This window comes from Tsuneonella sediminis, assembly GCF_051912845.1.
Taxonomy (GTDB): Bacteria; Pseudomonadota; Alphaproteobacteria; order Sphingomonadales; family Sphingomonadaceae; genus Tsuneonella; species Tsuneonella sediminis.
This window is the reverse complement of the sequence record NZ_JBNCBU010000001.1, coordinates 2,067,242-2,124,912: the sequence shown is the minus strand read 5'-3', so window position 1 is coordinate 2,124,912 and position 57,671 is coordinate 2,067,242. Positions and strand designations below refer to the sequence as shown.

Annotated in this window: 33 protein-coding genes (2 of these 33 running past the window's edge); 13 read left to right on the top strand and 20 right to left on the bottom strand. The window is 66.7% G+C overall.

What is annotated here, in order from left to right:
• Positions 1-2,194, bottom strand: part of the annotated coding region (locus ACPV3N_RS10590; protein WP_440117375.1) for a beta strand repeat-containing protein (this coding region is incomplete at its 3' end). Its footprint begins 924 nt before the window's first position; 2,194 of its 3,118 annotated nt are in view.
• 44 nt (positions 2,195-2,238) lie between these two features.
• On the bottom strand, positions 2,239-3,975 hold the full coding sequence (locus ACPV3N_RS10585; protein WP_440117373.1) for a ShlB/FhaC/HecB family hemolysin secretion/activation protein: 1,737 nt from the start codon (positions 3,973-3,975) through the stop codon (positions 2,239-2,241).
• Between the two features lie 210 nt (positions 3,976-4,185).
• On the opposite strand from ACPV3N_RS10585, the gene ACPV3N_RS10580 reads away from it, so the two are divergent.
• Positions 4,186-5,028, top strand: a complete 843-nt coding sequence (locus ACPV3N_RS10580; RefSeq protein ID WP_440117371.1) for an HTD2 family dehydratase — start codon at positions 4,186-4,188, stop codon at positions 5,026-5,028.
• A gap of 56 nt (positions 5,029-5,084) precedes the next feature.
• On the opposite strand, the gene ACPV3N_RS10575 is transcribed toward ACPV3N_RS10580, so the two are convergent.
• The 7 genes from ACPV3N_RS10575 to ACPV3N_RS10545 form a co-directional block, all read right to left on the bottom strand.
• Positions 5,085-6,566 carry a tryptophan halogenase family protein gene (locus ACPV3N_RS10575; RefSeq protein WP_440117369.1) on the bottom strand — a complete coding sequence of 494 codons (1,482 nt, stop codon included), beginning with the start codon at positions 6,564-6,566 and terminating at the stop codon, positions 5,085-5,087.
• Complete coding sequence (locus ACPV3N_RS10570) at positions 6,563-7,492, bottom strand: alpha/beta hydrolase (protein WP_440117367.1); 930 nt, start codon at positions 7,490-7,492, stop codon at positions 6,563-6,565. The genes ACPV3N_RS10575 and ACPV3N_RS10570 overlap by 4 nt, the downstream gene beginning before the upstream one ends.
• A complete protein-coding gene (locus tag ACPV3N_RS10565; RefSeq protein ID WP_440117365.1) occupies positions 7,489-9,531 on the bottom strand; it encodes a glycoside hydrolase family 97 protein in 2,043 nt (680 codons plus the stop codon). The genes ACPV3N_RS10570 and ACPV3N_RS10565 overlap by 4 nt, the downstream gene beginning before the upstream one ends.
• Positions 9,528-11,135 (bottom strand): alpha-amylase family glycosyl hydrolase, encoded by a 1,608-nt coding sequence (locus ACPV3N_RS10560; protein WP_440117535.1) that lies wholly within the window; start codon positions 11,133-11,135, stop codon positions 9,528-9,530. Before ACPV3N_RS10560 ends, ACPV3N_RS10565 begins: the two co-directional genes overlap by 4 nt.
• Before the next feature lie 14 nt (positions 11,136-11,149).
• The gene (locus tag ACPV3N_RS10555; protein ID WP_440117363.1) at positions 11,150-13,015 is read right to left on the bottom strand and encodes an alpha-amylase family glycosyl hydrolase; all 1,866 of its coding nucleotides are present in this window, start codon (positions 13,013-13,015) and stop codon (positions 11,150-11,152) included.
• Positions 13,012-14,523 carry a tryptophan halogenase family protein gene (locus ACPV3N_RS10550; RefSeq protein ID WP_440117361.1) on the bottom strand — a complete coding sequence of 504 codons (1,512 nt, stop codon included), beginning with the start codon at positions 14,521-14,523 and terminating at the stop codon, positions 13,012-13,014. Before ACPV3N_RS10550 ends, ACPV3N_RS10555 begins: the two co-directional genes overlap by 4 nt.
• Positions 14,524-14,586: 63 nt before the next feature.
• On the bottom strand, positions 14,587-17,328 hold the full coding sequence (locus tag ACPV3N_RS10545) for a TonB-dependent receptor (RefSeq protein ID WP_440117359.1): 2,742 nt from the start codon (positions 17,326-17,328) through the stop codon (positions 14,587-14,589).
• Between the two features lie 280 nt (positions 17,329-17,608).
• Between ACPV3N_RS10545 and ACPV3N_RS10540 the strand changes: the two genes are divergently transcribed.
• The 6 genes from ACPV3N_RS10540 to ACPV3N_RS10515 all read left to right on the top strand — a co-directional run bounded on the left by ACPV3N_RS10540 (position 17,609) and on the right by ACPV3N_RS10515 (position 24,345).
• Complete coding sequence (locus ACPV3N_RS10540) at positions 17,609-18,646, top strand: LacI family DNA-binding transcriptional regulator (RefSeq protein WP_440117357.1); 1,038 nt, start codon at positions 17,609-17,611, stop codon at positions 18,644-18,646.
• Positions 18,647-18,752: 106 nt separating this feature from the next.
• A complete protein-coding gene (locus ACPV3N_RS10535) occupies positions 18,753-20,261 on the top strand; it encodes an MFS transporter (protein ID WP_440117355.1) in 1,509 nt (502 codons plus the stop codon).
• Positions 20,262-20,263: 2 nt separating this feature from the next.
• Complete coding sequence (locus ACPV3N_RS10530) at positions 20,264-21,664, top strand: alpha-amylase family glycosyl hydrolase (RefSeq protein ID WP_440117353.1); 1,401 nt, start codon at positions 20,264-20,266, stop codon at positions 21,662-21,664.
• Between the two features lie 81 nt (positions 21,665-21,745).
• Complete coding sequence (locus ACPV3N_RS10525; protein ID WP_440117351.1) at positions 21,746-23,596, top strand: ABC-F family ATP-binding cassette domain-containing protein; 1,851 nt, start codon at positions 21,746-21,748, stop codon at positions 23,594-23,596.
• A 3-nt stretch (positions 23,597-23,599) separates the two neighbouring features.
• Entirely contained in the window at positions 23,600-23,806 is a 207-nt protein-coding gene (locus ACPV3N_RS10520; RefSeq protein ID WP_440117349.1) for a hypothetical protein, read from the top strand.
• The gene (locus ACPV3N_RS10515; RefSeq protein ID WP_440117348.1) at positions 23,803-24,345 is read left to right on the top strand and encodes a pseudouridine synthase; all 543 of its coding nucleotides are present in this window, start codon (positions 23,803-23,805) and stop codon (positions 24,343-24,345) included. Before ACPV3N_RS10520 ends, ACPV3N_RS10515 begins: the two co-directional genes overlap by 4 nt.
• 9 nt (positions 24,346-24,354) lie before the next feature.
• Here the strand turns inward: ACPV3N_RS10515 and ACPV3N_RS10510 are convergent, their stop codons facing one another.
• From ACPV3N_RS10510 to ACPV3N_RS10500, 3 genes are all read right to left on the bottom strand, one after another.
• Entirely contained in the window at positions 24,355-25,512 is a 1,158-nt protein-coding gene (locus ACPV3N_RS10510; protein ID WP_440117346.1) for a JmjC domain-containing protein, read from the bottom strand.
• A complete protein-coding gene (locus tag ACPV3N_RS10505; protein WP_440117344.1) occupies positions 25,512-25,781 on the bottom strand; it encodes a hypothetical protein in 270 nt (89 codons plus the stop codon). Before ACPV3N_RS10505 ends, ACPV3N_RS10510 begins: the two co-directional genes overlap by 1 nt.
• Before the next feature lie 86 nt (positions 25,782-25,867).
• Positions 25,868-27,325, bottom strand: a complete 1,458-nt coding sequence (locus ACPV3N_RS10500; RefSeq protein ID WP_440117342.1) for a helicase HerA domain-containing protein — start codon at positions 27,323-27,325, stop codon at positions 25,868-25,870.
• Positions 27,326-27,491: 166 nt separating this feature from the next.
• Here ACPV3N_RS10500 and ACPV3N_RS10495 point away from each other — a divergent pair, with 166 nt between their 5' ends.
• Positions 27,492-30,806 (top strand): amidohydrolase family protein, encoded by a 3,315-nt coding sequence (locus ACPV3N_RS10495; RefSeq protein ID WP_440117340.1) that lies wholly within the window; start codon positions 27,492-27,494, stop codon positions 30,804-30,806.
• 40 nt (positions 30,807-30,846) lie between these two features.
• Here the strand turns inward: ACPV3N_RS10495 and ACPV3N_RS10490 are convergent, their stop codons facing one another.
• On the bottom strand, positions 30,847-31,449 hold the full coding sequence (locus ACPV3N_RS10490) for an HD domain-containing protein (RefSeq protein WP_440117338.1): 603 nt from the start codon (positions 31,447-31,449) through the stop codon (positions 30,847-30,849).
• Positions 31,427-31,978 carry a hypothetical protein gene (locus ACPV3N_RS10485; RefSeq protein WP_440117336.1) on the bottom strand — a complete coding sequence of 184 codons (552 nt, stop codon included), beginning with the start codon at positions 31,976-31,978 and terminating at the stop codon, positions 31,427-31,429. The genes ACPV3N_RS10490 and ACPV3N_RS10485 overlap by 23 nt, the downstream gene beginning before the upstream one ends.
• A gap of 429 nt (positions 31,979-32,407) precedes the next feature.
• Between ACPV3N_RS10485 and ACPV3N_RS10480 the strand changes: the two genes are divergently transcribed.
• Genes ACPV3N_RS10480 through ACPV3N_RS10470 form a run of 3 tightly spaced genes read left to right on the top strand, consistent with a single transcriptional unit; the run spans position 32,408 to position 44,600 of the window.
• Positions 32,408-34,123, top strand: a complete 1,716-nt coding sequence (locus ACPV3N_RS10480) for a ShlB/FhaC/HecB family hemolysin secretion/activation protein (RefSeq protein WP_440117334.1) — start codon at positions 32,408-32,410, stop codon at positions 34,121-34,123.
• Positions 34,123-41,562 carry a hypothetical protein gene (locus ACPV3N_RS10475; RefSeq protein WP_440117332.1) on the top strand — a complete coding sequence of 2,480 codons (7,440 nt, stop codon included), beginning with the start codon at positions 34,123-34,125 and terminating at the stop codon, positions 41,560-41,562. The genes ACPV3N_RS10480 and ACPV3N_RS10475 overlap by 1 nt, the downstream gene beginning before the upstream one ends.
• Positions 41,559-44,600 (top strand): CHAT domain-containing protein, encoded by a 3,042-nt coding sequence (locus tag ACPV3N_RS10470; RefSeq protein ID WP_440117330.1) that lies wholly within the window; start codon positions 41,559-41,561, stop codon positions 44,598-44,600. Before ACPV3N_RS10475 ends, ACPV3N_RS10470 begins: the two co-directional genes overlap by 4 nt.
• A 129-nt stretch (positions 44,601-44,729) precedes the next feature.
• Here ACPV3N_RS10470 and ACPV3N_RS10465 read toward each other — a convergent pair whose 3' ends face one another.
• Positions 44,730-47,717, bottom strand: a complete 2,988-nt coding sequence (locus ACPV3N_RS10465; RefSeq protein WP_440117328.1) for a TonB-dependent receptor domain-containing protein — start codon at positions 47,715-47,717, stop codon at positions 44,730-44,732.
• A gap of 370 nt (positions 47,718-48,087) precedes the next feature.
• Here ACPV3N_RS10465 and ACPV3N_RS10460 point away from each other — a divergent pair, with 370 nt between their 5' ends.
• Entirely contained in the window at positions 48,088-50,937 is a 2,850-nt protein-coding gene (locus tag ACPV3N_RS10460; RefSeq protein ID WP_440117326.1) for a TonB-dependent receptor domain-containing protein, read from the top strand.
• Between the two features lie 208 nt (positions 50,938-51,145).
• Here ACPV3N_RS10460 and ACPV3N_RS10455 read toward each other — a convergent pair whose 3' ends face one another.
• Together ACPV3N_RS10455 and uxaC are read right to left on the bottom strand one after the other, a co-directional pair.
• Positions 51,146-52,507, bottom strand: a complete 1,362-nt coding sequence (locus tag ACPV3N_RS10455; protein WP_440117324.1) for a mannitol dehydrogenase family protein — start codon at positions 52,505-52,507, stop codon at positions 51,146-51,148.
• Complete coding sequence (gene uxaC, locus ACPV3N_RS10450) at positions 52,504-53,904, bottom strand: glucuronate isomerase (protein ID WP_440117322.1); 1,401 nt, start codon at positions 53,902-53,904, stop codon at positions 52,504-52,506. Before uxaC ends, ACPV3N_RS10455 begins: the two co-directional genes overlap by 4 nt.
• A 146-nt stretch (positions 53,905-54,050) precedes the next feature.
• Here uxaC and ACPV3N_RS10445 point away from each other — a divergent pair, with 146 nt between their 5' ends.
• On the top strand, positions 54,051-55,562 hold the full coding sequence (locus tag ACPV3N_RS10445; RefSeq protein ID WP_440117318.1) for a UxaA family hydrolase: 1,512 nt from the start codon (positions 54,051-54,053) through the stop codon (positions 55,560-55,562).
• A 3-nt stretch (positions 55,563-55,565) separates the two neighbouring features.
• On the opposite strand, the gene ACPV3N_RS10440 is transcribed toward ACPV3N_RS10445, so the two are convergent.
• The 3 genes in view from ACPV3N_RS10440 to ACPV3N_RS10430 are tightly spaced (at most 2 nt apart) and all read right to left on the bottom strand, a layout consistent with a single transcriptional unit that may run on beyond the window.
• A complete protein-coding gene (locus tag ACPV3N_RS10440; protein ID WP_440117316.1) occupies positions 55,566-56,852 on the bottom strand; it encodes a TRAP transporter large permease in 1,287 nt (428 codons plus the stop codon).
• Positions 56,852-57,331, bottom strand: a complete 480-nt coding sequence (locus ACPV3N_RS10435) for a TRAP transporter small permease (RefSeq protein ID WP_440117314.1) — start codon at positions 57,329-57,331, stop codon at positions 56,852-56,854. The genes ACPV3N_RS10440 and ACPV3N_RS10435 overlap by 1 nt, the downstream gene beginning before the upstream one ends.
• A gap of 2 nt (positions 57,332-57,333) precedes the next feature.
• A protein-coding gene (locus ACPV3N_RS10430; RefSeq protein WP_440117312.1) for a TRAP transporter substrate-binding protein crosses the window boundary here: on the bottom strand, positions 57,334-57,671 show its 3' end. It continues 667 nt past the right edge of the window; 338 of the gene's 1,005 nt are visible here — the last part of the coding sequence; its start codon lies off the right edge, out of view; its stop codon occupies positions 57,334-57,336.

Genomic DNA, 57,671 nt, shown 5'->3' with positions numbered 1-57,671 from the left:
AATTCGAACCCACGGTCAGCGCACCGCCCGCGGTAATTCCTGCCGCCCCGAACGAACCCGAAGTATCGAGCGCGATCGTCGTGCCCGCGTTGAGCGTGCCGAGGTCGAGCGCGCCGCCCGCGGTGCTGTCGACGTCGATCGCGTTCGACGCCGAGATGCCCCCGGTGGTGATCGAACCCGGCGCGGTCAGCAGCGCGTCGCCGCCCGAGGCCGACACGAAGCTCGCCGAGATATTGCCGCCGGTGCTGTCGATGTCGACGTTGCCCGCGCCCGAGGCGACGAAGCCCAGGCTCACGTTGCCCGACGCCTGCAGGTCCACGCTCGCCCCGCTCGTCGAGCCGCTGATCGTCAGGCTCGAGGGCAGCGTCGTCGCGCCGATCGCCAGCGCGCCGCCGCCAACCCCGTCGCTGTCCGATACCGCCGCCGTCAGGGCGATCGGTCCCGCCGCGTCGACCGTCAGGTCGCCGGTCGCCTTGAGCACGCCCGCCGAGACCGAGCCCGCGTCGATGTCGATCGCGCCCGCACGGGCCTCGATCGTCTGCGCGCTCAGCAGACCGGTCGTGTCGAAGTCGACGCTGCCCGCCAGCACGGTGCCGGTCGCGGTGATGCTCGACGGATCGACGCTCCCGCCGATCGTGAACGCCCCGCCCGCGGTCGCCGCGCCGAACGCCGCCGAACCGCTCGTGTCGAGGCTGATCGTCGTGCCCGCGTTGAGCGTGCCGAGGTCGAGCGCGCCGCCCGCGGTGCTGTCGACGTCGATCGCATTCGACGCCGAGATGCCCCCGGTGGTGATCGCGCCCGGCGCCGTCAGCAGCGCGTCGCCGCCCGAGGCCGACACGAAGCTCGCCGAGATATTGCCGCCGGTGCTGTCGATGTCGACGTTGCCCGCGCCCGAGGCGACGAAGCCCAGGCTCACGTTGCCCGACGCCTGCAGGTCCACGCTCGCCCCGCTCGTCGAGCCGCTGATCGTCAGGCTCGAGGGCAGCGTCGTCGCGCCGATCGCCAGCGCGCCGCCGCCAACCCCGTCGCTGTCCGATACCGCCGCCGTCAGGGCGATCGGTCCCGCCGCGTCCACCGTCAGGTCGCCGGTCGCCTTGAGCACGCCCGCCGAGACCGAGCCCGCGTCGATGTCGATCGCGCCCGCGGTCGCGGTAATGTCCTGCGCACTCAGTCCGCCCGCCGCCTGAAGGGTGGCATAGCTTCCGCTCAGGTCCTGGCTGAAGGTAAGGTCACTGTTGACGTTCGCCTCGACCCCGCCGGTCGACGACCACGCGCCGCCGACGGTGACGGAAGCCGTGCTCGGGCCACCGGTGTATAGCAGAATCCCACGCTCTGTCGGGGCGGCGGTTGTCGCCACGTCGGCGTTGACCGTCAGCATGGCCCCCATGACGCCGGCCGCCGTCTGGAACACGAAGTCGGCGGCGTTTCCGGTAACCGTTCCGTCGATCAGCTGGCTCGCGACGGTAGTGCCCGCCGGGATCGTGTAGCTGACCGGGCTGCCCGCGCTGAAATTCACCGTCACGTCGGTCGCGGCCACGAACGAGGCCGTGCCCGAACCGGCGTCGAACGTCCCGGTAAGATTGAGCTGCGGGCCGCCGAAGAACAACGTGCCGTTGGTGACGAAGCTCGCGCCTGCCGGCGCGGCCAGGATCGTGGTAGCGGCCGGGTTCGTTACAAACTGGATCGAGTTCGAGCCGTTGCCGGCCAGATCGGTACCTTCGTAGAAATCGAAGAAGTCGGCGTCGGTGACGTCGAGCGTCGAGGCATAGAAGCTCGCCGCGTTGACCGAGGTGCTGCCGCCGAACAGGATGCCGTTCTGGTTGACGAGCCAGAAGTTCACATCCGCGGCGTTGATCGTGCCGCCAATGTCGGAGAACCCGCCGCCGATGACCCGGTTGAGCAGCGAAGCCTGTGCCGCCGCAGACGCGTTCGAGACGTTGAGGATCGTCCCGGTGGGAACGTTGAACTGGTTCCAGTTGGCCACCACGACCGGGGCGAGCACGCTGATGTTCGCAGTGCTGGCGTTCGGATTGGTGATCGTGATCTGGTTGGGATTGCCGGCACTGTCCTCTGCCGTGACCAAGTCGCCCGATGAGACGAGCTGCGCATGAGCCGCACCCGGGAGGGCAAGAAGCGCCGCCGTGGCGGTCGTGGCGAGCATCCTCAAGCGGAGCGAACGGTGCTTGGCAGTCATGTCTTCATCTCCTTGGCCCCCTGCGACAAGGGCCGGACAGAAACCTACTGGAACAGGGCCGGAAACTTGGTCGTGATGGAGAAAAGCAGCCGCTCGGGCGGCTTCTCAGCGTCGTTGAACAGCGCCCTGTCGAGCGGCTTGGCATAGGTGAATTCGGCTCGCAGTCCTTCGCCAAGGACGAACCGCACCCCGCCGCCGACCGACTCGAGCGTCCGGACGGGATCCGGCGTGCCGAAATCGAGATTCTCGATCTTCACGACGTCGTAGAAGCCGAACACCTGCGGGCGCAGGCCCGACAGCACTGGCGGACTGGCGCTGACTTCGAACGAACCGCCGATCGCCCGATCGCCGCTGTTGGCGCCGGGATCGTAGCCGCGCCCGATCGTCAGGTTGCCGATCGAGAATTCGTCGTAGTTGAGCAGCGGGTGATCGGTCCACTGCCCCTCGCCCCGGGCGCGGACGCCGAAGAAACTGCCCAGCGACGCCGAAATGTCCGCACCACCCCGAATGACCAGAGCCCGCGAATCGCCGAACGGCCGCGAGGCGGAAACGCCGTCGGTCTCTGCGAGGCCGAAGGTCCCGAATTCGGTCGCGCCGAAGATGTCGAGCCCGCGCCGCGCCTCGAGGAAGGTGTCAAAGGACACCAGGGTGGAGCCGTCGATGCGGCGCTTCTGCCCGACCGCTTGCGCGCGAACGTAGAGGGTGCGTATCGCGTCCTTGCTGAGCGGGAATCCCATGACGTCGGTCTTCTGGTCGACGTAGTCGAAACCGATCGCGAGATCGGCGAACGTATTCACCGTCCGCACGACCGGGTAGCGTGTCTCGAAATTGGCGATCAAGGTCTTGGTCGACAGATCGAGGTTCTCGATGTCGGGCTTGGACCACGCATAGGTCAGCGTGCCGCCGATCCGCATGTTGTCGGGCCCGACCCCGAATTCGTGACCTGCCTGGACGATCTGCTGCTCTTCGAAATCGAGCGTCGTCTGCGCGCCGATGAACGTTTCGTCCGCCAGCCCTGTGAGCCCGTAATACTCGAACCGCCCGAACAAGGTTTCGCGGCCGATCCGCTTGGAATTGTAGTTCCGCGCATTCAGGAACACCGCGTAAGGCTCGTACATGACCGACAGGTTGCCGATCACTTCGCCCGGCTCTCCGCTGCCCGGAGCGAGGGTGAGGCGCATGTTAAGGCCGGGAATGTCGTTCGCCCGCAGCAGGATGGCTTCCGCATCGCGCTCGTTCAGCGGGTTGAGCTGCTGGAGCGGTGCGAGCTGGCGGGTGATCTGGTCGCGATAGGGGCCGGGATCGCCGGTAATCCGCAGCTCCGAAATGCGCGCCGAAACGACGTCCAGCCTGAGGGTGCCGGCCAGTTCCTGCTGCGGGATCTGGACAGTCGCGATCCAGCCATCCCGGCGCAGCGCGTCGTTGGCCGCGTCGCGCACGTCACAGACCACGGACAGCGGCTGAGTTCCCTGCGGCACCGTCACGGTCGCCAGGCTTCGCGCCAGTGCGGGGGCGAGTTCTCCGCCGGTCACGTCCATGAACGTGACGCCCTGGAGGGTCGTGGTCAGCGAACTATTGTCGAACGGGCAGTTCTGCCGAAAATTCGCCTCGCGGTCGTATCGGACCTGCGGCGGGGGCGGAGTGGTCGAAGGCTGCGGAAGCTCGAGTTCCTCGCGGGTCGGACCCGTCGTCTGAGCGATCGACGGCGACGCGAAAACGATGCCGGCTGCTACAGCAACGCCGATAGTACCCGCGCGTGTGCGCAGTGGAGCAGAATCCATGAAGACCCCCAGTATTTGGATTCGACTGCGGATTATTATTAATGCGCCCCGAGGCCGCAGTCGGCGTGTGTGATATGGCGGGGTCCCAATCCTGTCAACGCCCTATGACGTATACCGACGGCCAGACCATCTGGAGAAAACCCTTGAATTTCCGGATCGAACCCATCCCGCAGACGCAATCGAGCGGCCCCCCTCCTTCGGGCAGCGAACGTGCCTGACGCCGGGGACCGCCCCGCGGGCATTTCCGGCTCCGACCTGGCCGCGTGGCAGGAAACCGTCGGCCGAACGGAGACCCGGATCGAGGTGCTCGGCGTGGAGCCCCTGCGGCGCTACGCGCTAGCCGCGGGCTGCGAGGACGACACCGAGACCACGTGGCCCCCGCTCGGGCACTGGGCCTTTTTCCTGCCGCAAGCGGGCGATGACGAGATCGGGCATGACGGACACCCGAAGCGGGGCACTTTCCTTCCCCCGGTACCCTTGCCCCGCCGCATGTTCGCCGGGAGCGCAATCACGTTCATCGCGCCGCTTGTCATCGGGCAGGAAGCCGCGCTTGAATCGCGCATCGCGCAAGTCAGCCACAAGCAGGGGCGCACGGGGGACCTCGTGTTCGTCGAGGTCGACCGGACGATCGCGCAGGACAAGACCGTCCGCGTCGCCGAGCGCCAGCGCTTCGTCTACCGGGCAGACGGTCTTCGGATCGAGATGCCCCGGCCGCTTGACCCGCCCCCCTCTGGTGAACGCTGGCAACCCGATGCGGTGAACCTGTTCCGGTTTTCGGCGGCGACGTTCAACAGCCACCGCATCCACTACGACCTTCCTTACGCACGCGAGCAGGAAGGGTATCCCGCGCTGGTGGTGCATGGTCCGTTCACCGCCACAAGGCTGGCGGCCCTGGCCATGAGGGAGGGACCGCTCGCCCTGTTCTCCTTCCGCGCCCTTGCCCCCCTTTTTCTTGGCCAGCCGATCTTCCTGCGAATGGCTGGGGAGAACGCGGCAGAGGCTGTTCGCTGCGACGGCGAGGTCGCGATGCGCGCTCAGTTCGAGCGCGCCTGAAAGGCAAGTCTCGGTGAGGGGCGGCCATCTGCGCAACCAGCGTGGCAGGGCACGCCTTATCCGCCTTGGATCGCAGCGAAGTTGCGCGCGCACGCGGCCAGCATGCCGTCGATGGCTGCCGACGGGCGCAACTCGCCGCTGCTGGGCGCACGCATCCGCTCGTGGTCCGGAAGCGAGCCGTACCCGGCAAACAGCGCGTGCCAGCTCATCGGCGAGTACGGCGGCTGGGCGTAGATCCGGGCATTGGCATCGGCGATGTCTTCATGGGTGAACCACGCGGTGATCATCGCCTTGAGTGCGTCGGACAGGTTCTGGTTGGCCGCGTTGGCGGCCCAGTATTCCGTCCCGCCGCGCTGGTTCATGCGGTAATGTGCGACGATATAGTCCCGGATCCCGTCATAGCGCGCGGCGACGCCGTGGTTGAACGCCTCGCGGTATTGCGCCGTGAAGCCGCCGCGTTCGTAGGCCGACACGAAGTCGAGCGCGGTGGTGATCACGATGTGCAGCGCGGTCGCCTCGAGCGGCTCGACGAACCCCTGTGCGAGGCCGGCGGCGAGGCAATTGCGGTGCCATGACCTGTCGACGCGGCCGACGCGCATCTTGAGTATCCGGGCATCGGCTCCACTACCGCAGGCGGCGCGCAGTTCCGCCTCGGCCGCCTCGTCCGAGATATGGGCGCTCGAATAGACGTAACCGTTGCCGACCCGGGTGGTCAGCGGGATCGACCAGCGCCACCCGGCCGACATCGCTATCGCGTCGGTCTGCGGACGGTAAGGACCGCGTCGCGCGGTCGGCATCACCACCGCGCGGTCGTTGAACAGGTTTTCCGCATAGGAAACGAAACGTCCTTCGAGGGCGCGTTGCCCGATCACTCCGGCAAACCCCGAACAGTCGACGAACAGGTCCCCCGCGATCCGCTCTCCGTCCTCGCAGACCAGTGCCTCGACATCCCCCGTCCCGTCCAGCGCGACCTCGGCAACGCGGCTCTCGAGGTGCACGACGCCCCGGGCCACTGCCCAATCCCGCAGGAACGCGCCCAGTTTATAGGCATCGAAGTGGTAGCCATAGCTCGGGGCGAAGGGGAAGTCCGGTCCGGGATGGGGTCGTCTGCGCTCCTCGGCAAGGCGGGCTGCGAGAAACCAGCGGTCCGGCAGGACCGGGAGGTCGACCCCGCGGCGGGCGTGCGCGCAGGCAGCGACGTAGGCCGGTTCGGTATGCAGGTCGACCGGTCCGGGAAAAGGGTGGAAATAGCTCTCGTAGCCCGGCCGGGCGCTCCACCCCGTGAAGCGGATGCCGAGTTTCCAGGTCGCATCGCAGGCGCTTATGAACTCCGCCTCGTCGATGCCCAGGTGGTCCCACAGGGCCTTCAGTTGCGGCGTCGAGCCTTCGCCCACGCCAATGATCCCGATATCCGGACTTTCGACCAGCGTGACCGTCCCGCCGCGAGGACCCCACTGCTTGTGAAGCAGGCAGGCGGTTATCCAGCCCGCACTCCCGCCCCCCAGGACGACGACGCGCGGCGGCCGAGGGTCTGTCATGTCCCGCGAAGCAGCCATTCGAGAACCTCCGGCAGTCGGGCTGCCCACGCGCTCTCTTCGTGCTCTGCACAGGGATAGACGAGGGTCTTCCAGTCCTCGCCCTCGCGCCAGCGTGCCTTGCGGAAGCTCGCATCCACGGCGCTCTGGTAGGGAGCATAGAAGGCGTCGAGCGTGCCGTCGCCGTGATCCATCCAGATGCGCCGGCCGTCGGGCCGGCCCAGCTTGCGGTCGAGCCAATCCTGCCAGATTGCCATGACCTGCGCCCGGTTCTCCTCCGCGACCTGGGGAAGGGCAATCGGCCAATGCGACGAGACGCAGGCCGCGCGTCCGAACACATCGGGTCGTTCGACCACCGCGTAGCAGCTCATCAGTCCGCCCATGCTCGAACCCGCAATCGCAGTATCTTCCGGGCCGCCACGGGTGCGAAGCACGCGGTCTATGCGCGGTTTCAGCTCGTCGGCTATCCACGCGAGGTATTGCGCGGAAACGATCGGGCGGCCCTGCGCATTCCGGGCGATGCTTTCTGCCAGCTTGCCGGTCGCCTCGTCGGCCACGAATTGGGGCAGGTACTGGCGGTACCGGTCGTCGCCGGGCGCCCAGATGCCGACAATGATATGCGGCTCTACCTTCCCCTCGCCGACCAGGCGGAGCATCGCCTTGTCCGCCGCCCAGACCTTGCCGAAACTGGCCCTTGCCGGATCGAACAAATTGTGGCCATCGTGCATGTAGAGGACCGGGTAGCGCCGGCGATCTTTGTCGTATCCGGGCGGAAGCCAGATCGAGACCCGCTGATCGGGCAGGCCCGCCGCCGCGATGCGCTCCCACTCGACAAACCGTCCAGGGCCGATCGTGTCCTGCCGCGGCGCGGTCACGCACGCGGAGAGTGCAATCACCGCCAGCACCAGCGCGAGAAGCCGACCGATCATTTCCCGGGATTGAGGCGGACCGCGGCTCCGCCGCCCGGGGCGAGCCAGAGCGTCAGCGTATCCCCATTGCGCACCTTGCGGGTGTCGTAGGCGATGCGGTGGCGGGCTTCGGTCTCGTAGGTCGCGCCCTCGCCGTCCTTCCAGATCGTTGCAGTGTATGTCTTGCCGGGATCGAGGAAGTCGAAAGTCACGGTCACTTCCCGCGCGGTGGCGTCGTTGATTCCGCCGACGTACCAATCGTCGCTGTTGCGATCCTTGCGCGCGAAGATCGCGTAGTCGCCGACCTCTCCCGCAACGAGGTGGCTCTCCGCCCAGTCGGCCGGCACCGCCTTGATGAACTCGAGCTCCCTTGGATGCGCCGCGAGGCTTTCAACGAAGTCGGCGGCCATCTGGATCGGCGAATAGATCGCCAGGTAGAGGCCAAGCTGCTTGGCGACGGTGGAGGCCATCGGCACGCCGTTGCCCCCGGTGACGCTGAGCACGCCGGGCGTGTAATCCATCGGTCCCGAGAGCATCCGGGTATAGACGAGCGTTGGCTCGTGATCGGGCGGATTGTTGAACGGCGCCCAGGCATTGTATTCCTGCCCCCGCGCACCTTCACGCGCGACCCAGTTGGGATACGTGCGCCTGAGCCCCGTATCCTTGACCGGCTCGTGCGGATTGACCGCGACCCGGTTCTTCGCCGCCTCCTCGACCACGCGCAGGTGGTGCTGGACCTGCCGCTGGCCGTCGTGCCATTCCATCACCTGGCCTTCGCATGGATCGGCAATGTCGGCGTTGCAGGAGATGATGCCGCCGGCATCGGCAACGTAGCCGGTCTTGACGACATCGACCCCGAGATCGCCATAAAGCTTCATCGCATCGGCGAGCTGCCGCTCGTACACATCGATATTGCCCCCCGTTTCGTGGTGCCCGATCAGGTGCACCCCCTTCTTGCGCGCATAGTCGGTGACGGCCTTGAGGTCGAAGTCGGGATAGGCGCGGGTGAAGCTGTAGTCCCGCCCATTGCCGAACCAGTTGCCGTCCCAGCCGACATTCCACCCCTCGACGAGCACGCCGCGAAAGCCGTGCCTGGCGGCAAAGTCGATCGTCTGCTTGGTGCGCTGGGTAGTGGCCCCATGATCCGGCCCCTGGGCCCAGCTCCACTTGCCGCTGATCATGCCCCACCAGATACCGATATACTTCGCCGGCTTGAACCAGCTCACGTCGCCGAGACGGTTGGGCTCGTTGAGGTTCAGCTCGAGGTCGCTTTCGACCAGCCCGGCGGCGTCGGGCGCGATGCGGATCGTCCGCCAAGGCGTCGTGAAGGCGCCTGTCCGCACGACTTTCGCCCCGCGGCTGGACGGGGCCAGATGCGCCCGGAACCGCCGCCCAGTCAGCCGCTGCAGCCACATGCCCGAGTAATCGACCAGCGCCGCTTCGTGGAAGGACAGGTGCGTTCCGTCCTCGAGGCGAACAGTCATCGGCGTGTGCGCCATCGATACCGCCTCGATGGGGGTCTGCTGGTAGATCTGCTCGTAACGGTTGAAGTCGCCTGCCTGGATCCACCACGCGGTGCCCTGCGGCGCGATCTCGAATTCGGTCAGTTCCTCGGCAATGCTCGTGACGCGATGGTCCGGCCGGTCCGGGAATTCGCTGCGAAAGCCGAGCCCGTCGTCGAAGACGCGGAATCGCACCGTAAATCGGCGCGCAGTGGCGTCGTGGAGAAACGTGACCGCCAGTTCGTTGTGCCGGTCGTGCACGAACCGGCGTTCGCCCCACGGCTGTTCCCAGCGCGTGTCCACCATTGGCGCGACCGCGGCGCTCTCGACCTTGAGGCCTCGGCGTAGCGGATCCTCGTCGGTGAAATTGAAGGCGATCGTGCTCTTGGCGATCAGCGGCTTGCCCGCGCGCGTCACCTCGTAGAAGGGAATGCCTTCGCCGTCGGCATCGACGGTCACGACGATGCGGCCGTCGGGCGAGGCGACGGTTTCGGCATGAAGCGCGCCGAGCGGAGCGCAGAGCGCGATCGCCGCGATCAGGACAGGGCGCGCGATCATCGGTCGATCACCAGCGCACCGAAGGCGGGGAGAGCCCTGGCCGAAGCCCCGTTGATCGCGGCAAGCACGCCGCCCCTCGTCTGTTCGTCGGTCAATTCGATCGTCTCCTTACCGAAATTGGCGATCACCCGCACACGTGCCCCGCCTGCATTCCGGTCGAGGATCAGCAGGTCGCCAGTCGCATGGCAGGTCTCGACGGCGCCGCGTCGCAGTGCCGGGTGGCGATTGCGCAGGGCGAGCACCGCGCGGGTATGATTGAGCGAGGATCCCGCGTCGGCGTCTTGCGCATCGACGGCGCGCAGAGCGTTCGCTTCGCCCACCGGCAGCCACGGTTCGTGCGACCCGAAACCCAGATCGTCGGCGCCGCTGGTCCACGGAATCGGGGTGCGCGCGCCATCACGGCTGAGCGTCAGCGGCCAGTTCCTGATCGCCTCGGGATCGTGCAGCTGCTCGAACGGAATGTCGACCTGCTCGAGTCCCAGTTCCTCGCCCTGATAAAGAATGATGTTCCCCCGCAACGCAGCGAGGACGAGCATCTTCAGCCGCGTCGCGGCCGGACGGTCGACCGCGTCCCACCACCGGCTCGCGGCGCGCGGTGCGTCGTGGTTCTCGAATGCCCAGCTCGGCCAGCCGGCGCCAGGCTCGTCCGGCCACTGCGCGAGCGCCGCGCAGACGAGTTGGGGCGTAAGCCGGTCGGCATAGAGAAAGTTGAAGCCATAAGCGGAATTGAGGCGCGTTTCGCCCTCGGTGAACGCCTTCATCTCCGCCTCGGCCTCGTCGCCGCCGACTTCGGCGACGGTGAAGGCGCCGCCGAAACTGTCGGTCAATGCGCGGATGCGTTCGATGAACTCGGGAATGGCGGGATGCGACTGGTTGTACTTCTTGATCTGGAAATCGAACGGACGGGTGCGCGGACGATCGCTCGGCGGGGCGGGCGGATTGTCGCGAAGGCGCGGGTCGTGCATCGCGAAGTTGAGCGCATCGATCCGGAAACCGTCGACCCCCCGCGCGAGCCAGAAGCGCATGACGCCAAGCACGGCGTCCTGGACCACCGGGTTGTGCAGGTTGAGCTGGGGCTGGCTGCTGAGGAAGTTGTGGAGGTAGTACTGTCCGCGCCTCGCGTCCCACGTCCACGCCGGGCCGCCGAAGACGGATTGCCAGTTGGTCGGCGGCGAACCGTCCGGCTTGGCATCCGCCCAGACGTACCAGTCGTTCCTGGGGTTGGTCCGGTCGGACCGGCTTTCGGCGAACCACGGGTGCTGGTCGGACGTATGCGAGTAGACCTGGTCGATCAGCACCCGGAGACCGAGAGCCTTCGCGCGGCCGACGAGTGCGTCGAAATCGGCCAGCGTCCCGAAGATGGGATCGACGTCGCAGTAGTCGGAGACGTCGTAGCCGAAGTCCTGCATGGGAGAGGTGAAGAAAGGGCTGATCCAGATCGCGTCCACGCCGAGCGAGGCGACGTGGTCGAGCCGCATCGTTATGCCCGGCAAGTCGCCGATCCCGTCGCCGTTGGAATCCATGAAGCTGCGCGGGTAGATCTGGTAGATCGCCGCGCCCTTCCACCAGGGCACTCCGGCTGGTTCGGGCGCGGGCGACGGCATCGGGTTTCCGGCGCTCACCGTGCGGCCTCGCCGACCCGGCAGATCGCCCATCCGAAGGCGGGCAGTTCGAACGCGGCGGATCCGGGCGAGGTGACCCGGGCAGGGCATGCCCCTGCCAGGGTTTCGAAGGCGCGGGCGTCGTAGCCGACAACGACGTTGGCCAACTTCGCATCGGCCGCGGTGTTGAAGGCAAGGACGTATTCCTTACCCGTTTCGGGATCGAAACGGCTGACCGCGAATACGCCCGCTGTCTGCTCGTAGTGGCGCACTTCCTGCCTGCCTCTACGCAGCGCGGGGTGCGCCGCGCGCAGCGCGGCCATCTGCGCGACCAGGCGATAGAGTGGGTGCTGCTGGTCGAAATTCGCCTCGGCAGTGGTCACGCTGGTGCCGATCAGTTGGTTGTCGTTATAGACTGCGGTCATGCTGGGAAACATGTCCTCGCGCGCCAGCTGGTCGCCGCCGTCGCCGACGAAGCCTTGCTCGTCGCCGTAATAGATCACAGGCGCCCCGCGCAGGGTCATGAGCATGGCATGGCCCAGCCTGACCCGCGCGAATAGTTCGTCCTGCGAAATGCCGGGACGGTCCTGTTTCACCATCGTCGAGAACCGGCCCATGTCGTGGTTGCCGAGGAACGTCGGGAGGTCGAGCGCGGCCGCCTCCCCGCCTTCGTAAAGTACGTCGCCGTCATACAGATGCGCGAGCATTACGGTGCCCTTGCCGCGCCCCAGCACCTCGCGCATCGTCGCCTGGAAGGCGAAGTCGAGCACGGTCGGCAACATGTCGCGGCGGGTGTACTGGGCAATGTAGCCGCTGTCCGGGACATCCTTGTAGACCTCGCCGAAGATCGCGAAATTGGGGATGCCGTTGGCTTTCGCGCGCTCGAGCATCGCGGGAACGAATACCCGCCAGAAGCCCGGATCGACGTGCCGCGCGGTATCGATGCGGAATCCGTCGATGCCGAAATCGTCGATCCACTTGCCGTAGATGTCGATCATGCCCTGGCGCACGCGGGGATGCTCGGTGAACAGGTCGTCGAGCCCGGCAAAGTCACCAAACCGGCTATCCTCGCCGCTGAACGTGCTGTCGCCGCGGTTGTGGTAGAAAACGGGATCGTTGAGCCACTCGGGCTTCTTGACGCGGGCCTCTGCCGCCGGGACCACCGGGGTATAGGCATAGGAAGGATCGGTCAGCCTGGCGAAGTTCGCCTCGCTCGAATCGCCGTCGCCCGCGAAGCCGGGGTTGATGGCCGCGCCGCCGGGTCCACCCTTGCGCGAATAGGGGTAGTCGCCCCGCGACCGATAGCGATAGCCGGTCGCCTCGCCCTCGGCATAGCGGATCACGTCGGCGGTGTGGTTGGTGATGATGTCCATGTAGACCTTCATCCCGCGCGCGTGCGCCGCATCGACGAAGGCCCGGAATTCTGCGCGCGTACCGAAATGCGGGTCGGGCCGCGTGAAATCGGTCACCCAGTAACCGTGATACCCGGCGCTTTCATCGCCCTTCGGCCCCTGCACCGGCTTGTTCTGGAAGATCGGCGCGAACCACACCGCGGTTACGCCCATGTCCTGCAGGTAATCGAGCTTCGAGGTGAGGCCGGCAAGGTCGCCACCATGGTAGAAGCCCTTGGCTGCCGGGTCGTACCCGCTCACGAGCCGGTCAGCAGGCAGACCGCCGTGATCGTTTGCCGGGTCGCCGTTCGCGAACCGGTCGGGCAGGACGAAGTAGACGACTTCGTCCGCGGGCGCGCGATCGCGGAACGACGCGGCAGGCGCGGAAACGGCCGCACTGGCTGCCGGTGCGGATGCAGGATCCTGTGCGTGAGCGCATCCCGCCAAACAGGCGAGCGAAACGCTCGCGGTCATCATCCACCGCGTATTCATGCGACTGTCTCCTCGTGGCGGCAGAACCGGGCCAGGTAGTCATCGTGAAGGGGCATGCGTCCCACCGTCGAGGACACCGACCGCGCCGACAGGGCCATCAGTTCCTCAAGCTGCGCCTGCGAAAGACTGTCGGCGAGCGGATGCCAGTTCCTCGGCGTCACCCCCTGCCCCAACATCACCTGAAGCCAGGCCACCTCGGTGAACAGTTCCTCGTCGTGACGGGCGATCCTCCCACCTTGCGCGAACAGCTCGATGCGGTCCTTCAGCCTGTCGGGAATGCCCATCGCCGCGCAGCGTCGCCAGAACGGCTCGCTCCGTTCGTTGCGATGATAATGCAGGATCAGGAAATCGCGGATGCCTTCCCATTCGATGCGGGTCTGCCGATTGTACTCGTCGACATCGGCGGGCGCGATTCCCTCGCCCGGGAGAAACTTGAGCAACCGGTCGACGGCCGACTGGACGAGATGGATGCTGGTCGATTCGAGCGGCTCAAGGAAACCGGCCGCCAGCCCGATGGCGACGCAGTTGCCGCGCCAGGCCTCGCGTCGCATGCCCGTGGTGAACCGCAGAAGGCGGGGATCGGCCAGGGCATCACCCTCGATGCTCGCGAGCAGCGCCGACGCGGCCTCGTCGTCCGTCAGGAACTCGCTGCAATAGACATGGCCGTTGCCGGTCCGGTGCTGGAGCGGAATGCGCCACTGCCAGCCCGCGACGCCCGCGATCGAGCGCGTGTAGGGCAAGGTGGGAGTGGCGCTCGTGCCGGGAACGGCCACGGCGCGGTCGCACGGCAACCACTGGCTCCAGTCCTCGAACGGAACGCCCAGCGTCTTGTCCACCAGCATCGCGGCAAAGCCGGAGCAATCGACGAAGAAGTCCCCGCCGACGCCGTCACCCCCGGCCAGGCGAACCTCCGAGATGTGGCCGCTTTCGGGATCTCTGCCCACATCGACGATCCGGCCTTCCACGCGCCGCGCGCCGCGGGCTTCGGCAAAGCGGCGCAGGTACGCTGCATAAAGGCTCGCATCGAAGTGGTAGGCCCAGGCCAGATTGCCAGCCGCCCCGGTCGCCGAATCCGGCGAAGGAGCGAAACGGTGCGCCCACGCGGCCTGCGCGCATGGCGAATGCTCGGCCAGCGGACCCGCCCTGCCTTCGGCGGCTGCCCGCAGCCAGTACTGATGGAACGGCAGCAGGCCGAGGCCGCGTCCGATGTTGCCGAAGGCGTGGATGTATCGCTCGCCAGGCCGCAGCCAGCCGTCGAACTCGATCCCGAGCTTGAATGTCCCGCGGGTTGCTGCGACGAAATCGGCCTCATCGAAACCCAGCGCCCGGTTGACGTTCCGCAGCATGGGGATGGTCGCTTCACCCACGCCCACCGTGCCGATCTCGTCGGATTCCACGACGGTTACCGTGTACCGGTCATCGAGAAACCGGATCAGCAATGCGGCCGTCATCCAGCCGGCGGTTCCGCCTCCGACGATGACAAAGTTGCGCATTGGCCGGTCAGGCACGTCCCCCTCCCATCGCGGTGGGTGGGCCGGGTCCGCCGCCAACGCGCGGACCCGGCCGAACGGTCAGAACTTGTACGTGAACCCGGCCAGGAAGCGGCGTCCATATATCTGGTAGTCGATGACCTGGTTGCGCGCTGCGCCGACCGAGGCGAACCGCTCGTCGGTGAGGTTCTGACCCTGGAGATAGAGCGACAGGCCTTCGAGCGCGGTGCCGGGCTGGAAATCGTACCCGATCTGCGCGTCGATGATCGTTTCGCTCAGCGCGGTCCGGCGGGTCGGCGATCCCCCGAAACCGGTGAAGTCGCCGAGGAAGGTCGAACGGTACCGTGCGCTTACGCGGCTGTTGAAGCCCCATTTCTCGAAGTAGGCGGTGCCGTTGACAACCCACTTCGAGTAACCGGGGATCGTCGTCTCGTTGCCGTTCGCATCCTCGATCTTGGTCTTGGTATAGCTGGCGCCGCCGGTGATACCGAACCCGTCGAGTGCGCTCGTGAGGGTCGCGAACGGCAGGGTCACCGCCAGTTCCGCGCCGTAGAGGTCGCCGCCTCCGGTGTTGACCGGCGCATCGAGCGTGCCGACCGTGGGCAGGTTGGGGAACGCAGCGGCGTTCGTCGGCGGCGGGAAGGCCGAATAGTCGAACGCGAAGCGGCCGCCGAAGATGTAGCTCTTGATGTCCTTGTAGAACAGCTGGAGCGCGGCGACCCCGCCACGGCCGAAATACTGCTCGACGTTGAAATCGACCGCATTGGCCCGGTAGGGGCGCAGGTACGGGTTGCCGCCGCCCCCGCGGATGATCCCGCCCGGCACCGACGTATCGATGCCATAGCCGATCGACAGGCGCATGTCGTCGAGCCGCGGCCGCATGATCTCGCGCGCGGCAGCGACACGGATCACGGTGTCGCTGGGCATGCGGAGCGAGAGGTTGAGGCTGGGAAGGACGTCCCAGAACTCGTCGCCGATGGTCCTCAGGGTCGGTCCGGTGGAGGGGAAGATGAACCCGGTCGACTTCTGGACCGTGTTGATCGCCTGAACGCCGAAGTTGCCCGTCAGCTCGCTGGCACCAAGGCTGCTCTCGATGTTCGCCTGCACGTAGGCGGTGAGGAGGTCCTCGTTGACCGTGTAGCCCTTGCTGAGCACGTCGTTCGCCGCGTTCGGGCCGGTCGTCAGGCGCGGCTCGAGCACCAGGACGCCATTGGCGAGAAGTTCGCGCGCGTCGTAGCTGACGATCGGACCCAGGCCGAGATAGCCGAGATCGGTCGAGCGCTGCAGGTACTGCGACGGGATCGGCGCCTGGAGCTGGCCATTGGGCAGCCGGATGAATGCCTCGTCGGGCGTCAGCGTCTTTTCGCGGGTGGTGTAGTTCGCCCCGACCTGCACGCTGCGGATGAAACCGTTGTCGAGGTCGCGCTCGACCTCGGCGCGGAACTGCCACAGCTCGTCGTCGATCAGGCGGTTGTTGTAGTATCCCGCCTGCGGAACCGTGCCGCCGCCCCAGCCGAGCGGGTCGGTGAGGAAGATGCGCGAAGGATCGCTGTAATTGAGCGAGGGGTCGAAAACCGTGCCGGTGAGGCCGGACTGGAACCGGATCGTGGCCGCCGCGCCGTTGCCGGTGTCGTCGCCGTTGAAGCCCGTGCCCGAATAGCTTTCGAGGCTCAGCTCGTTTCGGTCGGTCCGCGAATAGCCGATGTCGAAGAACGCGTGCCAGCCGTCGGCGCCGTCATAGTCGGCATTGAAACCGAACGAGTACTGGTCCGCCTCGCGCTGGAAGATATCGTTCCGGATGACGCCGCGCACGTTGTCGAACTGGCCCGAGGTGATCAGCCCGTTCTCGGCGGTGGCGTTGGCCGGGTTCGCGGTGGTGCCGAATGCGAAGAAGCCAAGCGGAAGCTCGATGCCCCGCTTCGACTGGTCGTCGTCGAAGTTCGAATAGAACCCGTCCGCTGTGAGGCGAAGCGTCGGCGTCGCCTGAACCTGGAACGTGCCGTTGATGCCCAGCCGCTTGAGCTGGGTCGAGGTTACGAACGACTTCGACCCCCCGATCAGCGCCTGGTTGGCGCCGTTAAGCGGCACCGAGTTGTAACCCCAGGCATTGAATTCCTGAAGCTGGTAGGGCTCGTCGACGTACGACGCCGCCAGCGACAGGCCGATCGTGTCGTCCTTGAACTGGTCGACGAAGGTCGCGTTGACGCGGTAGCCCATGTCCTTGGACCCGGCGTTGAGCTTGCCGAGGTCGGCGTACGAACCGCGCGCGCCGATCGCGAGGATCTGCTTGCCGGCCTCGAGCGGGCGGATCGTCCGGATATCGACGGTACCGACGAGGCCCTGGCCGATCAGCGACGCGGTGGGCGACTTGTAGACGACGACCTGGTTGACGATTTCAGACGGATACTGGTCAAGCTCGACCGAGCGGTTGTCGCTGGTGGTCGTCTGTTCGCGGCCGTTGAGCGTGGTCTGCGAGAAGTCCGGCCCGAAGCCGCGGATCGCGATGACGTTTGCCCGGCCGTTGAGCCGCTGCGAGGTCAGGCCCGGCAGGCGAGCGATCGATTCGCCGATCGACGCATCGGGGAGCTTGCCGATATCTTCCGCGCTGATTGCCTCGACGATCTGGTCGGCGCGCTTCTTCTCGGCGACGGCGGTCTCGAGCGATGCGCGAAAGCCCGTGACGACGATCGCCTGATCGTCTTCCTGGTCCGCCGGTTCTGCGGAAGGCGCGTCCTGCGCGAAAGCCGGGGCGGACAGGAGTCCGGCAGCAGCGACGACGGCGGCGATGCTGGCGGTGGCACGCAAGGTCTGGCGAATGGCCATTTCGAACTCTCTCCCCTTAGTCCGGTGGTCTGGCGCCACCGATCGTTCATAAAGTCAGTCCCGCGGCTCCTCGAGCGGGGTGATCGGGCGGACAGATACGGGGGGAGAGGGCCGGAGTGGAATACGGCATACGTATACTATCGCCACGCGCGGCGCGGTCCAGGCGCGAATAGTTGTTTGAGCGCAACGCCTTCGCACGGAAAATTTCGTCGAATTGAAAGCCTCCCCACGCCGGCCTATGCTCGGTCGTCGAGCCGCTCCGCGCGGCCGGGAGACGGATATGGGTCGCAAGCCGACTGGTCGGCCGACGAGTTTCGATATCGCCTACGCTGCGGGTGTATCGCAGCCCACCGTCAGCCGCGCGCTGCGCGGCGACCGCTCGGTCAGTCCGGCCACTCGCGAACGGATCGAGAGGATCGCCAGCGAGCTCAACTACACCGTCGACAAGAACGCCAGTTCGCTGCGCTCGCAGCGGTCGAACACCATTGCGCTTCTTTTCTTCGAGGACCCCACGCCCGACGAGAGCATGATCAACCCGTTCTTTCTGGCGATGCTGGGGTCGATCACCCGCGCGGCCGCCAATCGCGGGCTCGATCTCCTGATCTCGTTCCAGCGGCTCGAGGACGACTGGCACGTGCGCTACCAGGATTCGCACCGCGCCGACGGCCTGATCCTGCTGGGTTACGGCGACTGGACGATTTACCAGGAAAGGCTCGGGCAGCTCCGCCGGCAGGGCACCCACTTCGCCCGCTGGGGATCGGTGTCGTCGGACGTCGCGGGAGGCACCGTGGGGTCCGACAACTTCGAGGCCGGCAGGGTGGCCGGGGCGCACCTCATCGGCCGCGGGCGGCGGCGGATAGCGTTTATCGGACACGCCGATGCCCACTATCCCGAATTCGCCAGTCGCTACGAAGGACTGTGCAGCGCGCTGCGCGACGCGGGAGAGGAGCCCGACCTTGCGCTCCAGCGCGACGCGCTGACAAGCGAGGAAGCCGGCTTCGCGGCGGCGCAGAGCCTGATCGCGTCGGGCGCTTCGTTCGATGCCGTCTTCGCCGCATCCGACCTGATCGCGATCGGCGCCATGCGCGCCCTGTCGGAATCCGGGCGCATCGTTCCGGACGACGTTGCGGTCGTCGGGTTCGACGACATCCCCGCCGCCAGTCTCACCCGCCCGCCGCTGACGACGGTGATGCAGGACATGCGCGGTGCGGGGGAACGGCTCGTCGATACGCTGCTCGCCGATATCGAAGGCCGCCCCAGGCCAGACCCGCGCCTCCCTACCCGGCTCGTCGTGCGGGCGAGCACGGGGCCAGCCTGAACGGTATACATTCGTATGTTTGTTGCCGGGCGGGCCGCATTGCGCCAGCCCGGCACCCTGAGAGGGTGGCCCGAGCCGCCCCGGTCTAGGGAAGGATCGCCGCGCGATGGAAAAACCGCGTCAGGGCTTTGCGGCCCTCTGGAACATGAGCTTCGGGTTCTTCGGCATCCAGATCGGCTTCGCGCTGCAGAACGGCAACATGAGCCGGGTCTTCCAGACCCTCGGCGCAAGCATGGACGATCTGCCCGCACTGTGGGTCGCCGCGCCGCTGACCGGACTTCTGGTCCAGCCGATAATCGGCCACTTGAGCGATCGCACCTGGAACCGGCTCGGGCGCCGCAGGCCCTACTTCCTCGTCGGCGCGGTGCTCGCCGCGTTCTCGCTGTTCCTCATGCCGCTTGCTCCCGCGTTCGGAGCGCCACTCCTGTTCGCGGCGGCCCTGCTGTGGCTTCTCGACGCGAGCCTCAACATCTCGATGGAGCCTTTCCGCGCCTTCGTCGGCGACATGCTGCGGACCGACCAGCACGCGGCGGGCTATGCCGTGCAGACCGCCTTCATCGGAGCGGGCGCGGTCGTCGGATCGATCTTTCCATGGCTTCTCGAGCACCTCGGCGTCGCCAACGTCGCGCCCGAGGGCTCGCTGCCGGACACCGTGCGGTGGAGCTTCTGGGTCGGGGGCGCGGCGCTTTTTCTTGCGGTTCTCTGGACGGTCGTGACCACGCGGGAATACTCGCCCGAAGAGCAAGCGGCCTTCGCCGGTTCGGGTGATGCACCGCTCGAGCAGCCGGTGCGCGCGCTCGCGGCCAAGAGCTACCTGTCATGCGCCGCGTGGATCGCCGCGGGCGGTCTCGTTGCGCTGTCGGTAGGCGCGCTGGAACTCGAGAAAGAGGTCTATCTTCTGGGCGCCCTGCTCGCCGCATACGGCCTGCTGAGCGCGGTCGCGATTTCGCTCGCCAAGCAAGGTCGGGTGAACGGGATGCTCACCCAGATCGTCGGCGACTTTGCGGGCATGCCCCCTGTCATGAAACGCCTCGCGCTGGTCCAGTTCTTCAGCTGGAGCGCGCTGTTCATCATGTGGATCAACACCACGCCCGTGGTAACCCAGTACGTATTCGGAAGTACCGACACCGCCAGCCCCGCCTATAACGAGGGCGCCAACTGGGTGAACGTGCTGTTCACGGTCTACAACGGGGTCGCCGCGATCGCGGCGCTGGCGCTGCTACCGTGGCTGGCGCGCCGCTTCGGACAGGTTACCACGCATTCGATCTGCCTGGCGCTGGGTGCAGCGGGCTTCGCGATGTTCTTCTTCGTGCGCGACGCCCAGGCGCTGTTGATCGCCGAAGTCGGCATCGGCATCGCGTGGGCCAGCATTCTCGCCATGCCCTATGCCATTCTCGCCTCGAACCTGCCGCAGGCGAAACTCGGCATTTATATGGGGCTGTTCAACGTGTTCATCGTCGTCCCGCAGCTTCTCGTCGCGACCGTCATGGGCACGATCATGAAGCATGCCTTTCCCGGAGATCCGGTGTGGACGATGCTGTTCGCCGCGGCGGCCTGGTTGGTCGCCGCGCTGGCGATGACCCGAGTCGCCGCCGTAATCCCGCAAAGGACCTGATCATGAAGCACGTGATCGCGGCTCCGACCGCTCTTGCTCTTGCCCTCGCCTTCGCTCAGCCCGTGCATGCCGACGTCGATGACGATGCCGCAGTGTGGCAGCCCGAACCCTATTCGACGGTCCATCACCCGGAATGGTCGAAGGATGCCGTCCTTTACCAGATCAACACCCGCCAGTTCACGCCCGAAGGCACTTTCGCCGCCGCCGAGAAGCAGCTTCCCCGACTGAAGGCGCTGGGTGTCAACGTGCTCTGGCTCATGCCGATCCATCCGATCGGGGTCGAGAACCGCAAGGGCACGCTCGGCAGCCCCTACTCGGTGCGCGACTATTACGACGTGAACCCCGAATTCGGCACCAAGGAGGACTTCAGGCGCTTCGTCGACGCGGCCCACGCACAGGGGTTCCGCGTGATCCTCGACTGGGTCGCCAACCACACCGCATGGGACCACCCGCTGGCGAAGGAGCATCCCGACTGGTACGAGAAGGACTGGAAGGGCGATTTCCGCCCCACCCCCTGGTGGGACTGGTCGGACATCATCGACCTCGACTGGTCCAAGCCCGGCGTGCGCGAACACGTCGGCAAGGCGATGGAGATGTGGGTCCGCGACTATGGCGTGGACGGCTTCCGCGCCGACGTGGCCGGTTACGTCCCGCTGGACTTCTGGGAAAAGGAACGCGCCCGGCTCGAGGCGATCCGCCCGGTCTTCATGCTGGCCGAATGGAAGTCGTCCGAACTCACCCGCAAGGCCTTCGACGCGGTCTACGCATGGGAGTGGCATCACACCGCGGTCAGCATCGCCCAGGGCAAGGCGGAAGCGACCGCCTTTTATGGCTACTACGCCGAAAACGAGAGCGCGTGGCCGAGGGAGGCAATGCGGCTGACCTACATCGCCAACCACGACAGCAATGCGTGGGAGGGCACCCAGTACGAGAACTTCGGGGAAGCCCTGCCCGCCTTCCTCGCCCTGTCGTTCACCGGGGAAGGCCTGCCGATGCTCTACAACGGGCAGGAAGCGTGCAATGCCAAGCGCCTGGCGTTCTTCGAGAGGGACCCGATCGACTGGACGAAGCTCGAGGCGTGCGACATCGGGCCGCTGGTGCGCGACCTCATCGCCTTCCGGAATGCGAACCCGGCGCTCGCCAACGGCCAGTGGGGCGGCAGGATGAGTGCGGTGCTGACCGACCAGCCCGCGCAGATGTTCGCATGGGTGCGCGCGGTCGAGGGCAACCGCGTGGTCGGCCTGTTCAATCTCTCGGACCGGCCGGTTCGCGCGACCCTGTCCGATGCCCACGCCGCCGGACGCTATGCCGAGTTTCGCACGGGCGCACCGGTGGTTCTCGAGGCCGGCGACGTCGTCGAGCTGCCCGCATGGGGCTTCAGGTTGCTGGGCAGCCGGAACTGAGCAGGGCCGCTCGCACCCGGACGCGGCACATCGCACGAGCATTTGGGTTAGCGGGCGCCCGCTGCTAGGGGCCGCGGCGACATGATTGCCATCGACAACCTGACCGTCCGTCTCGGCGGGCGCGCCATCCTGCAGGATGCCTCCGCGACCATTCCGGCCAATGCCCGGATCGGGCTTATCGGGCGCAACGGCGCGGGCAAGTCGACGCTCATGAAAGCCCTGATCGGCGAAATCGAACCCGACCAGGGCGCGATCGAGATGCCGCGGCGCGCGCGCGTGGGATACATTGCGCAGGAGGCGCCCAGCGGCGTGATTACCCCCTTCGAGGCGGTGCTGGCAGGCGATGCCGAGCGGGCGCGGCTGCTGGCGGAGGCGGAGACCTGCACCGATATGGACCGGCTCGGCGACGTCCACGACCGGCTGCTGGCCATCGATGCCTACGCCGCTCCTTCGCGCGCGGCGATCATCCTGACCGGCCTCGGCTTCGACGAGGACATGCAGGCGCGGCCGCTCGACAGCTTCTCCGGGGGTTGGAAGATGCGGGTCGCGCTCGGCGCGTTGCTCCTGTCCGCCCCTGACATCCTGCTGCTCGACGAGCCGTCGAACCACCTCGATCTCGAGGCGACCCTGTGGCTCGAGAACTTCCTGCGGACATACCAGGGCACGCTGATCGTGATCAGCCATGAACGCGACTTGCTCAACAACGTGGTGACCGCGATCCTGCACCTCCAGGATGGCAAGCTCGCGCTCTATCCGGGCGGCTACGATGCCTTCGAGAAGCAGCGGGCGGAGCGTGCCGCGCAGATCGCCGCGGCAAGGGCCGCGCAGGACGCGCAGCGGGCGCGGCTGCAGGACTATGTCGCGCGCAACAGCGCCCGTGCCTCCACCGCAAGGCAGGCCCAGTCGCGCGCGAAAATGCTGGCGAAGATGCAGCCGATCGCGGCGGTCATCGAAGATCCAAGCCTCAGCTTCGACTTTCCTGCCCCCGACACGATGCGCCCGCCGTTGATAACGCTCGACCTGGCGGCGGTCGGCTACGGCGCCGAGCCGGTCCTCAAGCGGCTCAATCTGCGGATCGATCCCGATGACCGGATCGCGCTTCTCGGTCGCAACGGGAACGGAAAGACCACGCTCGCACGCCTTCTCGCCGCGCAACTCGCTCCGACCGAAGGGGCGATGCAGTCTTCGGGGCGCATGCGGGTGGGCTATTTCACGCAGTACCAGGTCGAGGAACTGTCGCCGGACGGGACCCCGCTCGAGCACATGACGCGCGCGATGACGGGCGCGGCGCCCGGCGCGGTACGGGCACAGCTTGGGCGGTTCGGGTTCTCCGGCCACAAGGCCACCACTCTCGTCGGCAAGCTGTCGGGAGGCGAGCGGGCCCGCCTCGCGCTGGCGCTCATCACCCGCGATGCGCCGCACCTGCTCATCCTCGACGAGCCGACCAACCACCTCGACGTCGATGCGCGCGAAGCGCTGGTGCAGGCGCTCAATGCCTTCGACGGAGCCGTCATTCTGATCAGCCACGATCGCCACATGGTCGAACTTACAGCGGACCGGCTGGTCCTCGTCGACGAGGGCACCGCCAAGGAATATTCGGGCAGCATCGAGGACTACATCGACTTCGTGCTGGGGAGGAACCAGCCGCGCGTCGCCCCCGCAGCGAAGCCGAAGAAGGACAAGCGCGCAGCCGCGAAGGACAGGGAGGCCGCGCGTCTCGCCCGAAGCGACGTGACGAAGAGTGAAAAGGCGATCGCGCGGCTCCAGGAACGGATCACGGCGCTCGATGCGGCGCTGGCTTCACCGCCGCGTGCCGGGGGTCCCTCGCCCGCCGATCTGATGCGCGAGCGGGCAGCCGTTGCAGCCGACATGGAAGCAGCCGAGATGCAATGGCTCGAGGCCCAGGAAAACCTGGAGAAGGCAGGGGCCTGATCCATGCGGACCCGCCTCAGCGTCTGCGCCCGCAAGCGGCGTTTCGGTTCGGGGGCCGAGGCGCTGGCGGCAGCGGGCCTTACCGGACTGGTCCTGCGGCATTACCGCTGCGACCGCTGCGGCGCGTTTCATCTCACCAGTCGCCGCAAGGGCAAGCGCATCCCTCGCCCGCAGGTGAGCGGAGAATCCGGGCGAGGGATGCGGGGATGAGCGGCATAATCCTGTTCAACAAGCCGTATGGCGTGCTGTCGCAGTTTACCGACGAGCGACAGGGCGCGCCCCGGCCGACGCTGGCCCGCTTCATCGACGCGCCGGGCTTCTATCCGGCCGGCCGGCTCGATTTCGACAGCGAGGGCCTGCTCGTCCTGTGCGACGATGGCCGCATGCAGGCAAGGATTGCCGATCCGCGCTTCAAGCTGTCCAAGACCTACCTTGCCCAGGTCGAAGGCGAACCCGATGAGGCGGCGCTCGGTGCGTTGCGCCGCGGTGTTCCCCTCAAGGACGGGCTTACACGGCCCGCAGTGGCCGAACGCATTGCTCCGCCCCGGCTCTGGCCGCGCGATCCGCCGATCAGGGTGCGCAAGTCGGTTCCCGACAGCTGGCTTCGGCTGACGATTACCGAAGGCCGGAACCGCCAGGTACGCCGGATGACCGCCGCGGCCGGCCATCCCACGCTGCGGCTGGTCCGCTGGTCGGTCGGCGAATGGTCGCTGGAGGGTCTTGCGCCGGGCGAATGGCAGAGGGTCTGACCGGGCAGGTCAGGCCTGCCCGGCGACTGCGAGACAGCCGCGGTTTGCGAGGTCGACGATCATTCGGACGATCTCCTCCCGAACGGCCGTGCCGGGCTCCACGACGATACGCGCATCTGCGCAGATCCGCTCCGCCAGGATGGCCGCGCGGCCGCGGCAGGGATAACCCTTTGCGTCGACGAACAGGGTCACGCTCTCCTCGTCCGTTCGAATGAACGCAAACCGGCTTGCGGGATTGCGTTCGAGGACGATGGTGCCGGCTGCCCGTTGGCGGAAGTCCTCGGCCGAAAGCGGGTCTTCCGGCGCCCAGTCCAGCGAATCGTCCTTTCGCGCGGTGACGTATTGGCCGAACCATGCCGCGAACCGGTCGCGGTCCAGCAGCGCTCCGGTGGCCATTTCGTGCAGGCGGGCAAGCGCTTCCGGCAGGATCTCGCCTGGATTCTCTGCGACCGCGAGATCCGCGTCGGTGAACCGGTCGTCCTCGCCCAGCGTGTCGAGCACGTGGTCGGCCCATGCCGATACGAGGTCGCCGCGCGACGGCGCGCGGAAACCAACCGAATAGGTCATGCAATCGCTGCTGGCCGCCACCCCGTCGTGCGCGAAACCCGGCGGGACATAAAGGATATCGCCAGGTTCGAGAACCCACTCCTCGACCGGCTCGAAATCGGCGAGCAGCCGCAGGCTCTCGTGCGGCAGGAGGCGCGCGGTCCCGTCGCACCGGCGGCCGATACTCCACCGCCGCCGTCCGAGACCCTGGATCAGGAACACGTCGTAGTGGTCGTAATGCGGGCCGACCCCGGCGCCTTCGGTCGCATAGCTGACCATCACGTCGTCGATGCGCCAGTCGGGTAGGAAGCGGAATGGTTCGATCAACCCCGCGACTGCCGGGACATGGTGGTCGACCGACTGGACGAGCAGGGTCCACGGGCTATCGCCCAGTTCGCCGAACCGGTCCGGCGCAAGCGGGCCGTGCTCGAGAACCCACCCACCGGCTCCCGTCCTGCACACGAGCCGGGATTCGACTTCCGGCTCGCACGCGAGGCCCGCCAGTTCGTCGGGATCGAGCGGGTTCTCCCAGACTTGCCACGGATTGCGAATCAGGAGCGGCCGCTTCTGCCAGTTCTCGCGAAGAAATCGCGCCGCGTCGAAATTCCGGAATCCCGGCATCAGCCACCGGACCCCTCGCCGGCCCGGTCGAGCAGGTCCATGAGGTTGCGCGCTGCATCCCTGTCCGCCGCTTCGGGAAAGGCAACGTCGAGATCCGGTGCCGCGCCAAGCATGTGGAGAATCGACCAGAGCGCAAACCGCTGTCCCCTGTCGCGCGTCAGCCCCAGATCGACAAGCATCTTGTCCACGCCCGCCGCGCGAGCCCCCTCCCCCAGATCGTCGGGAGAACGGGTGCCGAAGTATCGGAACAGGAGGTCGTCGAGGTCCATGGCAGAATCCGGCGAAGGTGTGGTAGCGGGAGACGAAACGGATACAGATTTCCGGTGGCGCGATACAACCCGCCAGGCCGGCTTCGTCAGGCCATCGCGGTGGCGAGGTCAAGCCTGGGGATCGCGACCGATCTGCGCCCGGAAAAATCGGTTCGCACGACCACGAGGTCGCTCCGTTCGAGATGCTCGAGCATCCGTCGTGCGCGGCCGACCGACCGGGTGCCGTAAAGTACCGCCAAGGCCTCGTCGTCGGGACATGGCTGGCCTTCGATCGCGGCTTTACCGATCGCGAGGAAGGGCGCCATCAGGTCGGCAGGGATCGTCTCGGCGAGACCGAGCAGGAGCGCGCCCTGTTCGCCGGGGTCAGCCAGTCCGATGCCGGCCAGGGCCTTGGAAAAGCTCTTGCGGAACTCGGCGGCGTCGAGCCCGTGGTTCTTCAGCCCGCGCATCCGGCAGCGGACCGTGAAATCCTGGAACAGCGCGGCCGCGGGAAGGAAGGTGCACCCTTCCTCGCCCGCCATGTCCATGATCACCGCGCACACCACTGCCGCCGCGTCCTCGGTCGACAGCTCGGGCTGAGGGCACGCCGCTTCCGCGCTGGCCTGGCAAACGATGGATTCCTGCAGGGCGGCGGCGGTGGCAGGCCGCGGATCTGCCATGCTCCACAGGTCCGCCTGCGCGGGCGGATCCTCTGACGGCGCGTGTAAAAGGGCTGCCATGTCGTCGCCGGTCGCGGCAGGGGGCGGCGTCAGGCCTGCGACGGTCGACTTGGCACGGGTCCGGACGCTTCCGATCCGCACCGCGACAGGGCGCCGGCTGATCGCGGGTCCCAGCCCGAGGAAATGGCCCCGTTCCAGATCCCTGATCTGTTCCGCCTGGCGCCGCTCCATCCCGAGCAGGTCGGCGGCGCGAACCATGTCGATGTCGAGGAAGGTGCGGCCCATGAGAAAGTTCGACGCCTCGGCCGCAACGTTCTTGGCCAGCTTCGCCAGTCGCTGCGTCGCGATGACTCCTGCAAGGCCTCGCTTGCGGCCCCGGCACATCAGGTTCGTCATCGCGGCAAGCGAGCTGCGCCTCGCGTCGTCGCTGACTTCTCCCGATGCGGACGGTGCAAAAAGCTGCGCCTCGTCGACGATCACCAGCGCCGGGTACCAGTGCCTGTCGGGCGCGTCGAACAGCGCGGACAGGAACTGCGCGGCGCAGCGCATCTGGTTGTCGATCTCGAGCCCGTCCAGCGCGAGCACGACCGAGGCCCGGTGTTCGCGGGCGCGCGCGGCCAACCGGGTGATCTCGGCGTCGGAATAAGCCGCCCCGTCGATTACGACGTGACCGAATTCATCGGCAAGGCTGACAAAATCGCCCTCGGGATCGATAACGATCTGCTGGACGATCGCGGCGCTCTCCTCGAGCACGCGGCGAAGCAGGTGCGACTTGCCCGATCCGCTGTTGCCCTGCACCAGCAGCCGCGTCGCGAGCAGTTCCTCGACGTCCAGGCAGACGGATGCTCCGCTGGGGTCGGTCCCGAGATCGATCTGATTCTTCACTGCGCCTCCGTAGCAAGCTCGCAGTTCCGCTCACGCCGAATGGTCCGGTTTTCCTCAGCTTTGGTCCTTCGCCGCAGCGGCTTGCGTTCGCCGCCGCCTTCCGCCATCCCCCGCACCGCCCACAAGAAATGGGGGGTCGCCCTCCGACACATCGAAAGACCTCGACATGCTGTCAAAGCTCCCGCTTGCCTGCGCCCTGCTGGCGACGTCTGCCACGGTCCACGCGCAGGTAGCGCCGCCTCTCGACGCGTCCCCGAGCGACGCCGCCACCCAGCACGCGCCGCCGGCGTCCACGGTGCCCGAGACCGCGAAGGGCGAAGCCGCGTCGACGTGGGACGTCGAGGCACCGCAGGGCCTGACCTTGCGCAAGGTGCCGGTCAACACGAACGAAGGCACCTGGATGAACGTCGACGTGTCGCCCGACGGCGCGCGCATCGCGTTCGACATGCTCGGCGACATCTACGTCATGCCGATCGCGGGCGGCACCCCGACCCGGATAGCCGAGGGCCTTTCCTACGACCAGCAACCGCGCTGGTCGCCAGACGGGACCCGGATCGCGTTCGTTTCCGATCGCGGCGGCGGCGACAACATCTGGCTCATGCGAGCGGACGGTTCCGACAAGAAGCCGCTTACCAAGGAGGATTTCCGCCTCCTCAACCAGCCCAGCTGGAGCCCTGACGGGCGGTACATCGTGGCGAAGAAGCACTTCACCACCGCCCGGTCGCTGGGCACCGGCGAGGTCTGGCTGTTCCACGTGGACGGCGGCACCGGCGTCCAGCTCGTCAAGCGCGTCGACGAGAAGCACCAGAAGGAACTCGGCGAACCGACCTTCGCGCCTGACGGCAAGACGATCTATTTCACCCGGGACATCACGCCGGGCGGGGTCTTCCAGTACGCGCAGGATTCGAATCGCAGCCTGTTCGCGATCGAACGGTACGAGCTCGAGACCGGGGAAACCCACCGGTTGACCGCCGGAAACGGAGGCGCTGTCCGCCCCAATCCTTCGCCTGACGGAAAGTACCTTGCCTTCGTGCGCCGCGAACGCGCGAAGTCGAAACTGTTCGTGCGCGATCTCGCCAGCGGCAACGAACGCAAGCTCATGGACCTGCCGGACCAGGACATGCAGGAGACCTGGGCCGTTACCGGCGTCTATCCCAACATGGACTGGACCGCCGACAGCAGCGAGATCGTGCTCTGGTCCGGCGGCAAGATCCGCCGGGTGCCGGTGAGCGGCGGAGAAGTGCGCGACGTGCCCTTCACGATCGCGGACGACCGCACGGTCGCCGAATCGCTCCATCCGGATATCGAGGTGGCCCCCGAAACCTTCCGGACCAGGATGGTGCGCTGGGCACAGGTTTCGCCTGACGGCCGGCACGTCGTCTTCGAATCGCTCGGCAAGCTCTGGCTGAAGGCGACGGACGGAGGGACGCCGCGCAGGTTGACGCGCTCGACTGACGAGCGCTTCGAAGCCTGGCCAAGCTGGTCGCGCGACGGATCGTCGATCGTCTTCGTCGACTGGGCCGACGATGACCTCGGCCGGATCATGACCGTTTCATCGAAGGGAGGGTCCGCGCGAACGGTCACGAGCGAGCCTGGCCACTATTCGAGCCCGCGCTTCTCGCCCGACGGTAAGCTGATCGCGTTCGAGGCAGGCTCCGGGGGCGGCCTCACGGCCGACCGCTGGAACCGGGACGCAGGTACTTACCTCGTCTCCGCAAGCGGGGGGCGCCCCCGCCTCGTCGAGCGCGGTGGGGGCAATCCCCAGTTCGGGGCGGATTCCGACCGCCTGTTCATGACGGCGCGGGCCGGGGACAAGCTGCAGCTGTTCAGCACCGATCTGGCAGGCGAGGCCCGGCGGGTCCACGCTTCCGGCGATCTGACGAGCGATTTCGAGGTTTCGCCCGACGGTCAGTACGCGGCCTTCCGCCAGAACTACGAGGCCCACCTGATGCCGCTTCTGCCGGGCGCGCAGGACGTGACCGCGGCGACGGACAAGGGCGCGCTCCCGGCCGTCCGGCTCAGCCAGGGCGGCGGGGACTTCATCCACTTCTCGCAAGGCGGTCGCCGCGCTCACTGGAGCATCGGGCCGGTGTTGTACTCGGCCGATACCGCAAACGCGTTTGCGGACCGATACACGGTGCCGGCATCCGGTATCGACCTGTCGCGGACGGTCCGGGCGGACCAGGCGACGGGCTCGGTTGCGCTGACCGGGGCGCGGATCATCACCATGCGCGGCGACGACGGCGGGATCATCGAGGACGGGGTCGTCCTCGTCCGGGGCAATCGCATCGCCGCCGTCGGGCCGAGATCCGAAACCGTGATCCCCGCGGGAGTGCCGACGGTCGACCTGAAGGGGAAGACGGTCGTTCCCGGCTTCATCGACGCGCACGCGCACGGACCGCAGGGGGAAAACGGGCTGGTTCCCCAGCAGAACTGGTCGGCGATGGCCAACCTCGCGCTGGGCACAACCACGATCCACGATCCTTCGAATAGCGCGATCGAGATCTTCGCCGCGAGCGAGATGCAGCGGGCGGGCATCATTCTTGCGCCGCGAATATTCTCGACCGGCGAGATCATCTACGGCGCGAAGGCGGCGGGCCGGTTCGCCGAGATCGGCAAGCTCGAGGACGCGCTGGCCCACGTCCGCCGACTGAAGGCGCAAGGGGCGATGAGCGTCAAGAACTACAACCAGCCCCGGCGAGAGCAGCGCCAGATGGTGGTCAGCGCCGCCCAGGCCGAAAACATGCTCGTGGTGCCCGAGGGCGGATCGCTGTTCAACCTCGACATGAGCCTGATCCAGGACGGGAACGCCACGGTGGAGCACAACGTGCCCGGCAGCACGTTCTACCAGGATGTCTTGCAGATGTGGTCCCAGACGGGCGTCAACTACACGCCCACGCTCGTCGTCGCCTACGGCGGACCGGGCGCCGATCCCTACTGGCGAGCCCGCACCAACCTGTGGGAGCATCCCCTGCTGACCGCGCACGTGCCGCCGGGCACTCTCGCCGCCGCGAGCGCCCGACGGGAAATCGCACCCGAGGAAGACTACGCCGACACATGGGCGGCCCGCGAGGCCCGCAAGCTTGCCGACCGCGGAATCCAGGTCAACATCGGCGCGCACGGCCAGCAGGACGGCATCGGCGCCCACTGGGAAATGTGGAGCTTCGTCAAGGGCGGCTGGACGCCGCTTCAGGCGCTCCAGGCGGCGACGATAATGCCGGCCCGGACGCTGGGCATGGAACGCGACCTCGGCATGCTGGAACCGGGCAAGCTCGCAGACCTGGTCATTCTCGACGCAAATCCTCTCGACGATATCCGCAACACCGAAAAGGTTTCGCGGGTCATGCTGGGGGGGCGGCTCTACGACGCGGCGACGCTCAACGAACAAGTCACGGGCAACCGCCGCCGCGAACCCTACTGGTGGGAACGCAGCAGCGATCCGCTCCCTGGTCGGGCCAGCCAGTCCGCGCACGAACATTGAGCACGGGGCCGGCCGCTGTGGGGCCCGCCGCTCGACCAGATTAACCGGCTGCGAGGCCGACTGCCCCCTTTCCGCGGTCGGCCCCTTCAGCTCCGTGCGGCTTACACTCCGTGCACAGGGCGAGCGCGCGCGCATCGAGCTTCCCGTTGACCCCGCTGCATCCGGCGATGACGCGGCTGGCCCATTCGCGGTATTGCTCGATCCGCTCGCGGGGCCAGTCGGGCGGGCGCGCGACAAGGTCCTCGAGGTTGCTGATCTTGTCGGCGATTTTGATCAGCTTGGCCCGATCCGACTTGTTAGGTGCCTTGAGGACCTGAAGGTCCTTGCGCACCTGCTTGTCGAGCGCCTTGTCGTCGGTGACCTCTGCGACGAGGCCAGCCACGGTCGCGCCGAACCGCGCTCGAAGTTCTTCAGTCGTAGTCTCGGTGTCCTCGACCGTATCGTGGAGGAGCGCCGCCATGAGGACGTCGACTTCCCTGATCCCCTCTTCGGCAAGGACCTGCGCGACCCGCAAGGGATGGTTGATGTAGGGGGTGGCCCCGGCGTCCTTGCGCCGGCAGTTGCGGTGCTTCTCCGCGGCGAAGTGCGCCGCATCGAGCAGGCGGACGATATCGTCGGGCCTAGATGAGCCAGGCATGTTCATGGTCTTCTCCTTTCAGGGTGGCAATGATGGCGTCGAACAGTTCCTCGATCGGGAGACTGGTCGAGCGGGGATCGGGCGCGAGGCCCCCCACTCCCTCGAGCAGCGAGCGGGTCCATTCGGCACGTTCGGTGAACGGGGTCATGCAGGTGTCTTCGATAAAGCGGCGCCAGCGCCGCTCCTCGCGAAGGCGATGCTGGTCGAAGAAATCGATCTGGGCGTCGAAGTGCATCGAGCGGTACAGGACACACAACCGGTCCCACGGGCAGATCAGGCGGTCGAGCACGTAGGGGCCGTAGCGCCGATGACCCTCGGGGTATGGAGCGGCAGGGTTGAGCAGGCGATACGCGTGAAGCAATCGCTCGTGGCACCGCCGCGCCAATTCCGTGAGGTAACTGTCGAGCGTGCAGCGCTGAAAACGTGCGAATGCAGCCTCGCTGTAAGACTCCACGTCGAGGCTGATGGGGTTTCTCGCCCACCAGTCGTCGTAAACGGCGAACGAGAAACCGAAACGATAGGCACAACGGTCCATCGACTGCCTCCTAGAGCAGCCGAGCGTGGTGCGCTGCCTCCGGCGAGAAGACGGGCGTTACGCTCGGCCTTCTCTGCAGCGCTCAGTTGTGAGCGGAAATTCGGGACGCCCTATTCAGAAGTCCCAATCGCAACATAAGCGAATTCGTGCACTGTTCAATGGGCATTCGTGGGTGCGCGCTGCTTCGGCGGGGCCGCGAATTCGCATCGTCCATGAACCGGCCTGTCGGAGTTCGAGCGGCCGACCGGCCACAGACGGGCGATGAAGCCGCTTCGAATTTTCTGGCAGCCTTGAGCCGATTGACGTTTCAAATCAGGAGAGTAGTGTCCCTATCCAAAGAGAACATTCGGGTTGCTTGGGACTAAGTTTGGGGGAATCCGAATGGCGCACGCGCGCGCAAGCCTCTGCTATTGGCTGGCAGCTACCTCCATGTCGGCGGCAGTGGCAGGAGTGGGTGGACCGGCATTCGCCCAGGCCCTGCCGGCTCCGACCGGAGCTCCGACTCGCGACGAGCTTGAATCCATCAGCCGGCCCAAGGCGGGGCCCCCTGCGCAGCTTTCGATCTCGGGGGGGATCGAGCGCTCGCCCTGTCCGTTGGCGGACCCGCAGTATCAGGACATTCCCGTCACGATCAGCAACGTCACCTTCAACAATCTGAAGGGGGCAGCTCCGACCGAACTCGAGGCGGCCTGGAAGCCCTTCGCCGGCCAGCCGCAATCGGTCGCCGTCATCTGCGAAATCCGCGACGCTGCGGCGACGATCCTGCGGAACAAGGGCTACCTCGCCGCGGTCCAGGTGCCGACCCAGCGGATCGAGAATGGCGAGGTGCGGCTGGAAGTCCTCTATGCCCGCATCAGCGCGATCCGTGCCCGCGGCGAGACACGGGGGGCGGAACGCAAGCTCGAGGAATATCTCGGGCGCCTCGGCGAGGACGAGGTCTTCAATCGATACCGCGCCGAACGCTATCTCCTGTTCGCGCGCGACCTGCCCGGATATGACGTCCAGCTGACGCTCAAGCCCGCCGGCACCGCTCCGGGAGACCTGATCGGGGAGGTAACCGTCGTTCGCCGGCGCTACACCGTCGATCTCACGGTGCAGAACCTCGCCGCCGCCGAGACCGGCCGCTGGGGCGGACAGGTGCGCGCTCAGGCCTTCGGCCTGACCGGGCTCGGTGACGCGACTTCGCTGGGTTTCTATTCGACCGCCGACTTCGCTGAGCAGCAGATCGTCCAGGCGAGCCACCAGTTCCGGCCCGGGGGCGAGGGCCTCGTGGTCGGCGGCCAGTTCACCTACGCGTGGACCAAGCCCGATCTGGGGGCGGCCGCGCCCGCCGGACCCGAGCTGACGGCGCGTACGCTGTTCGCGCAGGTGAGCGCGCGCTATCCGGTAACCCGAACGCAGGGCCAAAACGTGTGGATCGGCGGCGGCTTCGACTTCGTCGACCAGGACGTCGATCTCATCGGCAAGCTGTCGCGCGACAAGCTGCGGATCCTCTGGCTTCGCGCCGACCTCGATTCGATCGACCTCGACAACATCCGCCCGAAATGGCGCGCGGGCGCCTCGTTCGAGGTTCGCAAGGCGATCGACCTGTTCGGCGCATCCCCGGGATGCGGCGGCGTCGGGTGCCCGGCGGGAACGACACCGCCGAGCAGGCTCGACGGCGATCCGACCGCTGGCCTCGTCCGCTTTTCCGGCGAGCTGGAATATGCGCTGGGTTCCGATATCGCGGTGGCGATCCAGCCCCGGGCGCAATACGCTTTCGACCCGCTGCTCAGCTTTGAAGAATTCACGGGCGGAAACTACACCGTCGGACGCGGTTACGATCCCGGCGCGATCCTGGGCGACAGCGGCGTAGGCGCGAGCGTGGAGCTTCGCGGCGGACGCTACAAGCTTCTCGAAAGCTCGGAACTGCGCGTCCAACCGTATGCCTTCGCCGACCGGGCCAAGGTCTGGAACAAGGGCCCTGGAGGCACGGACAGGCTGACTTCTGCGGGGGGAGGCATCCGCGCTTACCTGGGTGACCGGCTTCAGCTCGACGCCGGTATGGCCGTTCCGCTCGAAAGAACGGCAATCCAGACCACACGCGGGAAGGCCCGCTTCCTGCTGACACTATCGACGCGAATTCTTCCCTGGAGGACCAACTGATGCGCAAGGATCGCAGCCGCAGCGCGCTCGCCTACTGTTCCACGTTCGCGCTCGCGATCGGCCTCGTCGCCGGCGCGACCGAAGGCCGGGCGCAGTCGTTCCAGGGCAACGGCACCTTCTCGTCGGGAAGCGGGTCGATCTCCACCGGAACGGGGACGACGACGGTCGATATCACTTCTTCCGATGCCGTCATCAACTGGACGGTCTTCCCCGGCCTCGACACGACCAATCCTGGCGTCCCGATCATTTTCCAGCCCGCCGGCACGACAGCGACCTTCCAGTCGACGGCCGACTTTTCAGTGCTCAACCGCATCCTGCCGACCGACCCGAGCCGTCCGATCCAGTTCAACGGCACGGTCATCTCGCAGCTTCAGCTTCAGTCGAACGTTCCGGGCGGCACGGTCTATTTCTACACTCCCGGCGGGATCATCATCGGCTCCAGCGCCGTGTTCAACGTCGGCAATCTCGGCCTGACCAGCATCGATCCCGCGGTCGTCGGCGGCGTGTTCGAACAGTCCGGCGCCGGGGGCGAATTCGTGCAGTTCAACGGCGCCGTCCGCCCTGGATCGGCGGTAACCATCCAGCCGGGTGCGCAGATTACCGGGACTGCACCCGGCCTCGGCAGTTATCTCGCCATCGTTGCGCCGGTGATCAACCAGGGCGGCGCGATCGACGGCAAGCGGGTGTCGGCGCTCGTCAGCGCAGACGCCGCGACCATCACGCTTCGGACCGACGGCCTGTTCGACATCCAGGTCACGTCGGGCACCAGCGGGACGGGCACGACGCTGTCCCACACCGGCACCACGACCGGACCGGCCGGCGACATCGGAAATGCAAGCCGCATCTACATGGTCGCGGTCCCCAAGAACGACGCGATCACCATGGCGATCGGCGCGGGCAGTTCGCTCGGCTTCGATATTGCCGATGCCGCCGACGTGGACGGCAACGCCGTCGTTCTGTCTGCCGGTTACGACGTCCTTGCCGGTGAACCGTCCTTCGCGCCTTCGGCAGGCGGGGGCAGCGGACAGGCGTCGATCGCCATCACCGGTTCGCAGGACTTCACGTCCGCCGTCACGGCCAAGGCGACCTCGAACACCTTCGTCTTCGCCAATGGGGGCGAGGTAATCAACTTCGCCTCGAACCTCTCGGCGGCGGGGGCGCAGGGATCCTCCGATCCCAACTTCAACGGCGTGCAGGTTCGTGCCTCGGGCGCCGGCAGCGAGATCAACGTCGCGGGAACCCTCTTGGCCGAGGCGCTCGATCCCAAGATCGCGGCGCCCGCAAGCGGCTTTTCGGTCACCAACTTCGCCGCGGTTGACGCGGACGCAGGCGGGGCAATCACCGTCGGCGGGGATGTGATCGTCGAAAACAACCAGGCGGCAAGCGCGCCGGGTGCGGCAGTGACCACTGGGTCGGCTAGGATCGCGGCGAGTTCCGGGGGATCGATTGCCGTCGGCGGAAGCGCCTTCGTGGGTGCAAGTGCGTTCACCGACTTCAGCGGCAGCGCGACGGGCGGCAATGCCAGCGTAACCGCGTCAGGCGGCACTGTCGCGGTCGGGGGCGTCACCCGCGTGCACGCCTACGGGATCGCCGGGTCGAGCAATGGCGCCGGTGGTTCGGGGGGAACGGGGACCGGCGGAACGGCGATACTCTCGGTAAACGGCGGCGGAAGCTTCTCGACCGACGAGCTGAATGTCGCCGCCGATGGCGTCGGCGGCGCCGATTCGGGGAGCGGAGCCGGTGCCGGGTTTGGCGGCACCGCCCGCATATTCGCAAGCGACGCCGGATCCACGATCTCCGTCGCCAACGGCAATGTCACCGGGCAGGGCAACTTCGGCGACCTCGACTTTCTGTCGGCCGAGGCGTTCGGCGGCTGGACCAGTGGCGGCGGCGATGCGACGGGCGGTGCGGCAACCGGGGGCACCGCCACCATCGACGTGCTGAACGGTGCCGTTCTGAACGGCCCGGCGACGACCGGCAGCTTCGGCCTTATCCGGATCATCGCACGGGCGACGGGCGGCACCGCCACGGTCGGCGGCACGACCGGCGGTACGGCCACCGGTGGCAGCATTTTCATCACGGTCGACAACGCGACCATGACGTCGGCGGACCTCCTCCCCAGCTCCTTCGCTCAAGGCGGAGGCGTCCCCTTCTCGGTCGAGCCCCCCAGCGGTGTCGTCAACGGCGGCAATGCTTTCGGGGGCATTCGCAACGTAACGGTCCGCAATGGCGGCATCCTCACGACTGCGCTTCCTGGCGGAGGACCGGGCGCGGTGGGCGGCAATGGCACGGACGCCGGGCGGGGCGGCGATGCGAGCGGCGGCTCGGCGGACCTGACGGTGGACAACGCCACCTTCAACGCGACCGGCCAGACTCTCGTTTTCTCCCAGAATGCGGGAGGAAACGGAGGCATCGGCGGAAACGCGACGGGCGGCAGCGCCACCATTGCTGTCCTCAATGGCGGAACGATCACGGTCGACCCGCAGTCCACTGCGCCTCTGCTTCAGGTCAGTGCCAACAGTTTCGGAGGCAACAGCGCCGGGTTTGCCGGGACCATCGGCGGTAATGCCACCGCGGGCACGGCGCAGCTGTTCCTCGACAACGGCACGATCGACGCATCCTCTCTCATCGTTCAGGCGCGCGGCGTGGGTGGTGGCGGTCAGGTGGGACAAGCCGGCAACGGCACCGGCGGCACTGCGCGGCTGCAGATGCGCGGCGGAGCGATCCGCGGAGGTTCGTTGCAGGTAGACGCCAGCGGGGACGGCGGAACGCCGGATGAGGGCACCGACGGCAATGGAGGCAGCGGCCAGGGCGGGTTCGCCACCCTCGAGGCGACCGGCGGCTCGACCACGCTCGACTTCACGAATATCGAGGTCCGCGCGGACGGCCTTGGCGGCACCGGCGTCGGGACCGGGGGCAACGGCGGCGCGGGGATCGGCGGGGCCGCGCAGATATTCGCGACCAACGGTGCGACGCTCAATGCAACCGCATCGGAATTCCTCGTCGTCAACGTCGACGCATTCGGAGGGTTCGCTTCCGGGACGGGCGACGGGGGATCGGGCACCGCGGGATCGGCGCGGGTCATCGTCAACAACGGAAACGTGACCCTCAACGGCGATCTGGAGGTCGACGGCAACGCGGTGGGCGGCGACGGGGTGAACGGCGGGCACGGTTTTGCCAACCCCGATCCCAACGCACATAACGCCTTCATCGGGGTGAACAACGGCAGCCTCACGGTGACCGGCTTCACCGCTCTTGACGGAGACATCTCCGGGGGCGACGGCCGGGACGGCGGTAACGGCGGCAACGCGGGCAGCGGTTTTGCGCAAGTGTTCGCCGGCGACAACAACGGAACCGGCCTGCGCGGCACCATTTCGCTCCAGGACGTCATAATCGAGGCCAGCTCGAACGGGGGCTCGGCCTTCGGGACCGGCAACGGCGGGACCGCCGGCTCGGGCCGCGCATGGATGTTCGTCAACGGCGGTGACATCGATGTCGGCGGCTTCCTCGAGCTGGAAGCGGACGCGACAGGCGGCGACGGCGTCAACGGCGGTGATGCCATCAGCGTGCGGCCTTTCCGCACCCCGCGGGCGCTGATCGGATCGTTCAACGGAACGATCGACGTCGCTGGAACGGCGGTCTTCAGTGCCGCAACATTTGGCGGCAACGCGACCCAGCCCGGCGGCGGCAGAGGGGGCACGGCCTTTTCCGGCACCGCGGGCATCGAAGCGCAAAGCGTCAACGGACCGAGCCGGGTTTCGGTCGGTGACCTCGTCATCGACGTCAGCGCTTCGGGTGGTTTCGGCGGCGAAGGCCTTTCCGGCCAGGCCGGCGGGGTCGGCGGCGATGCCTACGGCGGTTTTGCCTTTGCCCTCGGCAATGCCGGGCGCGGGGTACTGGAGGTCAATGGCACCACGACCGTTCTCGCCGACGGCTTTGGCGGTTTTGGAGGTGCCGGCGGCAGCGGGGGTACAACCGCGCCGGGCGCGAACGGCGGCACGGGCGGGCGCGGCTTCGGCGGCGGCATGAACATCGGGACCGCCAGCGGCGTTGACACCCCCAGCAACACCGGCTCAGCGACTTTCGGAGTGGTCAATGCGGTGGCGCGCGGGTTCGGCGGCGCGGGCGGCGACGGCGGATCGGGAACGACGGTGGGCAACGGGGGCAACGGGGGCTTGGGCTACGGCGGCTTCGCCGGCTTGCTCGTCCGCGGCTCTCCCGTGACGTTCGGCGATTTCATCTTCGACGGGTCAGGCTTCGGCGGAGACGGCGGCTTTGGTACAACGGCCGGCGCCGGGGGCGACGGGTATGCCGGCGATCTCGGTGTCACCGTGACGCAGCGGTTCAACCGCACCGAACGCGGGTCCCTGACCGCGGGCAACATCGTCTTCAGCGCCCACGGCTTCGGCGGCACGGGATCGGTCGACGGGCTTTCCTTCTACTCGGCAGGGGGCGGCACCGAGGGCGGATTGTTCATCCGCCAATCCGACGTCAACGTGAACAGCATCTCGCTGACGACGACCGGAGACTCGGCACCGAACGCCTCGACGACGGTTCTCCAGGTTCTCGATACGACGACCGGCGTTCCCGTCCTCGCGCCCGTGACGGTGACGGCCCAGCCGTTCAACTTGCTGGCCTCACAATCGACGGTGAACATCGCGAGCGGGCTGAGCATCTCGACGCCCGGGCAGATGCTGGTGTCGCTCGACAATTCTGCCGTGAACACCGGGGCCCTGACGCTCCATGCGGGCAACTTCGTCCTTCCCGCGACGCGCCCCGCAACCCTCGGCACGTTTACCGTCGGAAGCTTGCCGTCGATCGCGACGGGGCTCGACTTCCTGGCCTATGCGAACTTCGCGTTCCCCGGAGGGTTCCTGCTCGATCTCGACGGTTCGGTGCTGACCGGCAGCATCGCCACCGACGGCGACATCGAACTGCTCGCGGCAGGTTCGATCACGACCGATGCGCTGACAGGCGCGGGCGTCACCCTCGACGCGGGTTCGTCGCTGGCCACCGGAGCGATCGTTTCCGGCCAGACGATCGACCTTACGGCGGGTGGGGCAATCACCACCGGCGCCCTGACGTCGGGCGACAGCGTCTTCGTCGACGCCGGAGGAGCGCTCGTCACCGGGGCGGTGTCCGCGGGCCTCGTAAACCCGGTTTCATCCCCTGTGGACGGCTACCGTATCGGCCTGCGCTCGCAGGTCGGCATAACGGCCGGAAACCTGTCCGCCGCGACTGCGATCGGCGTCTCGTCGCCCGGCGCTATCGCGGTTGGCGACGTAAACGCATCGCAGCTGTTCCTCGCGCTGCCCGGCACGTCGCTGACGACGGGCTCGATCACGACTTCCGGCGCAGGCCAGATATATATCGCCAGCAATTCGATGGAGGCGCTTGGCGGCACCGTCGGCGGCGGGTTCGATCCGGCGCCGATCCTCGCGTCGCAGCCGGTCCCGGTGGGAGGTCCGGTAACGATATCGGGCCAGATCCTGACCGGCATCCTGCGAGGTGCATCGACCGGCCTGTTCCAGACCAACACCATCGGGGCGACCTCGGTCCAGCTCAGCGGCGATGCAGGCCTGCGGGTCCTCAGCACGACGGCTTCGGGTTCGATCGACCTGCGCTCCACTGCGGGCGCCGTGAGCACCGACAACCTCAACGCCGGCGATTCGGTGTTCATCGCCGCGGCGAACGGAGTGACGATAAACGGGTCCGCCCAGGCCGGGATTGCCAATCCCAGCACCGCACCGGGCGCGCAATACAAGGTGGCCATCGCCGGCGGGTCGGGTCCGGTATCGGCGGGCGCCGTGAGCGCGCTTCGTGACCTCGGAATCCAGACCTCGGGCGCCATCACGACCGGCAACCTAGCGGGCCGCGACGTGCTGTTGCTGGCAGGCGGCAGTCTGACGACCGGCTCGATCACTGCACCGGGCGGTGCTGTCTATTTCGGCAACGCATCGGCGGCGGGCTCGGTGAACAACGTGTTCCAGCCGTTCCGCGGCGCGAACGGCATGCTGCCGATCTTCAGCGCAGTGCCGATCGCCATCGGCGGGTCGGCGAGCTTCGGCGGAGCAATCCAGGCAAACAGCCTGTGGGGTGCCGGAACGGGCGCATTGAGCGCGCAGGGGATTTCTGCCTCCAGCTTCATCGACCTGTCCTTCGGCGGCTTGGCGACCGTTGGGGGCGCCTGGCGATCTCCCGGCATCACGGTCGTTTCGGGCGATATCGCGATCACCTCCGCCGGATCGCTGGATGCGCTGTCGTCGTCTGGCGTAATCGAACTTGCCACGACGAACGCGGCGGGCATGTTCATCGGCGACGGCCTTGGGTCCCCGGCGGGTTACGTCCTCGACAATGCAGAGTTCGCCCGGATCCGGGGGGGCGAGATCGTGATCGTCGGTGCCGACACCGCACAGGCGACCGACATGACCATCGGCAACCTGACGGTCACGGGCAGCCAGCTCTACGGGGCCGGGGGCACGCTGATCCTGGCCACCGGAAACCGCGAGACCGAGACGCCCGCGGGTATTCTTCGTGTCTCGGGGGCAATCAACGCGACCGATTTTGCCGCATCGACGGCGCTCGGCCTCTTGTCCGGGACGGTCGAAATCGAGGCGACCGGGGGCTCGGTCCGGCTAGCCGACCCCTCGGGCGGCCTCGGTGGGATCGTGTTCATCGAAGCGAACAACATCCATGTCGCGAGCGAAGAAATCCTCACGCGACTGCGGGCCGATCCCCGCTACCAGGGCGTGATCGCCGATATCAATCGGCCGCTGGCGGTTGCCCGACCCGAAGGCGTGCTGAACGCCGCCGGACTCGAGATCTTCCCGACCGACACCTTCTACATCCAGAACACCGGCACCGCGCAGGTTCCGGCGGGTTTCCTGACCACCTTCGAAAACAGCGAGGTGACCGTTGCCGGCACGCCGCCGTCGGGAGGTGCGCAGATCGTTATCAACGGGCAGTTCCAGACCAGTACCGGCACCGTGTCCGGGGCGGCCGCTTTCGCGCTCGTACAGGCCGACCCCACCCCCGACAGCGAGCAGTTCGCCGGTTTCAGCAGCAACAGCCAGCTCAACGGGTGCGTCTTCACGACCGGGGCGTGCACCACCGGGACGAGAGACCCGGTCGCATCGATCGCGAGCACGATCACGGTGGTCCAGGCGACGCCGCTTGCACCGGCGCCGGTGGCGCCGCCGACTGCGGAATCCGGGTCGTCCGGCGACGGTTCGGGCGAAAACGAAGATGCTGGCCAGGAGCAGGAGGAAGAAAGCGAGAGCGCCGCGGCATCGGCCCCGATCGCCCCCCCTTCCCCGCTCATCAACACGCGGGACCTCAACCCGGTCGTCAATGTCGTCGAACCGGTCGCCGGAGCGGGTAACCCTGCGCTGCTGGGTTCCGCAGTGCCCGAAGACACCCCGGCCGGAGACAATCCATGATCGATCGTATCTTCGCCGCGGCCTCGGCGGGAGCCATTGCGATTGCGCTTGCCACCCCCGTGATGGGCCAGTCCAACACTCCGCTGTCTGTCCGCAATTCGTTCCGCGTCGGGACCTCGGGGGTCGCCTGCACCGCCCAGAACGCGCCATCCGATCCGCGCATCGGCGGGATGTTCGACCGGGCGTACCGGCTGAGTTGCCGCGATGCCGCCGGCTCTGTCGGCAACGTGCTCGCGGTCCGGCGGACAGTGGCGTTGCTCCGCGAGCCCAATGGACCCGGGCTGCCGTCCCTCGATTGCGGGCAGGTCGCCCGCACGGAGATCGAGGGACTCGGCCCTGTCGAGATGGTCACCTGCCGCGACGAGGCCGCCAAGGTCGATTATCGCCGCTATGCCATCGAACGGGCGGGTACGGCCTACTTGGCCGAGGGCCTTGCCGGCTACGACCCGGCCTTGCGGCTCGCACTGGCCTCGATCGTCAGGGACGCGCCCCAGCCGGGCGAAATTCGCGTCGCCTCGACCGAGGTCAGCGATCCCGCGGCTTTTGCGCGCGTGCAGGCGGGCCTGCTGGAGGCAGCCGACGCGGTGGAAGAAGGGTACACGCGCAACAATGGCGGCCGGTTTGCCGAATCCGCGGAGTTTTTCGAAGCCGCCGCCGCGCGCAATCGCGACAATCCGCGCCGGCATGCCGAATCGCTGCTCAACCAGGGGCTGCAGCTGTCGAACTTGGGCAACTTCGAAGGCGCGCGCCGGATGTTCGACCAGGCGACGGGGGCCGTCCCGCGCGGCGACGGGGTGGGCCAACGACTGCTGCGCAACTACCGCGCGATCGACATGCTCAACCAGGGCCGCTCGGCCGATGCGCTGTCCGCTCTCAGCGAGCCGGTCCCTCCCGTCAGCGACGAGGCACTGGAAGAGGCGCTTCGCGCGGGCGTGATCAATCTCAGCCTGTCGGACCAGATCAATCGCGAGAACCTGGCCCTGCAGAGGCTCGGCGGCCTCGATCCCGGCCTGACCGAGCAGGAGCGAGCCGAAGTTCTCGACGGGCAATCGAAACTGCTCGCCGGCATCGCGCACCGGCAGCTGGGCGACCTCGACAGGGCGACGGGCCTGTTCGAGGAAGCGGCGAAAGCGATCGACGCAGTGCGCGACGGCCGTGTCGTTTCGACCGGGTTCCTGCGTTCCGAAATCCAGATGGAACTCGCCCTGATCGCCGAGGCGCAGGGCCGCCTTGAAGACGCGCGAAGTGCGTTCGACAACGCCGTTGCCGCGATCGGCAACTCCTATCCCAATTCCCCTGCCCTGCTGGCGGCAAGGGCGCGCAAGGCCTCGTTCCTGAGCCGCAGCGGAGACGTTGCCGGGGCGCGAAGGCTTTACGAAGACGTGGTGAAGGCAGCTCCCGGGGTCCCTGACGTCGGGCCGACGCTGCGCTCGCTGCTGGGGCCGTACTTCAAGCTGCTGGCGCGTGCGGGCGATGCCGACGCGGCAGCGGCCACGTTCAGCGCTTCCCAGGTGCTCGAGCGGCCGGGCGTCGCGCAGACCCAGGCGGTCCTCGCCCGCCAATTGTCCGACGGCAACGACGAGGCGGCGTCGCTCTTCCGGCTCGCCATCAGGCGCGGGCGCGAAATCGCCCGGCAGGAAGTGGAAATCGCACGCCTTCAGGCCATCGAAGAACCCACCGCGGAGGACACCGAGAGACTGCGGGGTGCCGAGGCCATGCTTGCCGCTTTCCGGCAGGAACAGGCCGCGCTGACATCGCAGCTGTCGGCATTTCCGAGGTACCGCGCGCTTGCCCCGCAGTCGCTCGAACTCACCGATCTCCAGAAGGGGCTGAAGGCCGGCGAAGGGTACTACAAGCTCATCGTGGTCGGTCAGGACCTCTACGGGCTGATGGTCACCTCGGCTGGCGCGCGTGTCCTGCCCCTCGACGGGCAAGTCAGCGACCTCGAGAAGGAAGTCCAGACGATCCGCGACAGCGTGGTGACCGTCCTGGGCGGCCAGACGATCAACCTTCCGTTCGATGTCGAAGCCGCGCGCAAGCTGTACGTGAAGCTGTTCGGACAGGTCGATGCCGAGGTCCAGTCGCTGGACCACCTCATTTTCGAGCCCGACGGTCCCATGCTGCAACTGCCGCCGAACGTGCTGGTGACCGCGGACAAGGGGGTCACCGCCTACAAGGAGCGGATGAAGAACCCCCGCGCGGACGAGTTCGATTTTACGGGCGTCGACTGGCTCGGGCGCGGGCGGAAGGTTTCGATCGCGGTGAGCCCGCGGGGCTTCCTCGACATTCGCGCGCTCGAGCCGTCGAGGGCGCCGCGCAATTATCTCGGCCTGGGTAGCAATGCCTTGCCGCAGGAGCGCCCGATCGGCGTCGTAGCAAGCGAGTGCGACTGGCCGCTGGCGGTCTGGCAGCGGCCGATCGCGCCCGACGAGTTGTTTTTCGCGCAAACTCGCCTGACGAGCGGTGCGAGCGAGGTACGCACCGGAGAGCAATTCACCGACAGCAAGCTGCTGAGCGACAAGACTCTGGACCAGTACAAGATCGTCCACTTCGCGACGCACGGTCTCGTGTCCGCGCCGCGCCGGGGCTGTCCGGCGCGCCCGGCCCTCGTTACTTCGTTCGGCGATTCAGGTTCGGATGGACTCCTGAGCTTCCGCGAGATCTTCGATCTCAATCTGGATGCGAACCTCGTCATCCTCTCCGCGTGCGATACGGCTGGCATGGCCACGGTAAGCGCCTCGCGCGAAGCCGGCGTCACGACCGGCGGCAACTACGCTTTGGACGGGCTGGTACGGGCATTCGTGGGTGCCGGTGCGCGGACCGTCCTTGCAAGCCATTGGCCCGTGCCGGACGATTTCGACGCGACCAAGCGCCTGATAAGCGGGCTTCTCGACGCTGGTCCCGACGTTCCGCTGGCCCAGGCGCTCGACAAGGCGCAGCAGGGTCTCATGGATGATCCCGACACGTCCCATCCATTCTACTGGGCCGCGTTCGTCATCGTAGGCGACGGAGCGAAGCCGATCCTCGCGACCCGTTAGGAGGGCGGCAGGGACGGGCGAGCTTAGGGCGCGCGCGCCTACCCGTGACGCGGGGCGATGCCCCTGCCCTTTCGCAAACCGTGAAGAGAGCCGCGGCAGCGGGTGCCGCGGCTCCTTGCGATACCGGGGCTAGAACTTCACCTCGGCCGCGATCGTGAAGGACCGGCCGCGCGGATCGGCAACGCGCGGCTCCCACGAGCTTCCGCCGCCGGTGTTGCTGTCGTAGCTGATCGCGAACGGCGGGTCCGTGTCGAACAGGTTCTTGATCCCCGCCGACAGGCGAAGGCCCTCGAGCCCCGTGAACGCCACCGACAGGTTGTAGATCACGTATTCGTCGACCCGATCGACGGTGTTGGGCCGCGTGGTCGTGCCATTGGCGATGCCGGGAAGCACTTGGTTCGTGTACCCGCTGCGGAAGATCTGGGTCAGCGTGGTGGTCCACATGTCGGTGCGATAGCTGATGAACGCGTTGTGCTTCCACTTGAGGCCAAGGTCGCCGCTGAACGCGAAGACGCCGAGCCGGTCCTGGAAAGGCCCGCCGGCGATGACCTGCTCCTTCTTCTTGGTCAGGTAGGTGGCGTCGAGCCCCGCATCGAGCCGCCCCGAAAGAGCGTCGATACCGCCGCGAACGGCAATCTCGAACCCTTCGGTCTTCGATCCGCCGAGGTTGGTGACGCGCAGGTCGATCGCCTGGAGCGGCCCGTTCGCCTGATCCCGTATGAACAACTGGGGCACGAGCGCGAAGTTGTTCAGCGCCTGGGTCAGCGACAGCGCCTGGATGGTACCTTCACGGTCGATGCTGAAGAAATCTACCGAGGCGCTGAAATTGCGCGACGGCTCGAACACGGCGCCGAGGCTGTACATCTTGGCCGTTTCGGGCTCGAGATCCCGGTTGCCGCCACTGAGGAGGTCGATCGACCGCACGAGCGATTCGCAGCCGGGCACGTTTTCGTTCACCACGCCGCTCGGGCAGCGGAACGGGTCCACGATCGCGCCGCCGGTGTAGAGCGATTCGAGCGTTCCGTTGAACAACTGGTTGAAGGCGGGCACCCGGAAAGCGGTGTTGTAGTTGCCGCGGAACATCAGCGCGGAAAACGGGCGGAACTTGAAGCTCGCCATCGGATTGGTCGTGGTTCCGAAGTCGCCGTAGTCGTCGACGCGTCCCGCCACCGTCACCTCGAGGCTGTCGAGGACAGGGATAAGGACCTCGGCATAAGCCGCCTTGATCTCGCGGGAGGCGCCGGCGAGCTGGTTTGCATCGTCGAACGGGGCGGCGATGATGGTCGGGCGAGTGGCCGCCTCGCGCTCGTCCCCGTTGAAGCGGTATTTCTCCTTCCGGTAGTCGACGCCGATGGCCGCCCGTACGGTGCCGGCGGGAAGGTCGAACAGCCCGCCCGATATCGAGGCGTCGGCCTGCGTCACCGAGTACTTGCCGCCGTAAAGGACCACGCCCTCGGCGGACACCGCCTCGAGCGCCGCGAGCGCGGCGGCACTCTGCGATTGGCCGGGCAGCAGGAAGGGATTGAGCAGGCCGCTGTTCAGCAATCCGATCAGGCCTCTGCGCGTGGCTCCCGGCGCCAGCGGCGCATTCGGATCGTCAGCCCCGCTCCCGGTCGTCCCGCGGTAATAGTAACCGGTCCCCAGCGTCGATTTCGACTGGCTCTCCGCATAGGAAATGCCGGTCCGGTAATCCCATCCTCCGAACAGCGGGCCGTCGAGGCCCAGAGTGTAGCGCGCGGTCTGGGTATCGGTCACGATCTCGCGGCGTCCGCATTCGACGCAGCGGAACCGGTACGACAGCGCCGCCGGCGCGCGCGCGGCGAGGGCGGGAAAAACCCGCAGCAACTCGCTGTAGACGAACGCGTAGCCCGGGGCGCCGACCGGATGCGCATAGTTCTGCGTGGTCGTGTTCGGCGTGATCTGGACTTCCGAGAAACGTTTCGCCGCGGTCGCGTCCGAACCTGTCGCCTCCACGGTGACCTCGTGCTCGCCGAACCTCGCGACGCCGCGACCGAACCATGTCAGCGTCTCGAGCGGCTGCTGGAGAACGGCCGACCGGCCCGTGTCGAAGGCGCAGGCCAGTCCCGCGGTCGGGGTCGCCCAGAGTTCAGCGTCGTAGGGCCCCTGCCCCGCGATGACACCGCAACCCAGCCCCCCGGGAAGGTCGAGAACGTTGATGCCGCCACTCGCTAGCGTCGTCGTACCGGGAATGAACGGGGTCGAGGCCGCGTTCGGGAAGAAGGTGCCGGCGAGGGGAAAGATCGTCGCGAACGGCGTGCCGCGGGTATCAGGCGACAGGCCGCGATCGGGCTGGAACGTGTTCACGAAATCGCGCTGGTCGCCGCGAAGCTCCGGCATGTCGCTGAAACTGACGGCGGCCATGACGTTGAAGCCCTGCTCGCGCAGATCTCCGTAACCGGCGATCGCGGAGGTCCGGTAGATGGTGTGATCGCCGCCTTCCGCGATGTCCGCGAACGCCTGCAGCCCTACGCCCTGGTAGTCCTTGCGCATGATGAAATTGATCACGCCACCGATTGCGTCGGTGCCGTAGATCGCCGAGGCGCCTTCCTTAAGGACCTCGACCCGCTCGATCGCCGCAAAAGGGATCTGGTTCACGTCCACTGCCGAACCCTGGAGCCCGTGGGCTGCGACCCGGCGGCCGTTGAGGAGGACGAGGGTCGCGCCCGATCCCTGACCGCGAAGGTTGGCGAACGACGCGCCGTTGTTGCCCCGTTGCTGCCCGCTAACCACGTCGGCGTTGCTCGCCAGGTTGTCTGACCCGGTTCCGTTGGTGGTGAGGTAGCCGATCAGCTGTTCGGGGCTGCTGATGCCGTTGCGCTGAAGCTCCTGCGTCGTGACAATCTGCAGCGGCAGCGCGCTGTCGTTCGGATCCCGGCGGATGCGCGATCCGGTGACGAGGATCTCCGACCCCTGTCCGCTGCTCGTGTCCGCCGTCGCCGGCGCACCAGATGCAGGGGTCTCCGCACCGGTCGGGGTCGGAGCGGGCTGCGTAGTGGTCTGCGCATCGGGCGTGGTCTGCGCCAGGGCGGTGGCCGGCATCGTTGCCGACACCGCCGCAAGGGCCGTTCCCGCGGCCAGTACGGTCTTCAACGACATGGAAGCTAGCATTACGATCCCCCCGTTTGCGCGTTTCGCGCAGCATCAAGTCCTAAGAGCAAAGCAAGGCCATCGGCCATACTTTCTATCGGGTGCCCCATAACCGGCGTGCATTTCGCAAACAGCCGGAACGCAGCGAGTTGTGCACAGAGTAATGGCACGGCTCAGGCCAAAATTTCGCGATACCGGCCCCCGCCCAGACCGGCCCCATGCAGCCCCTCCTTCAGGAAAGCGAATGGCGCTGCCTGTTGCGGACAGACGTCATCTTTGATTTCGCTCGGGCAACAACGGACTCGCCGTTATTACCCTCTTTTCGGGCAGCTGAAATTATGGTTCATCCCGCCGCAGTAAATCCTGAGAGGATCTCACCATGACAATTACCCGGAATCGACTGCGTCTTGCCTGCGCCTCGCTTGCCGTCGCGACCGCCACAATGGCCATTGCCGCTCACGGTCAGGACATCCGGCCCGACGAGAGCATGACGACTGATGCAAGGGGTGCCTCCGCGCAGGACGGGGTTCCGATTGTCGTGACCGGATCGCGAATCCGGCGCAATCCGCTCGACCAGGATGCCCCGGTGGTTTTCGTCGATGAAGGCGACATTGCCAAGACCGGCCTCAATTCGGTCACCGACGTGCTCCAGCGGCTGCCAAGTTCGGGGGGCGGCCTGAACTCCAAGTTCAACAATTCGGGCAACCTCGGCAACCCGCCCGACGGCGGCGGCGTCGGCGCGGGGTCGGCAGAGGTCGACCTGCGCTACCTGGGCTCGCGCCGGGTTCTCGTGCTCGTCGATGGTCTGCGGTTCGTCAACGGCGCCTCGGCCAGCGGCGTGCCGGGGTCGACCGACCTCAACTCGATCCCCGAAAGCGCCATCGAGCGAGTCGAGGTGCTGCAGGACGGCGCGTCCGCCATCTACGGCTCCGACGCGATCGCCGGCGTGGTCAACATCATCACCAAGCGCGCGCAGGACGGCATCCGCGCCTCGGCCCAGGTCAGCGGCTACCAGCAGGGAGACGGCGTCACCACCAACCTGCAGGCGAGCTGGGGCAATGGCGGCGACGGACCGCTGCAGATCGTCGTCGGTGGCAGCTACATCGACCAGAACCCGGTCTTTTCGGGCACGCGGGCGCTTTCTGCCTTTCCGGAGCCCTACGACGTTCGCTGCCAGGCGACCTGCTCGAGCTTCACGCCGAACGGCCGCTACACCGGCTCCATCTTCGTCGGTGGCAATGCGACGCTGATCGCGCCGGTCATAGGGCGCCGGCCGACGCCGGCCGATTTCCGCGGCTTCAACAGCCCGGCCGATCGTTTCAACTTCCAGCCCTTCAACTATCTGCAGGTACCGCTGGAACGCATCGGGGCGTTCGGCAACCTGTCCTATGAACTGGGCGAGAACACCAGCTTCTCGATCAAGACGCTTTACAACCAGCGCAAGTCGAAGAACCAGGCGGCGCCGTTGCCGTTCGGCATCGGGCCGACCTCCGGCTTGACCCCCGTCCTCAGCAACATCGTCGTCAGCGCGAGCAATCCGTTCAATCCGTTCGGCGTCGACCTCGGCGGTCCCAACGGCAACGTGAATGCGATCTTCCGGCGCTTCCTTGAAGGCGGTCCGCGCCGCTTCAGCCAGACAGTCGACACCTATTACGGCGTCGCGACGCTGGACGGCAACTTCGACGTCGGCGGCAGCGACTGGTTCTGGGACGTCAATGCCTCGTACGGCAAGAACAAGGCCAAGCAGACGATGCTCGGCAACATCGATTCCAGCAAGCTGCGCCAGGCGCTGGGCCCGATCTCGGCCTGCACCGGCTCGTGCGTACCGTTCAACCTTTTCGGCGGCTTCGGCTCGATCACCCCCGCGATGATCGACTTCGTCACGTTCGAACAGAACGACAGCAGCGAGCAGACCCAGTTCGACCTGACGGCCAACGTATCGGGCGAGCTCTTCCAGCTTCCCGGCGGCCCGCTCGGGCTGGCGCTGGGCGCGCAGTACCGCGACCTCAAGGGCCGGTTCGATCCTGACCCTGTGGTGGCGGCCGGCTTCAGCTCCGACATTCCGGCTCGTCCCACCCGTGGCGGCTACGATGTGAAGGAAGCGTATGCCGAGGTGAACGCCCCGCTCTTGGCGGGCATTCCGTTCATCCGGCTTCTCGAGCTCAACGGCGCGGTGCGCGTGTCGGATTACTCGACTTCCGGGTCGACCACGACGCTCAAGGGCGGGGTGAACTGGAAGCCGATCGACGACCTGCGGCTGCGCGCCACCTATGCCGAAGGGTTCCGCGCCCCTTCGATCGGCGAGCTGTTCGGATCGCAGTCGCGCTTCGACGAGGTTCTCGACGATCCGTGTTCCTCGCATGCGGCGAATGCGGCGCCCCGCCGGTTCCAGAACGACGCGGCGATCCGACAGGCGTGTATCGCGGCCGGCGTGCCCGCAAATGGCAGCTACCAGCAGGCCAACGCGCAGATCTCGGTAACGACCGGCGGAAACCAGGCGCTGCTGCCCGAAACGAGCGAAAGCTGGGTGGTCGGCGGGGTGTACAGCCCGTCGTTCATTCCCAGGCTCTCGATCGAGGCGAACTGGTACAAGATCAGGATCGAGGGAGCGATCCAGGCGATACCGCGCGCGACCACGGTTACCAACTGCCTGGTCACTGGCGACCCGGCCACCTGCAGCCTGGTCACCCGCGTCAACGGACAACTCACCGAGGTGCAGGGATTCCTGCAGAATATCGCGGCGATCCGTACCCGCGGGATAGACGTCAACGTCTCGTATCGCGGGCTCGAGACCGGCATCGGCCGCCTGGGCTTCACCTGGGCCAACACCTTCCTCGAGAATTACGACGTCATCGTCCCGGGCCCCACCGGCGATCAGCTCCTCAGCCGGGAGGGCACGCAAGTGGGCTCGCCGGCCCAGTCGTTCCCGCGCTGGAAATCGATCGGTATCCTCGATCTCGAGGGGGACGAAGTGGGCCTGACCCTCACCGGGCGCTACACGTCGAAGCTGCGCGAAACCAACAACGTGATGAAATCGGTATTCTATACCGACGCGCAACTGCGTTTTCTCGTAGGCCCGGATGACCGCTTTGGCTTTGCGGTCGGTGTGAACAACCTGTTCGATGTCGCCACGCCGGGATGCGTGACCTGCGAATCGAACAATTTTGCCCAGTCGGCCCACGATGTCCCGGGCCGCTATTTCTACGTCCGCGCCAACATGCGGATGTGAACGTACCGAGCCGCGGCCTCTTCTCTCCGAAAGGGAGAGGCCGCGGCCATCTTTATTGCCTCGACTGATCAAAACCGTCGGGGATCGGGGCGGAAAGCGGAATTTTAGCCGAGGTTCGTCGACAGGCTGCTTCGGAGCCGCAAGACGGACGACCAGCTCAAGAAGAGAACCAGCCCAATTGCGCTTCAGCTATCCGCCCTGTGCTTCCCTATCGCGTCTTTAGAAAAATCCCTGCGAGCGGAGCATATTCAGCCCAAAGCGGACCGGCCCCCTCAGCTCCCTCGAAGCATCGGGCTATTACCGCCTCCCGGCCGCCTGAGGCCATCAGGCTGACCAGCTCTTCTCCGAAGGGATCATCGACGAAGCGTCCATCGGCAAGATGCCAGAGCCAAGCGTCGAACCCTGTTTCAATCGCGCGGCTCTCACGCCCTGCGCCTGACGACTCGCTGGCGGTGTCCAGCCACCGCTGCGGAATCTTCTGCGTGCCGTCCATGGCGATCTGCGCGAGACGGTGGCGCAATGCCGGATCGGCGAAACGAGCCATCAATTCATCGGCATACGCGTCCAGATCCTGGCTTTCGGTCGCCGGGATCGTAGGGGTCGCTTCGCGGCGCATGAGGTGCTCTGCCAACTGGCGCAATGCGGGATCAGCCACCGCCTCATGGACAAATTCGAACCCCGCGCGCAGCCCGCAGTAGGCCAGAAGCGAGTGCGCCCCGTTGAGCATGCGCAGCTTGGCGGTCTCGAAGGGCGCAACATCGTCGACGACCTGGGCGCCGTGGCGCTCCCAGGTTGGGCGGGGACCGGCAAAATCGTTCTCGATCACCCACTGGCTGAACCGTTCGGTGAAGACGGCGCCCTCGTCGTGCAGACCGATCCTGGCCTCCAGATCTTCCAGATCGTCCCGCCCGCTTCGCGGCACGATGCGGTCGACCATCGTCGAGGGCACGCGGCATTCACGGTCGAACCATTCGCGCAGGGCGGGATCCTCCGCTTCCAGCCACTGACGCACCAAGCCTGCCAGCACGCCGCCGTTGTTGGCGAGGTTGTCGCACGGCAGCAATGTCACGCCCGGCAGATCCGCAGTACGCCGCGCGGCCAGTCCCCGAGCCAGAAGCGGATAGAAGCTCTCGCTCGCCCTGGACGGATCGAGCCGGTCGCCTTCCCCCCGCGCGTACCCTTTCTCGGTGACGGTGAATGAGACGATGCGGCAGGCCGGGTCGGCGATCCGGGCAACCACCCGGTCCGACTGCTGGGGCGCGAATAGCACCTCCCGGACCGAGCCGACCAACCGGATAGAAGCGGAATCGCCGCAGCGTTCGGTCAGCGTGAACAACCCTTCTTGCGGATTGAGCTGGTCCGCGACCGCGGTCGAACGGAGCGATACCCCGCAGATGAGCCAGTCGCGCTCGCCCGCGGACAGGGCGAGGTCGGTGTAGCAGGCCTGATGCGCCCGATGAAACGCACCGATGCCGAAATGGACGATCCCGATCGCCTGCCCGTCGCGGTCGTAATTTCCGCGTGCGATCTCAGCCGAAAGACCAGCAGCGGTCTCGGAATTCAGCCTCACAACCGGTAGGCTCGCTTCACGAGATTGTACGCGAGGTCGCGGGCCGTCTCCGCTGCTTCCCAGTCTTCCATGCGATGCTCTGCCACCAGCTGGGCAAGGAAACCGCAATCGATGCGCCGGGCGACATCGTGCCTCGCGGGGATCGAAAGGAAGGCCCGCGTATCATCGTTGAAGCCGACGGTGTTGTAGAAACCCGCAGTCTCGGTCGTCATCAGGCGAAAGCGGCGCATCCCTTCGGGGCTGTCGTGAAACCACCATGCCGGTCCCAGCTTGAGGCAGGGATAATGCCCCGCCAGCGGCGCGAGTTCGCGCGCGTAGCTGCTTTCGTCGAGCGTGAAGAGAATGATCGAGAGATCCGGCTCGTTTCCATACTTTTCCAGCAGCGGGCGCAGCGCTGTCACGTAATCGGTGCGCGTCGGGATATCCGCTCCCTTGTCGCGGCCGAACATATCGAAAAGCTGGCGATTGTGGTTCCGGAACGAACCCGGATGGATCTGCATCACCAGACCGTCGTCGAGGCTCATCCCGGCCATTTCGGTGAGCATCTGGGCGCGGAACTGTTCCGCGTCCGCGGCGCTTGCAGCGCCGTCCTTGACCCGGTCAAAGAGGGCCTCGGCTTCCGCGAATGACAGGTTGGCGGTCGCGGCGCTGGGATGGCCGTGATCGGTCGAAGTCGCGCCCATCGTTGCGAAGAACGCCCGGCGCTTGCGGTGCGCCGCTAGGTACCCCGTCCACGACGAGCAGTCCTCGCCCGTCTGCTCGGAAAACCGCGCGAGGTTGTCGGCGAATCCTTCGAAATCGGGATCGACTACCGGGTCCGGGCGGTAGGCGGTGATTACCCTACCGGTCCAATCGCTATCGCGGATCGCCTGGTGATGCTCGAGCGTGTCGAGCGGGCTTTCGGTGGTTGCCAGCAATTCGATGCCGTATCGTTCGAACAGCGCGCGCGGACGGAACTCCGCGCGCTGCAGCGCCTCGGTGATCGTATCGAAATAGAAGTCGGCGGTTTCCCCATCGAGCCGGACTTCGATGCCGAAGGCCTCGGCGAAAACCCAGTCGAGCCACATCCGGCTCGGCGTCCCACTGAAAAGGTGGAAGTTTTCGGCCAGGATGCGCCAGGCTGCGCGCGGGTCGGCAGGGTGTCCGCCGATACCAAGGTCTTCCAGCCGCACTCCCTGCGAATAGAGCATCCGGAATAGGTAATGATCGGGCACGAGCAGCAATTCGGCGGCATTCCCGAACGCGGCATTGACGGCAAACCATTCGGGATCGGTGTGCCCGTGCGGACTGATGATCGGCAGGTCCGCCACCTCGCGATAGAGTTCGCGCGCGATCGCGCGGGTTGCTGGTTCGGCGGGGAACAGCCGGTCGGGATGCAGATTAAGCGGGCGCGGCATGGCTATTCCTTCACAGGCGGACCGGCAGCGGACGATCGTCTCTCGTTGCCGTTATCCAGCATTTATGGTAACCGGTGTCAAAGACGGGGTTTGCACGGATTCCCGGTCAAATCAACCTTCCGCCAAAAGCGGGGAAACCGGACGTTATGGTCGGATCTGCCTCATCCACCGCGCTGACGGTCGTTTATTGGCTTTGCCATATCGACGACACGGTCGGAATCGCGCTTGAAACTCTGCCGAGCGGGCGCGAAGTGTCCCTTGGCGGACGGTGCGTGACGCTGCGCGAGGCGATCCCGGCCGGACACAAGTTCGCGCTCCTGGACCACTCCGTCGGGGAAGCCGTGGTACGATACGGCGAGCCGATCGGGCTGACAACCGCGGCGGTGGAGGCGGGGCAGCACGTCCATTCGCACAATCTCGCGACCGCGCTTGCCGGCGAGCGCCGTTATGATGCTGGGGCATCATCGCACCCATCGGAAACGGCCCGACCTCTCGGTCAATGGCTTGGCTACCGACGGGCAGACGGGCGCTATGCCACCCGCAACGAAATCTGGCTCCTGCCCACGGTGGGCTGTGTCGCACCGCTCGTCGAGATGGTCGCGCGCGAAGCGCAGGTCCGCCATACGGGCAGGGTGGACGCGATCGTCGGGTTCGGACATCCGCATGGCTGCTCGCAGTTAGGAGATGATCTCGCGGCGACGCGGGCGGCTTTGGCGGCCTTGTGCGACAATCCCAATGCAGGGGGGGTGGTTCTCGTCGGCCTCGGCTGCGAATCGAACCAGCTGGACGATCTCGTCGCCCTTGTGCCTGAACGGAGCCGGGACAAGCTGCGCATCATGCGCGCCCAGGATCCGGGCGACGAGATGGCGCGCGCAATGGCGCTGGTCGACGGGCTGGTCGAGGACGTTTCTGGCTTGCAGCGTGAAAATGCGCCTGCCTCGGCGCTGACGGTAGGCCTCAAGTGCGGAGGATCGGATGCCTTCTCCGGCCTCACCGCGAACCCGCTCCTCGGCCGGTTCAGCGATCAGGTAGCGGCGAGCGGCGGACGGCTCGTCCTGACGGAGATACCAGAGATCTTCGGAGCCGAGGATGCCTTGCTGGCGCGGGCGATATCTCCAGACGTGTTCGACGCTGCCTGCGCCTTGCTCAATCGCTTCAAGCGCTATTTCCTCGACCAGGGCCAGCCAGTGTCGGAAAACCCTTCACCCGGAAACATCGCCGGCGGGATCACCACGCTCGAGGAAAAGTCGCTCGGTGCGGTGCAGAAAGCCGGCAAGGCTCCCCTTGTCGACGTGCTCGACTATGGCCAAGCCGCGAAGGAGCCCGGGGTCACGCTGCTGGAAGCACCGGGCAACGATGCGGTGTCCTCGACCGCGCTGGCTGCTGCGGGAGCGACGATGATCCTGTTCACCACCGGACGCGGTACCCCGCTCGGCTTTCCGGTTCCGACGGTGAAGGTTGCCTCGAACTCGGCCCTCGCCCGGTCCAAGACGGGCTGGATCGATTTCGACGCGGGCCGCGCGCTGACGGAGGGCGCGGAGGCAGTGAGCGCCGAGTTTGCGGACTGCATCCTCGAAATCGCCAGCGGCCGCCTGACCGCCGCAGAGCGCCACGGTCAGCGGGTAATCTCGTTGTGGAAGCGCGGCGTCACGCTCTAGGTCTTACTCGCCGCCCAGGACTCCGGGCAGCCAGAGCGACAACGCGGGAACGTAGCTGACGATCAAGAGCGCCGCGATGAGCGTGAAGTAGAACGGCCAGATCGTGCGGACAAGGGTCGTCACGGGGATCTTGCCGACAGCGGAGCCGACGAAGAGAACCGACCCCACCGGCGGCGTCACCAGGCCGATGCCGAGGTTGAGCATCATGATGATGCCGAAGTGAACCGGATCTACGCCGACGTCCATCGAAACAGGCAGGAAGATCGGCGTGGTGATGACGATCAGCGGTGCCATGTCCATGAATGTGCCAAGCGCGAGCAGCATCAGATTGATGACCAGCAGGGTCAAAATCGGGTTTTCCGTCATGAGCCCGATCAGCGCCCCGAGCGCAGCCGGCACTTCGAGCAGGGCGAGTGCGAATCCGAAGGCAGTCGCCGCGGCGATGATGAACAGGACCATCGAAGCCGTACGCACCGATTTTCCGGCGGCCTCCCATGTGCCGCGCCACCCAAGGCTGCGATAGACGAGGGTGCCGACAATCAGCGTATAGACCACGGCGACCGCAGAGCTCTCGGTGGGGGTGAAGAATCCGCTCAGAATGCCCCCCATGATGATGACTGCGGTCATGAGTCCCGGGAAAGCGTATGCAGCTGCCCGGAAGAACGCCCGCCAGCCCGGAAACTGGCCCATCGGTAGCTTGCGGCGCCGTGCCACCAGCCAAGCCATGAGCATGAGCAGGAACCCTGTAAGCAAACCGGGAAACACGCCGGCCAGGAACAGGTCTCCGATCGAGACGCCGATGCCCGAAGCGGCCGAATAGATGATCATGTTGTGGGATGGAGGGATCAGCAATCCGACGATGGCCGCCGTCGCCGTGACGTTCACCGCGTAGTCGCCGGGATAGCCCTTTTCCTTCATCAGTGGGACCATCGTCGAGCCGATGGCCGATGCGCTGGCGATGGCCGAGCCGGACACCGCGCCAAACATCATCGAAGCGCCGACATCGACGATGCCCAGCCCGCCCCTCACGCGTCCCACGGCGGCATCGGCGACGCGCACCAGGCGCTCGGCAATTCCGGCGCGGTACATGAGGTCGCCCGCGAAGATGAAGAACGGGATCGCCATCAGCGTGAAAACGCTGATCCCCGCGGCAATTCGCTGTACGGCGACGATCGGAGGAATGCCCATCGCGAGGAAGCAGGCGAGCGCCGAGCCGAACAGCGAATAGCCGACCGGTACGCCGAGGACGAGCAAAGCGAGCAGCACGCCGAATAGGACGAGGAGTTCCATCAGGCGATCTCCTCTTCGCCGTGCGGAGTGCCGGGATGGGTCCCGCTACCGATCTGGGGCAACGCGAAAAGGGCCATCAGGAGCCCCGAGACCGGCAGCGGAACATAGGCAACCGACCGGCTGATCCCCAGTGAGGGCACCACGTTCCCGCGCACGAGCCAGCAGAGCTGCAGCCCGTAGACGAGCAGTACCAGCCCGAGCACCGCGACGATTGCCGCGACCAGGCGAATGGCCGGGCGCGCGCGCTCGCCCAGCCTTTCTTCCAGGATCGCGATGCGAATGTGAAACCCTTCGTGCACGCCGGCTGCGGCAGCGAACATGACGTACCAGATCATCAGGATCAGCGAAGCCTGCTCGGTCCACGACGGACTCGAGCTGAGAACGAAGCGTCCAAAGACCTGCCAGGCGATGATAGCTGTCATCGCCAGCAGGCCTGCGGACCCGAAGCCGATCAACCACCGCGAAACCGTGTTTGCCATGCTCATGCCTCGCTCATGGCGAGGATGCGCTCGACCATGGATTTTTGTTGCGGGGTAGTGACGAACTGGTCCCAGACAGGCCGCATCAACGCGGCGAAGGGCGTCTGGTCCACCTCGTTCACGCGGACGGGGGAGCGGGCGATTGTCGCCTGCGCTTCGGCCACGCGCAGGTCCCACAGCCGCCGCATCTCGATTACCGAGGCTTTGGCCGCTTCGCGGACCAGCCCCTGATCGACGCGGGAAAGCTTGTCCCAGCTGATCTTGCTCATGACGAATGCTTCTGGCGTCAGCAGGTGACCGGTAAGGCTGAGGTAGGTCGCGACCTCGTAATGCCGTTCAC

Bases quoted from the DNA above. Each gene is read 5' to 3' on its own strand.
- ACPV3N_RS10585 (WP_440117373.1), bottom strand. From the start codon at position 3,975: ATGGATTCTGCTCCACTGCGCACACGCGCGGGTACTATCGGCGTTGCT.
- ACPV3N_RS10575 (WP_440117369.1), bottom strand. From the start codon at position 6,566: ATGACAGACCCTCGGCCGCCGCGCGTCGTCGTCCTGGGGGGCGGGAGT.
- ACPV3N_RS10570 (WP_440117367.1), bottom strand. From the start codon at position 7,492: ATGATCGGTCGGCTTCTCGCGCTGGTGCTGGCGGTGATTGCACTCTCC.
- ACPV3N_RS10565 (WP_440117365.1), bottom strand. From the start codon at position 9,531: ATGATCGCGCGCCCTGTCCTGATCGCGGCGATCGCGCTCTGCGCTCCG.
- ACPV3N_RS10560 (WP_440117535.1), bottom strand. From the start codon at position 11,135: ATGCCGTCGCCCGCGCCCGAACCAGCCGGAGTGCCCTGGTGGAAGGGC.
- ACPV3N_RS10555 (WP_440117363.1), bottom strand. From the start codon at position 13,015: ATGAATACGCGGTGGATGATGACCGCGAGCGTTTCGCTCGCCTGTTTG.
- ACPV3N_RS10545 (WP_440117359.1), bottom strand. From the start codon at position 17,328: ATGGCCATTCGCCAGACCTTGCGTGCCACCGCCAGCATCGCCGCCGTC.
- ACPV3N_RS10540 (WP_440117357.1), top strand. From the start codon at position 17,609: ATGGGTCGCAAGCCGACTGGTCGGCCGACGAGTTTCGATATCGCCTAC.
- ACPV3N_RS10535 (WP_440117355.1), top strand. From the start codon at position 18,753: ATGGAAAAACCGCGTCAGGGCTTTGCGGCCCTCTGGAACATGAGCTTC.
- ACPV3N_RS10530 (WP_440117353.1), top strand. From the start codon at position 20,264: ATGAAGCACGTGATCGCGGCTCCGACCGCTCTTGCTCTTGCCCTCGCC.
- ACPV3N_RS10525 (WP_440117351.1), top strand. From the start codon at position 21,746: ATGATTGCCATCGACAACCTGACCGTCCGTCTCGGCGGGCGCGCCATC.
- ACPV3N_RS10520 (WP_440117349.1), top strand. From the start codon at position 23,600: ATGCGGACCCGCCTCAGCGTCTGCGCCCGCAAGCGGCGTTTCGGTTCG.
- ACPV3N_RS10515 (WP_440117348.1), top strand. From the start codon at position 23,803: ATGAGCGGCATAATCCTGTTCAACAAGCCGTATGGCGTGCTGTCGCAG.
- ACPV3N_RS10510 (WP_440117346.1), bottom strand. From the start codon at position 25,512: ATGCCGGGATTCCGGAATTTCGACGCGGCGCGATTTCTTCGCGAGAAC.
- ACPV3N_RS10505 (WP_440117344.1), bottom strand. From the start codon at position 25,781: ATGGACCTCGACGACCTCCTGTTCCGATACTTCGGCACCCGTTCTCCC.
- ACPV3N_RS10495 (WP_440117340.1), top strand. From the start codon at position 27,492: ATGCTGTCAAAGCTCCCGCTTGCCTGCGCCCTGCTGGCGACGTCTGCC.
- ACPV3N_RS10490 (WP_440117338.1), bottom strand. From the start codon at position 31,449: ATGAACATGCCTGGCTCATCTAGGCCCGACGATATCGTCCGCCTGCTC.
- ACPV3N_RS10485 (WP_440117336.1), bottom strand. From the start codon at position 31,978: ATGGACCGTTGTGCCTATCGTTTCGGTTTCTCGTTCGCCGTTTACGAC.
- ACPV3N_RS10480 (WP_440117334.1), top strand. From the start codon at position 32,408: ATGTCGGCGGCAGTGGCAGGAGTGGGTGGACCGGCATTCGCCCAGGCC.
- ACPV3N_RS10475 (WP_440117332.1), top strand. From the start codon at position 34,123: ATGCGCAAGGATCGCAGCCGCAGCGCGCTCGCCTACTGTTCCACGTTC.
- ACPV3N_RS10470 (WP_440117330.1), top strand. From the start codon at position 41,559: ATGATCGATCGTATCTTCGCCGCGGCCTCGGCGGGAGCCATTGCGATT.
- ACPV3N_RS10465 (WP_440117328.1), bottom strand. From the start codon at position 47,717: ATGTCGTTGAAGACCGTACTGGCCGCGGGAACGGCCCTTGCGGCGGTG.
- ACPV3N_RS10460 (WP_440117326.1), top strand. From the start codon at position 48,088: ATGACAATTACCCGGAATCGACTGCGTCTTGCCTGCGCCTCGCTTGCC.
- uxaC (WP_440117322.1), bottom strand. From the start codon at position 53,904: ATGCCGCGCCCGCTTAATCTGCATCCCGACCGGCTGTTCCCCGCCGAA.
- ACPV3N_RS10445 (WP_440117318.1), top strand. From the start codon at position 54,051: ATGGTCGGATCTGCCTCATCCACCGCGCTGACGGTCGTTTATTGGCTT.
- ACPV3N_RS10440 (WP_440117316.1), bottom strand. From the start codon at position 56,852: ATGGAACTCCTCGTCCTATTCGGCGTGCTGCTCGCTTTGCTCGTCCTC.
- ACPV3N_RS10435 (WP_440117314.1), bottom strand. From the start codon at position 57,331: ATGGCAAACACGGTTTCGCGGTGGTTGATCGGCTTCGGGTCCGCAGGC.